Source organism: Scytonema sp. HK-05 (genome assembly GCF_963872035.1).
Classification (GTDB): Bacteria; Cyanobacteriota; Cyanobacteriia; order Cyanobacteriales; family Nostocaceae; genus Kalymmatonema.
The window spans coordinates 1-57671 of the sequence record NZ_CAWMYC010000109.1; the positions used below are offsets into that span (position 1 = coordinate 1).

Genomic DNA, 57671 nt, shown 5'->3' on the forward strand with positions numbered 1-57671 from the left:
AGTTAATAAAAAGCCGCCACTAAACGGCGGGGCTTTAAACCCCATTTTTCGGTAAAGTCAAGAAAGGTAAGAGAAAGAAGCAGAAGGCAGGTCTGAATAAGTCCATCCTAGATGTTGGCTTTGGGATGCTCAAATCCGCAATTAAGTACAAGGTAGAAGAAGGTGGTGGGCAATTCATTGAAGTCCCTACCAAAAAAGTTAAACCTTCTCAAACTTGTCCTAAATGTGGCAATCAACATTCCAAAACACTAGATGAACGCATTCATCAATGCTATGAGTGTGGCTACCAACAAGATAGGGATATTGCTTCTGCTGAAGTTTGTCTTTACTGGGTTAAAGGAAGCCACTGCGGTCTTGGGGTTCCCCCAAGTGGAGCAAGTGGCGTAACGCTGCCGGGGTTTGGAACGAACCTCGCAGACGGTGATGGGTCTAGCTCTACTTCACTACCCAAGACTCGCAAGAGTTGCGGAGGAATGAAGCAACTAGCCCAGAAGAAGCGTCTAAAATCTCAACCTGCTGTCGGGGATGCAGAAACCCCGACCTCCGCGTAGCAGGTCGGGGTAGTTCATAAAAGCCCTTCCAGGATAAGCTGGAAAGGCTTTTGGTGTATTTTGCGCCGGAGTAATTATGTTTTCGAGGCGCTACAGTTAGGTGGAAGTCTGCTGTAGAATCCTTAGCGCACTGCCTCCAGACAGCGGTAGTCGCGCATCCAGTCTTCCCCGTCCTGATCGCTCAGTACAGCGAGCCGCCCAGTAGTCAAAAACGCTAGCTTAAAAATTTCCCACTGCTCGTCGGTGATGTCACCTTGCTGTGAACTAACGCCTCCCTCCTCCCAGATAATCGTCACTTCTCTGCCCCCAGCAATCTCGAAGTTCCCCAAACGAGTAACTCGACCGAGATGCCACTTGAACTCGGCTCCGGCTTGCTTAGCCTGAGCCGTCTCGAGCGCCTCTGCGCCGGACTGGTGAATATACTGCCCTTCATTTGCCGATGATTCCTGCTTTGTCATAAGTTGCCCTACTCCTTTTATATGGTTTGCTCTCGTTGATTCTGCCTTCTAGGCACCGGTACATTTATCAAACTGATCAAAAGATTTTTCATCGACCTATACGACCAAAACATCCCAGCTATTCCTTGAGCAGATGTTTTGGAAAAGGACGATTCATACTCTAAGAAAGCCCTCGACTTTGCTATCGGGGGTTACGAACAAAAAGCAACAGAATGCTCCGACTACTTTTTGCCTCTTTGATGCAGGTAAATCTACTACGGTTAGTAGCGGTTACGGAAGCTGTTGTTGCTTTGGTTACCACCAAACGAACTTCTGTTTTCCTTGGGCTTAGCCTTATTGACTTTGAGATCACGACCCATCCATTCAGCACCATCAAGAGCTTCAATGGCTGCTGATTCTTCAGCTTCTGTACCCATTTCCACAAAAGCAAAACCGCGCGGTTTACCTGTTTCACGGTCAGTTGGAACCTGAACCCGCTTGACAGAACCATATTCTGCAAACACAGAATTCAGACCTTCTTCTGTAACTTCATAAGAGAGGTTGCCTACATAAAGTGACATAAATTGTCTCCAAAATCATAAGTGTGTAGAGATTTAGATTTCGGAGAGAAGTCTTTCAATACCAAAAGGAAAAAGCCGATCAATAAAAAAAACAAACACAGTTACCGAATAAATTCTCACATTACTAGGATGACATATCAGGTAACTATCAGGGGGAAAGTTGGTCAAATTGTTACATAAAGTCATCCGAGCAATTGAAAGGTCAGTGTTTTTTAGGGAGGATGCAGTGAAGTGTTTCTTCCGTGATGCCGTTTTGATTAAAATCTAACATCGGCTTTATGGCATAGCTTCAAGCAAATCAGCCTCCATCTTGCCACACTGTATTTCATAAAGAGTGAGAACGGCTATAGAATCAACCGAAATAGAATCAAAAGCTACTGCAAGCGATCGCTTCTCACCGTTTAATCAGAAATAATCTTAAAAAATCTAATACAACTATGTTAAGTATCCCTATTGATATAGCTTTACCACGATCGCCTCACATAGTCACTTCTTTACCCGGTCCTCGTGCCAAAGCTATTGTAGAACGCGATCGCGCTGTCACTTCTCCTTCCTATACCCGTGACTACCCGTTAGTTGTCGCTCGCGGTGAGGGGTGTATGGTGGAAGATGTGGACGGTAATGTATTTTTAGATATGACTGCAGGAATTGCTGTTACCGCCACTGGACACGCGCACCCGGAAGTTGTGCAAGCTATTCAAGAGCAAGCTGCAATGCTGCTGCATATGTCGGGGACTGATTTTTATTATGAACCAATGGTGGAACTGGCGGAGAAATTAGCTATCCGCGCCCCCTTTCCACCTCTCCCTAGCCCTCCTTTAGAAGGGGAGGGAAGCGGAAAAACTTCTTTTCCTGCAAGGGTGTTTTTTAGCAATTCTGGAACAGAATCTAACGAAGGAGCAATTAAACTTGCTCGGTATTATACTGGGCGTTCCCTGATAGTTGCCTTTTTGGGAGCATTCCACGGACGCACTTATGGCGCGATGTCCCTTACGGCTTCCAAAACAGTACAGCGAGCAAACTTTGGTCCTCTGCTTCCAGGTGTAACGCACATTCCCTACGGGACTCACGCTAGCCTAGATTACCTGGAAAAACAATTATTTCCCACAATGCTACCGCCTAAAGAGGTGGCAGCGATCGTTGTCGAAGCGATACAAGGAGAAGGTGGTTATATTGTACCAGAAGATGGGTTTTTGCAGCGCATTCGGGAAATATGCGATCGCTTTGGCATCCTGATGATAGTTGATGAAGTGCAATCTGGCATGGGGCGCACGGGACGCCTGTTTGCCATTGAACATTGGGGTGTGATGCCCGATATCATTACCACAGCTAAAGGTATAGACTATATGAACGAATGCAACATTTACCACTAATACCAAGTAATTATGAATTATAAAAATATATTACCGATAACTCACCTCCATATTTTGTACGTTGCCACTCACCTATTAGCGTTGTGTGTCTTCTGGTTAGAATTCAATTTGTTCTGGGTATTGCTTTGTTTGATCAGCTACTTTGTTCGTCAATTCGGAGTTGTGGCAGGATACCATCGTTACTTTTCTCATCGGTCTTTCAAAACGTCGCGTTGGATGCAGTTCCTCCTAGCTCTTCATGGCAGCCTGTGTGCCGAGCGTGGTCCTCTGTGGTGGGCGCAGACACATCGTCTTCATCACCGCTACTCGGATACACCCGATGACCTTCATTCGCCACGTTATCAAGGGTTAATTTACTCTCACAGTGGTTGGTTCTTTAATAAACGCTTTGCGAAGACCGATTACGACCAAATTCCAGATTTCGCCAAGTTTCCAGAACTCGTATGGTTAGATCGGTGGTTTATCCTGCCATGGCTAGTTTTTGGTGCTGCTATGTTTTTCTTCTTCGGATGGGAAGGATTTGTGTGGGGATTTTGCGTTAGCAACGTGATGATTTTGCATACGACTCATTTGATTCAGTCAGCTTGCCATTGCCCTAACGGATACCGACGCTTCGAGACTACAGATGACAGCCGTAACCTTTGGGTCTTAGGTTTGGTGTCCCTAGGTGAGGGATTTCACAATAACCATCATTACGACCCCAGTTCTGCACGGCACGGATTTGTATGGTGGGAAATTGATGTAGCCTGGTACGTTTTGAAATGTTTGAATTGGCTCGGTTTAGTGTGGGATTTGAAAACTCCAAAGAAGTGGGAGAAGAAACACTCACTAAACTTTGGGACACTGAACAAAGATAAAAGTGGGGCAAAAACAGAGGGCTAAGATCCTTTGCTAGCAAGAATTGTCAAAGCTTTCTGCTGGAAAAAAACAGATGGATAAAGATCTTTACCCTGATTCGTAACAAGTTAAGGATTTTTGCAGTCTGTCAATAGTCAAACAGCAGGCGATCGTAATACCCATCCAAAAGCTGAGAAACTGAAAGTCAGTAAGTAACTGACCGAAATGCCTACCAAAAAGCCGAGAAATCCCGATCATGTGCGCCGTCGCTCCTCACCGCAAGCGGATAATGAAGCGAAACAGATCGCATCTACAGGACTTGTTGAGTCCAGCTATCTACGCTCAAAGTGCGTATTACCGAAGTTTGGGGTTGCGATGGCACGTAGTGCCCGCCCAAAGGGCGATCGCGAATTCTCAACCTGACATTAATGGTTGCTGCGGTGTTGACATTAATTTGGCGACAAGTACCATCGGTGCAAGAGTTGACTCGGATGTTAGAGCAACAGGAGTTACTTTGGGGAAAAGCAGTACTCGTATCGCAACAAGCATTGTCACAGCGGTTTCTCGGCTTTCCGGCAGAGCTATTTGAGCGTGTTTTTCATGACTTGTTACCCCAGTTGCAAGCACGTTGGCATCACCGACAAAAACGACCTCTTCCAGTTGCAGTCACATACGCACGTAAGTATTTTGAAAACATTTGGACTGCGGATGGGTCAACATAGAATCAACCGAAATAGAATCAATTGCTACTGTAAACTATCGCCTCTCACCGTTTAATCAGAAATAATCTTAAAAAATCTAATACAACTATGTTAAGTATCCCTATTGATATAGGTTTACCGCGATCGCCTCACATAGTTACATCTTTACCCGGTCCTCGTGCCAAAGCTATTGTAGAACGCGATCGCGCTGTCACTTCTCCTTCCTACACCCGTGATTACCCGTTAGTTGTCGCTCGCGGTGAGGGGTGTATGGTGGAAGACGTGGACGGTAATGTATTTTTAGATATGACTGCAGGAATTGCCGTTACCGCCACTGGACACGCGCACCCGGAAGTTGTGCAAGCTATTCAAGAGCAAGCTGCAATGCTGCTGCATATGTCGGGGACTGATTTTTACTATGAACCAATGGTGGAACTGGCGGAGAAATTAGCTGTCCGCGCCCCCTTTCCCAATGGTGCAAGGGTGTTTTTTAGCAATTCTGGAACAGAGTCTAACGAAGGAGCAATCAAACTTGCTCGGTATTATACTGGGCGTTCCCTGATAGTTGCCTTTTTGGGAGCATTCCACGGACGCACTTATGGCGCGATGTCCCTTACGGCTTCCAAAACAGTACAGCGAGCAAACTTTGGTCCTCTGCTTCCAGGTGTAACGCACATTCCCTACGGGACTCACGCTAGCCTAGATTACTTGGAAAAACAATTATTTCCCACAATGCTACCGCCTAAAGAGGTTGCAGCGATCGTTGTCGAAGCGATACAAGGAGAAGGTGGTTATATTGTGCCAGAGGATGGGTTTTTGCAGCGGCTGCGGGAAATATGCGATCGCTTTGGCATCCTGATGATAGTTGATGAAGTGCAATCTGGGATGGGACGCACAGGTCGCTTGTTTGCCATTGAACATTGGGGTGTGATGCCCGATATCATTACCACAGCTAAAGGTATTGCCAGTGGTCTACCTTTGGGAGCCATTCTCGCTCGTCCGGAAATTATGACATGGCAACCGGGTTCCCATGCAACCACCTTTGGTGGTAATCCGGTTGCTTGTGCTGCGGCTATTGCTACCTTGAAACTGTTGGAAAGTAGTTTGATGGCAAACGCCACCCAGATGGGAGAATTACTGCAAGCAGGTTTGCATCGTCTGTCGCAGCAATTTCCGCAAATTTCGCCGCCACGAGGAAAGGGTTTGATGGTAGCGGTGGATTTGTTAGACGACGAGGGTAAGTTTGATTCCAAGTTGCGCGATCGCATTCTCCAAGAAGCTTTCTTACGCGGTTTATTGTTGCTTGGTTGCGGAAAAGCAGCAATTCGCTTCTGTCCGCCTCTGGTTATTGATAGCCACCAAATTCAAACATCTGTCCAGATCCTTTTTGAAGTTTTAGCAGAAATTCAGTGATTGAAGAGGGATATATATAGTGCTTCTCGTTTGGATGAAGTAATTATTGGCGTTGCTGAATCGATGTATGAAAAAGATGTCGTGTGATTCCAAACCCTTGTAGAGACGTACCATGGTACGTCTCTACACTTAGATTCATACTTGAAATCAGCAACGCCTAATTATTTATCTGTGTCCATCTGTGTCCATCTGTGGTTCTTATTTGTTGATATATTGCACTCAATTAAGAACCGCTATAAATAAAATTCCGCGCACCAGACGCAAAGGCGCTCAGAAACTCTTTGCGACTTTGGATCTTTGCGTGAGGTTATCGTGACATCCTCCCCCGCTAAATCAAAGATTATAGCGGGGGCGTATCCATTGAATCACTTCTTTGGTTTCCTGGTTGCTCCCTTTCGGGATTTCGACACTTGCCTAGATTGACTTTCATCAATCCCCGGTAGATCGTCTGCACAGGCTGTTTCCGTTCCGGTGTGTCCCACCGTACTAATTAACTTAATTCCTCGGTTTCTGATATTTTGACCTGCTGCTATGTCCCTGTCTGTTTTGTATCCACAATGAGGACAATCATGAACTCTGACAGACAAGTCTTTTTTGACTTCTTCACCACATTCAGGACACTGCTGAGAAGTCCCCCTAGCATCGACTTCACTGAAGAATTTACCTCTGTTCCAACACACATGCTTAACGATGGTTCTAAATTGACCAAATGCAGCCGTGGCGCATGTGTTTTCCAAACATCCCTTTAGCGCTGGTGCGGTAATCCAAATCTTCCATGAAGACCATATCACCAGCATCACAAAGAGCATGGGCCACTTTGAAGTGAAAATCCTTCCTGGCGTTGTCAATTTTGTGATGAAGTCTGGCTACCTTGATTCTGGCTTTTTCGTAATTCTTAGACCGCTTCTTTTTTCTAGACAGCCTGCGTTGCAGCAATCTCATCTGGCTTTGCAGTTGTTTAAAAAACTTGGGCGGTTTTACGAGAACACCATCACTGGTTGCCAAAAACTTCTCCAAACCAACGTCAACCCCGATGGGATGTCCATGCGGTATTGGATCGGGAATATTGACATCACAAGCAATACTGATAGATGCATACCACAAGGAAGCTTTCCTCAAGATTCTTACCTGCTTTACCGTAAAACCGCTAGGGATGGGTCGATGCAAGTTAATTGGAATTGCTCCAATCTTGGGTAGCTTGAGATGCAAATTCGTTACTGGGTTTTCCTTAAACTGAGGAAACAGCAACGACTTGAACTGTCCATACTTCTTGAACCGAGGAAAGCCAAATCCGCGTTTTTGAAAGTATTCCCAACCTCTATGCAACTGTTTAACGGATTGCTGGAGTACCTGAGAAGGAACTTCACCCAACGCGCGGGAACTCTTTTTTAGCTTTTGGCAAGTTGTTAAGTTGCTGAATTTCGCTTGGGAATTTCAAGTCAGCAGGGATGATGTACTCTTTTTCCAGAGAGCATCTATCAATGAGACACTTTCGACTATCGCACCAATCTTTTATCTCTCGCAACGCATAATTGTAGGCGCTACGACAGATTTCTATCCACTCAACAAACAGTTGTTCTTGAGTCGCGTCGGGATAGATTCGGTAACGGTAGGTAAGTGTCAACATTCGTCTATTTTAGGACGTTTACTCGTAGAATACCAGAAGATAAATGTTAACTTTAGGGACATCGAGTCCCTAAAGTTAACTTGGGGGAGTCCATGTATCCCACGCCAAATCGTAGATTATGGCGTGGGTCTTATACCTCCCCCAAACCCCCACGGAGAGATAAATCTGATACCCATCGCTACAAACACCATGAACCCCGAAATTGCCCGTCATCTTTGGGAATTGCTTTGGCACGACTACAGTACCAGGGTAAGTTACGCCCGCACCTACCAGCAAATGATAACTAATGCGGGTGGGACTGTCGCCAATGACCACATTGCCTTTCGGTCTTTACGGATGGTGGTGGACAGTCCACAGGGTCAGGTTAACTTGGGTATTGACTACCTAGGACAACTTGCTGAGGCTTTGGGTTACGAAGCGGCGGGTGAGTATTCTTTTCCAGAAAGTCATCTTTACGCGCGTCATTATCGCCATCCTCAGCAAGAGGAATTTGACTTGCCTAAGTTGTTTATCAGTGAGTTGATTGTGGATGAATTGCCAGAAAAGACTGTTCAACTGATTCATCAAACTGTCTCAGGCGTTAATTTATTCAACTTTTCAGCAATTTTTGAGACATTTGAGGCTGATACTAAACGTCTTGTCAAGGAATTGCATAGAATCTTTACTTGCCCCTGGCAACCTCCCCACCGTTCTGTAGTGGAAGAAGTCAATAAGGTCACTCAGTATGGAGCTTGGGTATTGCTGCATGGTTACGCAGTCAACCACTTTACAGGCTATGTTAACCGCCAGAACACTCCAGACTACCCGGATATTGAGACTACAGCTCGTGGTTTAGCTAACTTGGGTGTCCCAATGAAAGCTGAGATTGAAGGGGATGTTGCTTGTGGTTTGCGGCAAACGGCAACTCAAGCAGTTACTGAAATTGTTACGGTATCAGAAGATATCACAGATGCAGAAATTCAAATTCCCTGGACTTATGCTTATTATGAAATTGCCCAACGCTATATGGTGGAAGTCGAACCAGGTCAGCAAGTGCTGTTTGATGGTTTTTTGGGAAGAAATGCCCAGCAGTTGTTTGAAATGACGCGATTAAAAATGAGTTAGAGGATGTTGTACAGTGGTTAATTATCTGTCATCATGACAAATTGTTGCCGTCGAAAAATGCCTGTGTAGCAAAGCTTTTAAAAACCTAAGATACTCAACCCAATATTCTTCCTAATGACAAAATAGCTGTCGCTACATAATAGAGAAATTTGACATCATCTGTACAGTGACTAATTCTCGGTCATTAATAGCACATTAGTGTTGTCGTGACTAATTGATGTCGCTTGAGGCATTGAGCCGAGAATTCTGCATATAATGGAAATCGAAGCTGAAAAGTCTATCCTATATAGGTTTTACGTTTTTACTTCTCTGTTTTGACCAAACACAAGAAGACTACAAGCAGATACTTATTAGTATATATTTACTAATTAATCCAGTCAGAACTTAAATGCAAACTTATGACCCATTGTTGGGATTTGTAAGAGTAAGGGACTTCCGAAAGTTTGGATTTTTTCAGGTGGCGTGTTTTTATACAGAATCTTGGCGATAGCTTTTACGTGAGCATCTAACTGTTTTTTATCTTCTGGGGTCATTAGTCTTGTACTAGAGATTGAACACTTTTAATTTTCCAGAATTCCTGTGTTGATGTTCAGTCCCCTTGTCCTTCACGATAAACACTCACGAATAAAATCGGCGTTTCACCCTCTTTTTGCACCTAAAGGGATGCTCCCAATAAACCTGTCCAATTCTTATTGCCCTAAATTGCTACGCAGCTTGGCGATGTCACGATGCGGGGGAATACCAAATAGTTTTTTATATTCCCGGCTGAAATAAGACGGGTCATCGTAACCGACGCGAAAGCTGGCGATCGCTACGTCCATGTTTTCGCCGAGCATCAGACGGCGTGCTTCCTGAAGCCGTATTTGTTTCTGGAACTGCAAGGGACTCATTGCCGTAACAGACTTGAAATGAGAGTGAAAGCCTGACACGCTCATGCCGAGTGAGCGGGCTGTATCTTCGATCTTCAGCGGCTGATCAATGTTCTCGCGGATTTGCCTGACGACCCTAGAGATGCGCTGCGCGTCGCCTTCCGTAGTGATAAGCTGGCTGAGCCGTGCGCCTTGTTTTCCTTTTAAAAGCCGATAGATGATCTCGCGGATGATGAACGGCGCGAGAAACTTCATTTCGTCCGGCGTGTCAAATAGTTTCACCAATTTGACGACCGCTTCCAGCAAATCGGCATCAACCGGGCTGACATCCATCGCCTTGACTCTAGCGCCGCTTTTTTTAGTTTCGATGCCGGATTCAATCATCACCGCAGCCACAAGCGCCGGATCGAGGTCTATCCGAAGATTCAAATAAGGTTTTTCCTCGGACGCTTCAACGACATTACTCATAATCGGCAGATCGAGCGTCGAGATTAAGTAATGACCGGAGTCGTAGTGAAATAATTCATCGTTCAAAAGCACATCCTTGCTGCCCTGCGCGATGACGCAGAAGGCGGGCTTTAATACGGATATCTGGCTCTCGGTCGGTTTCGACGATTGATATATGAAAATGCCCGGAAACACTTCCAATAGGCTGTTTTCGGGAGCGAGACGAATCATTCTTTCGATCAGCTCTTCCCGATTGATCTGCATCTTTCGCTTTTCAAGTTCTGCTTCTTTTTGGTTCATAAATTTATCTTAAACGCTCTGTTTCTCAAGAGCACGTTGCGCGGCGGATTTTTAGAGAATTGTCCGGTTTTTTTCGACAAACGTCCTCACGCTATCCGTTCTCACGCCCGCATAATTGAACTCATACGGTATAAAGATTTGGGAAAAGCGTTTTTACTAGTAGAACTTTCTAAAACTTTTAGCAGCATTGCTGCTAATGCTTATATTCACAAAAGTAAGCAATAAGTACAGATCAAGAAGTAAATAAAATGAAGATGAAATCTATATGCATTTTAGCGATGATGACTTTTATGATAAGCGGGCAGGCTTACACACAAACAGAACAAAAAGGACAATCAAAACAAATAGCAGAAATGGAACAAATAACACCAAAGGGATATACAACTTTTAAGGTAAGCGACAACGTTACGATGTATAAGGTGACTTTTAAAAACCAATACAAAATGAATGTTGCGGGACATCTATTTATTCCCAAGAATTTAGATCAAAGTAAAAAACATTCGGCGATCATTGTTGGGCATCCTATGGGAGCGGTAAAAGAACAAAGTGCCAATGTGTATGCTGCGAATATGGCTGAACGAGGGTTTGTGACTTTATCTCTTGACTTGTCTTTTTGGGGTGAGAGTGAGGGCAAACCACGCAATGCTGTTGCACCTGATATTTATGCTGAAGATTTCAGTGCAGCAGTTGACTTTCTTGGCACCCGTCCATTTGTTGACAGAAACCGAATCGGAATAATTGGAATTTGTGGTAGCGGAAGCTTTGTTATCAGTGCCGCTAAGATTGATCCACGAATGAAAGCTATCGCAACTGTCAGCATGTACGATATGGGAGCAGCCAACCGAAATGCACTTAACCATTCGCTGACCCTTGAGCAGAGAAAGAAAATCCAGGAGGAGGCTGTGAAGCAACGTTATGTAGAGTTTACCGATGGTGAAACTAAATACACCAGTGGGACTGTACATAAGTTAGATGAAAACACAGACCCCATCCAGCGTGAGTTTTATGATTTCTATCGCACTCCGCGAGGTGAATACACTCCAAAAGGAGGGTCGCCGGAACTCACAACGCACCCGACGTTAAGCAGTAACGTTAAGTTTATGAATTTTTACCCGTTTAATGACATAGAAACGATTTCCCCTCGTCCTATGCTTTTCATCACAGGTGATAAGGCTCACTCAAGAGAGTTTAGTGAGGATGCCTACAAACGTGCAGCCGAACCCAAAGAATTGTATATCGTTCCGAAAGCAGGACACGTTGATTTGTATGACAGAGTTGAGTTAATTCCCTTTGATAAACTCACATCATTTTTTACTGAACATTTAAAGTAACGTGAGATTGGGATAAAAACCGAAGAATTATTGAAGAAACCGTCGTTTTTGAAAGTACGATTGCATTTCTGTTTTGAGCCGGGTGAGAAGCATTGGCATGGCGCTAGGACAACCACAGCAATGACGCACATCGCCATTCAGGAATGGCTCGACGGTAAACCCGTGGATTGGATGGAACAGGTCAGTGACGAGCAGTACGAAGGAAAGTTTTAATGCTTTTGAAATGGCTTACCATTAAGGGAAACAATTACCAGAAGAGAGTGCTGATTTTGGTCCTAGCCCTGGTAATGTCCCTAAGCTACTCAGCCTGCCGTGCCGATAACAGTATGCCTAGCAGTGCCTCATCGAAGATGCCAACTGAAATATCAACCCAGCAGGCAAACAGTATGAAGATCAACATCAAAGTCGGAGACAAAGTCGTTACAGCCACGTTAATCGACAACCCAACCGCACAAGATTTTATTTCCCTGCTGCCGTTAACGCTGACGATGAACGATTTGTTTGGAAGAGAAAAGTTTGCCCGCCTGCCGAGAGCGATTTCGGGGGAGGGAGAGCGAACCAAAACTTATGAAGTTGGAGACATCATTTACTGGTCTCCCGGTCCTGATGTGGCTATTTTTTATCGCCATGACGGTCAGCAAATTCCCTCACCTGGGCTGATCGTGATCGGCAAGATAGATGCTGGTGTAGAAGCATTTAATGTCCCTAGTTCTATCAACGTGACGGTAGAGCTAATTCAGTAGAAACGTCAAAAAAGATAGAAATGAAACTGCTTGCGACAAAAACTTCCCGAATCAGCAACACAAGGAGTAAAAAATGACAACGAACGAGAATGGAAACTATACAGGAAAGGTTGCGTTTGTAACCGGAGCAGCGAACGGCATCGGTCGAGCTACGGCGCTGGCGTTTGCCCGTAAAGGCGCTCATGTGGTGGTCGCCGACATTTCGGAACAGGGCAATCAAGAAACGGCGCGCATGATCGAAGACCTCGGCGGACGGGTGATCGCCGTCAAGTGCGATGTGACGCGAGCATCGGACGTGAAGGCAGCTCTTTCCAAGACCATCGAAACCTTCGGGCGGCTGGACTTTGCCTTTAACAACGCCGGTGTGGAGCAGAAGAATGCAGCAACAGCGGAAATCGAAGAGGAAGAGTGGGATCGGATCGTCAACATTAACCTGCGCGGCGTTTTTCTGTGCATGAAGTATGAAATCCCGCTGCTACTCAAGCAAGGCGGCGCAATCGTGAACACATCATCGGGTGCCGGCGTCATAGGCATCAAGGGCGGAGCCGCATACACCGCCGCAAAACACGGCTTGATCGGACTCACCAAGTCGGCGGCTCTCGACTACGCCTCGCAGAACATCCGCATCAACGCCGTCTGTCCCGGCTACATCGACACTCCGATGATGGGTCGCTTTACCGGCGGCACAGATGAAGGGCGCGCGAAGGTAATTGCGGAGGAGCCGATCGGACGGATGGGCAAGCCTGAGGAGATCGCCGCGGCCGTTGTCTGGCTGTGCTCGGATGCGGCTGCCTTCGTCGTTGGGCACGCTATGGTCATCGACGGCGGCCAAACGGTGCAGTAATGGTCATAAGTAGTTTTCTCAATCTTTACAGTATTACCAGAAAAGTTTTTGCTGATGCCACATCGAACCGTCGGCGTGCCCTTAGCCGCTGATTGGCAAGTCCACTCTTGCAGAATTCAGTAGTTACCAAAAGAAGGAATAAGATGATTAAAAATAAAGTTGTGATTATTACCGGCGCATCATCAGGGATTGGTGAAGCAAGTGCGAAATTGCTTGCAAGCAAAGGCGCTAAAGTCGTATTGGGCGCGCGACGCGAGCACCAATTGAGACAACTGGTTGATGAAATTCAAAAAGCTGGCGGACAAGCAGTCTATCAAGTGATGGATGTGGCTAACCCATCTGATAACGCTGAGATCGTCAAACTTGCCAAGGAAACATTTGGAGGCGTTGATGTTATTTTCTTAAACGCTGGCATCATGCCAAATTCTCCACTTTCTGCATTGAGAACTGATGAATGGAATCAAACGGTTGATGTCAATATCAAGGGTGTACTAAATGGTATCGCGGCTGTATTGCCAACGTTTGTTAGCCAAAAGTCTGGGCATGTGATCGCAACTTCATCGGTTGCTGGATTAAAAGCTTATCCAGGTGGTGCGATCTATGGTGGGACGAAATGGTTTGTACGCGATTTCATGGAAGTTCTACGCATGGAGTCAGCTCAAGAAGGAACTAATATTCGTACTGCGACAATTTATCCTGCTGCAATTAACACTGAATTGTTAGATCGGATTACCAACCAAGATGTGGCTGAAAAAATGACAGCGTTGTATGAGCAATATGGCATCTCACCAGATCGAGTCGCCAATGTTGTGGCGTTTGCGATTGACCAGCCAGAAGACACAAACGTGAACGAATTTACGATTGGCCCAACCACGCAGCCTTGGTAAGGATAGGGCTGGCGGTTAGACTCTCGTGCGCTCACAGCCGTGCAAGAGATGACCTTTATTTCCGCCGCGTTGTACTAGGAACTGTAAGCTCCCCTGGCTTCATACAGTTCTAGGGGTAGCTCGTGCAGCCATCTCAAAACTACGAGCGAATTCATCTCGTGCTGTCCGAGGTTTATAGGCTTAAATGCCAACTTTTAACCGAATGTTGGTAAAACTATAAAAATCTGGCATACTGGCGGTAATGCTAACCTTTGTTGTGCCGACTTTCGTCATATATCTGCACGCTCATACCTTACCCAATCCCCAATCACCGAAAGTTGGTAAAACCGAAAAAAGTGAGCTTGCTGTCTCCAGGCGCAAGTCGCCGAATCAACGCGGATATTAAGGATGTGCGATCGCGGGAATATCTCTTCCCCTGTTTGGTTAAAACAGAGAAGTAAAAAGCTGAAATCTATATAGGATAAGCTTTAAGAGCCTCTATTTCCCTTGCATGCAAGGTTCTCGGCTGAATGCCCTTGAGACACATGAGAAACAGAAGCTAGGAGCATCTCCCCTAGCTTTCAACCACACTCAGCTTTTTGATGACAACTATTTTTTACGACGACACTAATCTGTCACCAATGACAAATAATCTGGTACATCTTAGGAGATTGCGAACTCATAACTCTCATTAGATTATTCTTTTGATGCTGTCTTTAATTGCTTCTCAGGCTTATTATCTGGAGCATCGGGGATTAATCTTTCTAATCCACGAGCAATTATTGGCAGGAATAAAATAACTGCTGTCACACCAATGATATTAAAGATAATTTGAGCATTAGCAATCTGGCGACCCACATTTTCACCAGAAATTGCTAGGACAAGTTGCGCCAAGAGTGGGGCAAAGATGATTCCCAGAATGGCACTAATTAAATTAAACAGAAAATGAAACACACCTGTCCGCAAAGCTGGACGACCACGCCCAATTGTAGCGACTAGAGTATCAGCGCAGGTGCCAACTTCTGCACCCAGCATGATAGCGATACCAGCAGGAAGTGAAATCAAGCCAGAACCCGCCAAGGTAATCACAATGGCGACTGTTGCAGAGGAAGATTGAATAATAACTGTAAAAATTGCTCCAACTATGGCACCTAAAAGCGGATTTTTACCCAGGGTTTGCATCCAATCAATAAAGGGCTGGTAGTTTCTAAACGGCTTCATTGCTTCATCAATGGCTTCCAAACCATAGAACATTAAGCCGAACCCCAGCAGAATGAGACCGATATTTTTCTGAGTGCCTGTTTTGCCCAAAAATAGCACCAACAGCCCTAGGAACATCAAAATAGGAACGTATTGTTCTATATCAAGAGAGATGATTTGAGCGCCTACTGCTGTCCCAATGTTAGAACCTAAAACCACGCCCAAGGACTGGACAAATGTCAAAACGCCTGCACTCACCATTGCAATCACCAAAATGATAGTCACTGATGATGATTCCAGAAGAGTAGTGGCAACAACTCCAGTCAACACGCCTGCAAAGCGGTTGGTGGTGAACTTGCTCAAAAGATTTTTCATCCGGTCGGTTGCGATGTCTTCTAGTCCTTCAGACAACCGGGTTACGCCATAGATAAACAAGACTAGACCGGCTATTGCACCCATAGCCATTTGGAAAAAGTTTATGACCCCCTTTTTCTCTTTTGATGCTTGTTCAGAACCGCTGGGTGCAGGAGAAGCTTGAGCAATTTCAATTTTGATGTCCCCTTGTGTACGTTCAGCCTGAACCGTTTGGGCATTAACGCTAAACTCTACAGATGATGAACCCAAAAATGGAAGTTCACAGTTCAATATAGAGGGATAAAAAATCAAAGTTATGACGAAAAAGGCGATACTCAACAATTTAAGTATCTTTTTACTGAATATTTTTGCAATGAACACAATAACTCCTCAAAAGAAACGGATGTTGCTATCGTTTAAACTTGTCAAACATACGTTGCTGTAAATAAATTTTGCATAAACACATACACATATATATCTGCTTTAAGTAATAAAGATGCTGTCACTTTTATTTTTATTTTCAAGAATACTTTTCTTAAAATTTTCTAAACTCATTTTTTACATAGGTTAAAAAATGACTAATGGAAAGTTAAATTTTATTTAAATAAAAAAGAAAAAATTTTACTTCCTTCCTATTGGAACATTACCCAATTTCTAGGTAGGCTTGAGCGTAGGTAAACCTAATAAGCGATTCAAAATTAAAAAATAAAAAATGTAAAATACAATACTGGCAAACAACCTGGCAACTGAGAGTATACAAATTCAATATAAACAGCTTAATTAAGCTGTTTATATTGCTGTGTTCATTGCAGTAAAAAATATGTAACTTAAATAACGCCATCAACACAGTTACCATGTACCAGCCGCAGTGCCGAGTTATGACTATATAGTTCCTTGGGAGGCGCGAGTCCCCGACGGATACAAGTGGATTGTTTCAAGTGGGGTTTAAATCCCCATTTGACCCTTCGGCTTCGCTCAGGGTCAAACCTGGTCACTGATAACTGATAACTGTGTACTGTTTTAATTGACTGAGGTAAAGTTATTTTTTGTTTAAAAAAGTTTAACGATGATTTAAAAGATTTAACTCGCCTATAGATATCCCTCCTAAGATACAAGAAAATACAATTTAATTTATAGAAAAAATCTTAAATTATAACTATAAAAATTATTAAATTTGGTTGCATATAAGACATTATGGTTGCAGGTACAGGTAGTTTATATACAGGGTTATAAAAATTTTATTTGATAGGTTGCATCGCCAGACGTTGTTGGTTTTCTGCAAGGCGACTACGAATCTTACCTCTACCAAGACCCGACATATAGGAGCCCGGTTTGATTTATGAAAAAAATTAAGTATTGTAGGGTGTGTTAGACCCAACGTCGTAACGCACCAAACCCTTATAAATGCTGCGGTACTCTCGCATGCTAACGCAACGGCAATAAAGCGGGAGGAACATCCACACCGCTTTTTGCCTCCCCTACGCGTCTTTTCAAAAATCAAATAGTAATCCTATAGAAGCTAACTCTTGGCAAGATTAGAATTTTAGCCAGTGGCTTTAAGTTATCAATTGCAGCAGCCGTTGCAGCCAAGTGCTGAAGTACTCTAAGAAGAATATCAACAAAACTAGGAATGGCTAATGGATAATAGCTAATAGCTAGAGGAAGAAAGATATGGCGGGAAAACGCTTCTACTTTTTCCATTATCTGGGCTCTTTTTTTCTGCAACCGAAAGGTCAACAGCAACAGCAACGGCAAAGGAGTAGACGGCGGAAAATTTTAGCCTTGCTTGCCTACCTCCTGCTGACGCTCGTAACAACATCTATAGTTTTTATTGTTTCACCTGTCCTGAGACAATCTCAAGCGGCTGATTTTCCAGTTCAGCATTTATCTAGGGCAAAAGAACATTTAAAAGATTTAGCACAACAGGGTAAAGCACTGTTTGAAGCGGGACGGTTAGTAGAAGCGCAAAAGGTTTTGCAAAGTGTATCTCAACAGTATCAGGCGCTGGGAGACAAACTCTATCAGGCAATGAGCCTCAGTAATCTTGCTTTGGTTTACCAGCAGCGTGGGATGTTTGCTGAAGCCACTCAGGCAATCAATGACAGTTTACAGCTGCTGGGGACTCAGGGTTCAAAACAACACTTGCAAATTCTTGCTCAGACTCTTGAAATTCAAGGTAGCCTGCAATTGGAGCAAGGACAGGCTGAGGTGGCATTAAGAACCTGGCAACAAACTGAAGCGACATATACTAAGATGAGCGATCGCACTGGAATCACTCGCAGTCGCATTAATCAAGCACAGGCATTGCAGGTTCTGGGATTCTACCGTCGTGCTTTGACGTTGTTAACTGAGGTAGGTCAGAATTTGCAATCTCAACCAGATTCTTTGACTAAAGCTGTAGAATTGCGATCGCTTGGAGATGCACTTCAGTTAACCGGAGATTTAGAACAATCCCGTCAAGTTCTGCAAAAAAGCCTGGAAAGTGCCCAAAGGTTGCAATCTCCTCAAGAAATCAGCGCGAGCCTGCTGAGTTTGGGCAATACTGCCAGAATCCAGCAGGATAATCAGAATGCGATCGCCTTCTATCAACAGGCGATCGCCAAAACTCCTTCACCACTCACTAAGGTTCAAGCGCAAATCAATCTTCTCAGTGTGCTATTGACTACACAGGAGTGGTCAACTGCACAACCCCTTTTAGCGCAAATTCCAACTGAGCTAGATAGTTTGCCGGTCTCTCAAGTAGCAGTTTATGCTAAAATTCATTTTGCTCAGAGCTTGATGAAACAAAAGAATAGAGAGTGTGTAGGGCAGTGCCGTGCCCCTAGGAATGGGGAAGCTCCGACAACCGACACCCGAGATTCAACACCTGAAAAAATTGCTCAAATCCTTGCCACAGCAGTTAAACAAGCGAAAGCACTCGGCGATGGGCGAGCTGAATCTTACGCGATAGGAACCCTCGGAAGGCTGTATGAGCAGGAGAAACAATGGTCGTATGCCCAGGAGCTTACACAGCAAGCACTTGTGTTGGCTCAAGCCGTAAATGCGCCGGATATCACCTACAACTGGCATTGGCAGCTGGGACGCTTGCGAAAACAGCAGGGAGATATTCCAGGGGCAATTGCAGCGTATGATGCTGCTGTAGATGAATTGCGATCTCTAAGAAGTGACCTTGTAGCAGTTAATCGAGATGTTCAGTTTTCATTTAAGGAAAGTGTAGAACCTGTTTACCGCGAATCAGTGGCATTGCTTTTGCAATCACAGGGAGAAAAACTGAGCGAAGAAACATTAGATAAAGCCAGACAAAGAATTGAAGCACTCCAGTTAGCACAATTGGATAACTTCTTTCGAGAAGCCTGCTTGAATGTGACAAAGGTTGTCTTAGACGAAGTCGTAGATCAGGATAATCCCACTGCTGCCATTATTTATCCGATTATTCTACTAGACCAATTACAAGTTATTGTCAAAGTTCCGAAGCAACCTCTCGCCCATTACTCGGTGAATAAATCCCAGACTGAAGTAGAAGATATTTTGGGGCAACTGCGGCAGTACTTGACCGAACCTGACAGAATGGAGGAAGTCCAATCTCTCTCTGGGCAAGTCTATAGTTGGCTGATTCAACCAATTGAGTCTGAGTTACAACGTAGCAATGTTAATACTTTAGTTTTTGTACTGGATGGTGCATTGCGAAGTGTACCAATGGCAGCACTGTATGACGGTCAGCAATATCTGATTGAGAAATATGCTGTTGCCTTGAATTTGGGACTGCAATTGCAAAAACCCAAGCCTTTAGCACAGGAAAAGTTGCAGGTTCTTGCCGGGGGATTGGTGCAACCGCCAGTCAAATTTCAACGATTTCCGCCCTTACCGGAAATCAAATCTGAGTTTAACTTGATTGCCAAGGCAGGGGTATCAACTACAAAACTTTTAGATAAAGATTTCACCAGTAAGGCACTGTTCGGAAAGATAAACTCTATTCCGTTTAATGTCGTTCACCTGGCAACGCACGGACAGTTTAGTTCTCGTTCTGAGGATACATTTGTTTTGGCGACAGATGGTCCAATTAATGTGACTGATTTTGATTTGCTTTTGCGCCGTCGAGATGAAACGCGCCCAGAAGCCGTAGAACTTCTTGTCTTGAGTGCTTGTCAGACAGCAGCGGGAGACAATCGGGCAACGCTGGGTTTGGCGGGGGTTGCTGTGCGTGCAGGCGCACGGAGTACACTAGCGAGTCTCTGGAATGTGGGCGATCGCTCTACTGCAATTTTAATTGGTGAGTTCTATCGTGAGTTGGTTTCTGCCAAAGTCACAAAGGCGGAAGCGCTGCGTCGCGCTCAAGTGACGCTTTTGCAAAAGTATCCAAACTACAGCCGTCCGGCTTATTGGGCAGCTTATGTTCTCGTTGGTAATTGGTTGTAAGGGATTTTTTACCGAATAAAGGCAGAGGGCAGAGGGCAGAAGGAAAGATGCATAATTTCTGTTTACAGCGGTTTTCTGTTGCACCGTTCACGAAGTGTGTCCGAAGAACTTACGTACTTCTGCCTTCTTCTTCTTAAGGCTATCCCAAATATTAAGTAATTTTACAACTTCCGCTTGAGAAAAGAAAACCCTGCATAGACCTCAGTAGTGCACGTATGGATAGGTGTGACACCTAGATGCTGAGGACAACATAAGTTGCCAAAACAGTAATGTTGAACCGTCTTCAGTTTAGGTTGTCACGATTCAGGCTCAAAGTCTGAATTTTCTAACTACTTATCAACACTTAAAGGAACGAAAAATGACTTACTTTCCTATCGGTAATATAGGTAGCACCCCTATCACACGCTCTGATAGTGTCAACTCAGCAAATCCTACTGATATCTATCGGATCGATCTCACAAGCACAAGCAACATTAACCTAGCTTTGACGAACATCAACGGTGGTGATGCCGATCTGTCTCTTTATCGAGACACCAACGGTGACGGTGGCTTGGATTTGGGGGTCGATCAGCTGGTTCCTGGTGGTTCTTCCGCTCGGGGAGGCAACTTCGATGACTCGATTAATGTTGCCGATCAACCTCTAGGTACTTATTTTGCGCGAGTCAACTTGTTTAGTGGAAGCAATGTCTCTTACCGTTTATCCATGTCTACTGCTGATCCCAGTAACCTTCTGCCTATAGAGGAGAATCTTGGCGATCTGTCAGCCGATATCAGCCGCACTGGTGAAGTAGGTAACAACGACACCTCTGATACCTATGCCTTCTCTATCGGGTATTTTGAGGGTGTCAACATTAACCTAAGCGGACTAAGCTCTGATGCTGATATACGACTGATCGCAGATACTAACGGCAATCGCATTGTTGATTCTGGCGAGACACTCCTATCCTCTACCAGAGGTAGTACTAATTCGGAATCTATCTCGTTGGACGATGCTGGTAACTACTTACTCCAAGTCTATCAGTTCAGTGGCAGTACTAACTATACCCTTGGCTTCGACCACTTCTCTAGTGGTCTTGCTCTTGCAGCTGTAGGTTAAACATCGGTTGAAACCTGTAATGGCAAAATGTTAACTCAGTGAAAAGAACTTGAAAGCATTGCAATGCAATGCTTTCAAGAATCTACAAATCATACAAGCGGCTGCGCCATACTTGGACGTATGCCGCTTCAATCCAAGACTAATGCATTTTTTTGCTATTTGCACACGATTGTATAAATAGTTCAACATCAGATTTATTCAGATATGACCGCAGTTTTACAAATTGGTAATCGCGTACTCGCGGCTTCTGAAATTATTCCCTTACTGGCTAGTTACAATATTATTCCTCAATTGTTATGCGAGAGCATTATCGACTCTGCTGTTGCACCAATCACTTGCACAGCAGAAGAAACTGCTCATGCACTTGTTGCATTTTACCAGCATTGGGATTTGACTACAGAAGAGAAAAGACAAGCTTGGCGATCGCTTTACGGTTTGACTCAGGAACAGTTAGAACTTTTGGCAACGCGAAAGCTAAGAATAGAAAAGTTCAAACAAGCAATTTGGGGACATCAACTAAAATCTTACTTTCTCAAACGCAAAAGACAGCTAGATAAAGTCATTTACTCTTTAATTAGGACTGAACACAGAGGAACTGCTAACGAGCTATACTTTCGCATTCGAGAAGGAGAACAGTCTTTTGCTGAACTGGCGCGTGAATATTCCTCTGGTTTGGAAGCCCAAACGGGTGGAATCATTGGTCCAGTGGAGTTCGGTACTCTCGCTCCCAATTTTGCCCAGTTGCTCTACACAAGTCAAGCCGGTATAATTCAGCCCCCCGTACCTTTTGGAGAATGGTGGTTGATTATGCGCGTTGAAAAGCTCATTCCAGCACAGTTAGACGACTTTATGCGCTCTAGATTGCTTCAGGAGAATTTTGAAGCTTGGTTTCAACAACAACTGAGTCAACTCTCACAGGAAGAAAAAATCTGGATGGGAGTAAAAGACAAACCAGCACAGGTTCAGGAGGCGAGTGTTGCCTAGAAGAGCATGGGGAGGAAGGGAGTTATTAGTTACTAGCTAATAAATAATCCAAAATCGCGCAACTAAGATCCAAAATTGTATATGATATCCAGCACCCTTGATATTACAGAATTTCTTGCAGGTATATTTCCCTTTAATCACCTGCCACAAAATATTTTAGAAAATTTGCTAAAAAAGGGACAATTTCTGCGCTATCGCATGGGGCAGGTGATAGTGACGCGGGAAGCGATGCCGCATCAAATTAGCATTATCTTGGAGGGACAAGCCCGCCTTTTGGGATACGAAGGCGATAGGCAAAATCCTGTGACACTGAAGTTGCTGCAATCAGGGGAGGTTTTGGGTTGGGTGAGTCATGTGCGGGATGTTGCCTGTGAGATGGCGATCGCCTCAAAAGAAGTGATTTGCCTCAATCTACCCATTGCAGATTTTCTTGACTTAATGAAGCGGGAGTCGGCTTTTGCACAAGCGTTGCACAGTCGTGCTGCCCTCATAGAAGTGTATGAACTCCTCTTGGAAGAACTGACTCGACGGGCTGATGGCAATACCGATATAGCAAAGCTTGCCCAGACTGTTTGGGAAGCAGCTGTAGTAGAAACTATCTCCTCACGAAAACTATCCCAACTGCACTTAGATTCAGAACTTCTATGGATTGTTAGCGCTAGCAATGCGGCTGAATTTCCTGTAGGAAGCACTCTAGAGAATTTAGAAACGCGCAATTTCCATATGAGTGCAAACCTGCGTTTAGTGGGTATACCCAAATCCTTACTTCCAGCACCACCTGTTCCGAGACTCACACCAATAACACCAGATTCTTGGCTCTCAGACATTCCCTACGCCTCAGAGATTACTACCTCAAGAGAATTACCCAAGCAGTCCAAACGAGAAAAATATCCATACATTCGGGGTAGAGGTCCCCAGGATGCAGCACTAGCTTGTTTCCAAATGTTAAGCCAGTATTTCAATATGCCTTTCCGGCGAGATACGCTACGGCGGGTTGTCGCCAAGCAGTACGAACAAACCCGCAGTTTATCGTTGCAATTTTGCGCTGCGGTGGCAGAGGTGATGGGTTTGACAACGCAGATGGTTCAGATGCCTGCATCCGCAATCAGTCGCTTACAACCACCGGTGATGATTTCCTGGCAAGACAGTTTTGCCATCATCTACAAAACCAGCCAGCAAGAATTACTCATCGCCGTTCCCGAAATAGGACTGGTACGCCGCAAGTCTCGTGACTTTGCTGAAACCTGGGGGAATGTTGGGCAAGTGCTGCTGTTGCAACCTACCAAAGAAACACCCAAGGCACGGTTTGGTCTTTCGTGGTTTGCCCCTGCACTGCGTCGTCACCGCAAGATACTCATTGAAGTGCTGATTGCTTCCATTGTTGTCCAGATTTTTGGTCTGGTAAATCCCCTAGCGACACAGGTGATTATCGACAAAGTATTAGTAGGGAATAGCCCCGACACCTTGGAAGTTTTGGGCATCTTTTTAATCGTTATAGCTGTGGTAGAAGCCGTACTGACTGCGGTTCGTACCCAATTGTTTGTGGATACTACCAACCGCATTGACCTATCCTTGGGTTCTGAGGTGATTAATCACTTGCTGCGTCTACCCTTGTCTTATTTTGAACGCCGTCCTGTGGGGGAATTGGCAACGCGAGTAGGGGAACTGGAAAACATCCGCTCTTTCCTCACAGGTACAGCCTTAACAGTGGTGATGGATGCGGTGTTTTCGGTTATCTACATCTTCGTGATGGGGATTTATAGCTGGCTGCTGACATTGGTGGCATTAGCAACGGTACCCTTATTTGCATTACTCAACCTCATCGTGTCGCCCGTCATGCGGCGACAGTTGCAAGAAAAAGCCGAACGCAACGCCGAAACTCACTCCTACTTAGTGGAACTGATGGCGGGGATGCAGACAGTCAAGGCGCAAAATTTGGAATTGCGATCGCGTTGGCAATGGCAAGAACGCTATGCCCGCTACATCAGCGCTGGGTTTAAGACTATCTCTACCCAAACAACCGCCGGTTCGGTGAGCAGCTTCCTCAACAAGCTTTCTAGCCTTATGGTGTTGTGGGTGGGAGCGTATCTCGTCCTCACCAGTAATGGGCAATTCACCTTAGGGCAACTCATCGCCTTCCGCATCATTTCCGGCTATGTCACCAGTCCCCTGTTGCGTCTAGTGCAACTGTGGCAGAACTTCCAACAAGTCGCCCTGTCGCTACAACGCCTGAGTGATATTTTAGACACGCCTCAAGAAACAGAAATAGGCGACAAGCAAAACATCCTCATGCCTGCAATTACTGGTAGTGTCCGGTATGAAAATGTCTCCTTTAGCTTCCGTGCGAGTGGTCCCTTGCAACTATGCAACATCAACTTGGATTTCCCTGCTGGTTCCTTTGTGGGTATTGTCGGTCAGAGCGGTTCTGGGAAAAGTACACTGCTAAAATTGCTACCCAGACTTTATGAACCCAAGTCAGGGAAAATTTTGATTGATGGTTATGATATCAGCAAAGTGGAACTTTACTCCCTGCGGCGTCAAATTGGAGTTGTGCTACAAGATACCCTGCTGTTCGACGGCACAGTGCGGGAAAACATAGCTTTAGCCTGTCCTGATGCAAGCGATGAGGAAATCATTAACGCTGCTAAGGTAGCATTTGCACATGACTTTATTATGAACTTGCCCAACGGCTACAACACACCAGTGGGTGAGCGGGGTTCTGGACTGTCTGGCGGACAAAAACAAAGGATTGCGATCGCCCGCACTGTCCTGCAAAATCCTCAACTGCTCATCCTGGATGAAGCTACCAGCGCCCTTGACTACCATGCAGAGGCGCAAGTCTGCCGTAACCTAGCCGCAACATCCCAAGGAAAAACAGTGTTTTTTATTACTCATAGATTAAGTACTATCCGCCATGCCGACATTATCCTGATGATGGATCAAGGTGCAGTGGTAGAACAGGGAAGCCACCAAGAATTAATGGCGCTGAAGGGTTATTACTACTGTCTTTATCAACAACAGGAAACACAGATTTAGTAAATGCTTTCGTAGTCAGCGCTTAAGCGCTGACTACAAGCTAATTCCCAATCCAAAATTATGACTATTCAATACAACTTTGACCAACCCGTTCTTTTACAACAGTCTCCTACTTGGTCGCGGACTATAGTCTGGGGAATTGTTGGTGTGACCGCCTTTACCGTAATTTGGGCGTCGGTGTTCAAAATTGATGAGTCAATTCCTGTTAATGGCAAGCTTGAACCGCAAGCACCAGTCACCGATATTCAGGCTCCTGTCGGCGGTGTTGTGAAGCTCATTCACGTCAAAGACGGTCAGCAAGTCAAAAAAGGTGAAACACTCATTAGCCTTGAACAAACCACTTCTGAGGCGGAACTAGAATCACTCAAGAAAAGCCGTGTTGCTCGGTTGCAGGAAAAACAGGCTTTGGAGGGGGAGAATGGATTTTACCGCAGCCAAGTTAAAGGCGCTACCTCACCAGAGTTAGTTGCTCAACAGACGGAAAGAGTGAAAATTTCCCCTGAACTGGCATTTTTGACCAAAAGTCGAGGTGCGATCGCCTCGGAAAACCAGCTTTACCGCGCACAGTTGAGGGGTTCTACTACGGGAGTAACCTTTACCCCAGAGCAACAGTTGCGTTTGCAAAGTCGCCAGTTAGAATTACGATCACGCTTACAGGTTGCTGAACTAGAAATAGGACAGACACAAGAGCAATTGCATCAAACCCAGGTACAGTTAGCTAGTGCCAAACAAACGGTAGCTATTAATCAAGACATTCTCAGTCGTTTGGAGTCGGTAGCGAAAGAGGGAGCTATTTCTAAGGTGCAGGTTCTCAAACAGCAGCAGGATGTTGAAAGCAAACAGGGGGAAATTAACAGACTTATTAAAGAAGAGATGCGATTAAAATTAGCGATCGCCCAAGCAAAAGAAAAACTGAGCAATACCACTGCACTTTCTACTGAAGAGTTGTTGGCTCGCATTACGACTAACGACAAAAGTATAGCCGAAATCGACAGCCAGTTAACCAAGGTGATTGTGGATAACCAGAAGCGTATCTATGAGATAAATAGTCAGATAAGTCAAATCGATAGTGAGTTAAGTAAGGCGAAAACAACCCTGAAATATCAGAAAATTTTTTCTCCCTTTGATGGAACTGTTTTTGAACTGAAAGCTAAAACATCAGGGTTTGTGGTTAATTCCAGTGAACCAGTTCTAAAAATCGTTCCCAACGATAACCTCATAGCCAAAGTCTACATCACCAACCGGGACATTGGCTTTGTTAAAGAAGGGCAGAAAGTCGATGTGCGAATTGATTCGTTTCCCTTTCAACAGTATGGCGATATCAAAGGCGAACTCCTGACGATTGGTTCTGATGCATTACCTCCAGACGAAGTTTATCCTTACTACCGTTTTCCAGCAAAAGTCCGCTTGGATAGACAGACATTGCTGATTAATAATCGTCAACTGCCATTGCAATCGGGGATGTCAATCAATGCCAATATCAAATTGCGTAAGCGTACCGTTATGAGTCTTTTCACAAATTTCTTGGTGAAAAAAGCTGAAAGTTTGAAGTATATTCGCTATTGAAGTGGATTTCGTCTTCAGGGTTCTTGGCAAATACAACTTCTCAAAAAAAAGACCAAGATAGAGTACCCTGCATTCAAATAGTACAGCTTTTGTTAATAGATCGCAAAGAGTCTATTTTGGTTTAGTTTAATGAACGTTTTTACTTGCTTTAGTTGAGGCTATCATCCTAGGTTTTTTACTGCTTGCGCTTTAGCTTGTTTTTTAGCAGCAAACCTGCACCCAAAGCACCCACAGCTAACACACCCACTGCTGAAGAGGGTTCAGGGATACGTCGGTTCTGGGGCTCTTTACCCTGGTCTTGTGCTAAAGCAGGTGAAGCACTAATAAGAAGTAAGCCTGTAATCATAATGCTTACTATCGCCAAAGCTTTTTGTAATTCAGATTTTTTATTTAGACTCTTGACAATATTTTTTGCACTCATAAATTCCTCCACAAAAGTGGGCATTAACGATAGGGATGTTTTGAAGTGCGAGCGCGAAACCTTTTGTTTGTATTAATCCAAACTGCCGCCAGTAATGTGAATTTCAAAGAAAATTGCCAATTTTGGCTGAGACTACTTGGTTTTTAATTTCCCAAGCACTTGTGAGTTCTAGAACAAATCAATTTGACAAGTAAATTTTTACATATATATTATAAATTTACAAGGCTTTTTCCTGTACTTCATAAAAAGTTAGCTTGTAAATCTACTTCAATCCTGTATTGATACAACCTATCAATTGGTTAAAATACAAGTTTATGTAGTTTTATAAAGGTTAAATTCTTAAAATTCTACACTAAATTGTAAATTTACCGGAAACTCTCAATATAATTACCAACAGAGACAAGTAACTACCCTTGGAGAGATATAGTCATAAAAAAATTAATTATAAAATTGCCAATTAAAAAGTGAAATCACCTGTCTTTTTTCTTAACTTTGCTCTGTGTGCTTTGCACTTAGCAAGATTTATCAGCTTTACTAAACCATAGGATGATGCAAACAGGAGTGAATTCTTTATCTGGCGACTTAAAACCCTAACCTACCTTTGATAAGTTTACAGAGGTTAAAATCAGAGCCACCCTATTTCACACTTTGATTCTGCAACATCCGCCACTTTATTTATTAGCTACCCAAAGGAAAGTTTCATAAATTATCTTATATCACTATATGAAACAGAGTATTTACTTATTATGTATTGTTAACTTGAGTACGTTTTGCGGTCTGGCAACGACAAACTCTACCCAAGCTCAAATCGTCCCAGATGGAACCTTACCTAATAATTCCAGCGTAACAATTCAAGGTAACGTAAGCACTATTACTGGGGGAACATTATCTGGAAACAATTTGTTTCACAGCTTTGAGCAGTTTTCTGTACCCACTGGTTTCACAGCATACTTCAACAATGCTTCGGATATTCAGAACATCATTAGCCGTGTGACGGGTTCCTCCATCTCTAACATTGATGGTTTAATCAGAACTAAGGGCACAGCCAACCTGTTTCTACTCAATCCCAATGGTATTATTTTTGGTCCTAATGCTTCCCTGAATATCGGTGGCTCAATCATTGCCAGTACAGCTAGTAGTCTGAAGTTTACCGATGGGACGCAATTTAATGCTAAAGAGTCGCAAACAACGCCGTTATTAACAGTCAGTGTCCCTATTGGTTTGCAATTTGGTTCCAATGTGGGAAATATTCTTGTACAGGGATCTGGACTAGCAGTGCAGACAGGTAAAACCTTGGCTTTAGTAGGTGGTAATGTTTCGTTAGAGGGAGGAGCGCTGGGTGTATCCGGAGGAACGAATCTAGCAGCGCCAGGAGGACGCATTGAGCTAGGTAGTGTCGCTGAAAACAGTCAGATCAAAGTAACCCCGACCGATCAAGGCTGGATTTTAGGATATGAAGGTGTACAAAACTTCAAGGACATTCAATTGTCCCAGGAAGCTTTTGTGTCTACCAATGGTGTAGGCGGCGGCAATATCCAGCTTTCAGGCAGGCGTGTTACGCTCAGCGATGGTTCACAAATTGTAGCTGTGAACCGTGGGGCAATTGCCGGAGGGGCTTTTACCGTGAAAGCCTCTGAATCTGTAGAACTGAGGGGAACAACAGCAAATGGTGAATTTAGCAGCGCCTTAATTTCTCGGACTCGGAGCGCTGGATCTGGTGCTGACTTAAAAATTAGCACTGGAAAGTTGATTGTGCGCGATGGAGCACAGATAGTAACTGGTACATCTGGTGAGGGATTGGGGGGAACGTTGACGGTAAACGCTTCCGAGTCGGTAGACCTGAGTGGCATCTCAGCATTTGATAATGAGGTTCCTAGCGGCTTGTATACCACAGCTGAGGAACAAGCCAGGGGCGCTGGTGGCAATTTAACTTTAACAACGGGGCGGTTATTTGTCCGAGGTGGGGCACAGATAGCAACTGCGACCCGTGGTCAGGGACGGGCGGGGCAGTTGATGGTGAACGCCTCTGAGTCAGTAGAATTGAGTGGCATAGCACCGGGACCAGGAGGTTCTCCCAGCGGTTTATTAACTGATGTTCAGGGAGGAGCTAGAGGCATGGGTGGCGATTTAACCCTAAACACACGGCAGTTAATTGTCCAAGATGGAGCACGAGTATCAAGTGCTACGTGGGGCAGGGGTTCGGGGGGTAGCTTGACTGTTAACGCCTCTGAATCGGTGGAGGTGAGTGGCAAAGATGTAGGTGGTTCTCGCAGCATCTTAACCGCTCAAACCAGAGGTCCTGGAAATGCGGGAGACTTGATGATTAAAACTGGGCAGTTGATTGTTGCAGATGGGGCAGAGGTATCAGCTTCTACTACAAGAGCAGGTGATGCCGGAAATGTGACGATTACCACTGGAAAGTTAGTTGTCCGGGATGGCGCACAAGTAACTGTAGGCAGTCAAGGAACGGGCAGTGCAGGCAATCTCAAAGTCACTGCTCGCTCTATTAAGCTTGATAATCAAGCAAAAATTACAGCTGAAACCGGATCGGGTAACGGCGGCGATATCATCTTACAAAACCGGGACTTGTTGCTGCTACGCCGTGGTAGTCGCATTTCTGCCACCGCAGGCACTGCCCAGCAGGGTGGAGACGGCGGCAACATCACTATCAATACTCCTAACGGTTTCATCGTCGCCGTCCCTAATGAAAACAGCGACATTACCGCCAATGCTTTCAGTGGCAACGGGGGGCAAGTCACAATCAATGCCACTGGTATTTTTGGCATGATACCACGTAGTCGGGAAGACTTAGTAAAGCTACTACAAACCAATGACCCAAACCAACTCGACCCTGTTCGCTTGCTCACAAATGACATTTCCGCGATTTCACAAGCTAACCCTTCTTTAAATGGAGTAGTGACTATTAATACACCCGATGTTGACCCCAATCGAGGATTAGTGGAACTGCCTGTAAATTTGGTTGACGCCTCACAGCAAATTGCTCAAAGTTGTACTCCCAGAGATGGACAAACCAGTAGATTTGTTGCCACAGGACGTGGAGGACTGCCTTTGAGTCCGAGCGAGCCGTTGCGTTCTCGTGCAGTGATCACTCAATGGGTGACGCTGGATGAGCAGACGGGGAATCAGAAAGACGCCGAAGCAAAACCAATGGCATTATCTGAGCATCCTGCTGATAATCGAGAGCCAATTGTGGAAGCGAATGGGTGGGTTGTGGATAAGAAGGGCGATGTTTACCTCGTTGCCCAAGTCCCTAACGCCACGTCATCTTTCCAAACAACCACTGCTTCTTGTCTTACTCGCAATTAAAACCGTAGGATTTCTCTATCGTACCCATCCGGTGTAGGCTCAATTTCCCAAACCAAACCTTCCCCAGGTTCCAGCAACACATCAACATAAAGCTGCGCGATCGCCTGTTTTGCAGTATCCTCATTATTAATAAAAGGTTGCAAATCCTCGGTTAAAAGTCTAAGTTTAAACCCAGCTGGAATCATTTCATTTGGATTTGCATTTTGTAACTCAAAACGCCAGATGCGGTCTTCTAAGTTACCTCTGGGAAATACGTGTAATTCGTAGGGATTGCCAGCCAAGGTCAAGCGTCGAGACAAGTAGATGCTTGATTCTTGTGGCTCCCGACTTCGCACACCACGAGAAGCTAATTGCATTGAGGTCATTCCCCAGCCTAGTTCTTGTGCTAAATGAGACACTCCTGCTTGCAACCACTGCTGAATAGACCACTGTTCTGATAACCCCTGTCGTCGCTCGTACAGCCGTTGTCGCCAGCCGCCATGTTCCAGTAATGCTCCCCAAAGTTCAAATGGGATTGCGACACGGGGAAAGACTACCGCAGGATTGCCTAGCCGTTGCAGTAAGTTCTCTGCTTGTGCTAAAGGTAACTTTGGTAAAGGAGCAAGCGACTCACGTAAAATTTCTTCTGGACAGAGTTCACGGGCAATCCACAGAACATTGATGTCTTGTATCAGGTCATTCTCATCCAAACAGTAGGTGCGATCGCTTGCATCATACACCCCTTTTGTTTTCAATTGTCGATGGGTGGTGTAGCCGCAAATTGTCACCCAACCACCATTTGGATTTACCTGTACTGCTACGTAGTAATCAGCTACCCAACTAGGAATATCCAGCCATTCCTGCGGTACGCGCAATTCTTCCAAGTCGATTGCTGTTGTCGGAATTAATACTAAGCGGATTCCTTCACAAGCAATGGCAATCCCATTCACAAATTCCCAAAAGCTAGGCAATGCTGCCTGTGAAGTCCAAACTCTTGCACTCTGAACTTGTTCTTCTCTCAACCAAGGTAAAAATGCATCGAGGCACATTTGGTTAAGACGGGCTTGCCAGTTCGCGCCCAATGTTGAAAAAGATGGTAATTGCTGTGTCTGAGAGGATAGTGGAATTTCCAGGGAGAGCTTGTCTGGAATGAGGGCAGATGCAGGTGAATCAAAAGTCATTTGAGGGACTCCACGGAAGACGACAGAACGGGATGGCGATAGTGAACAAGTAGCCATTCTTCTAAAGAATTGCTCATGCTGTCGATTACGTTAGATGTTAGGGAAGTATGCAGTTTTTGCTGACTCCACTGCGTCAACGCAAGTAGTAAAGTCCGTTTGAGTTTAGTTAACTGGCGAGAAACTGTGTATTGTTTTACTCCTAGCTGTTGAGCAATCTGCTGCTGGGTCAATTCTTGCTTATAGTAGGCTTCCAGGAGCGCTTGCTCTTTGGTATCTAATTTTGCCAGTGCATTGCTTAAAACCACATTGATTTCAGTACTCCGCGCTGCTATGGTTTCTGCTTCTTCTTGGGCGATAATTTCATTTAATAGCGATTCTTGAAAATTTCCCGTCAAACGGTCGAGCAATTCGCCCGTCTCTTGTCCTGGTATAGGGGTATCAATTGAAACTGAGGTTGGATATTGAAAGGAACGCACGGCTTTAGCACAGGCAAGTAGCCAGCTTTCCAAACTTTCTGGAGTAGAAACAGGACTGGGACAACTCAGTTGGCTCAGCCGTTCGGTGTTGTAAAGCTGCGCGATCGCCTGCAATCTTGCATTATCCGGTTTCACCAGTTTGTGAGCAGTTGCAGCATCAGTGGGCACATAGAGTTGGAGGAAACACCTCCAGGCTAGAATATAACGCGCAATAGTTTCTGAGTTATACCCTGCCTGTCGCAGAGACTCCACCAGTCGCTTTTGACTGAGTTTGTGCAGCAATCCCCACTCGGTACACATATCGACTTCTTGACGCTTGCGTAATACATCTTTTATGAGATTGCTAAAGGCATATTCAGCATAAATTTTCAAATTTGAATTCAACTGGGGGTTGAAGCCTCTGAGAACTTTGTCTATACGAGCGATCGCTGTTTGGAAAAAGTCTGCCACAGAATGTTGACCCGGCGTATTCATCTTCATTTTTTTTGCAACCCAGTAGCAGACTTCTTGCAAATAGGCTGTAATGTGGGCGGCGGCGAGTGGACTTGCCTGAATTTCCCAGATGCGATGCCAGTAAATTGCCCAAAAGGTTTCGGACTCCTCCTCCAAAGACCGCTCTACACAATTGTGCATACTGCGCCGCAGCTTGGGATCGGTAACCCAACGACTGAAAGCATCTGCATCAAATTGCACAAACGTGGAAAAGATTTCAACAATACCCTGCCTTGAGCGCATAGAACTTTTTGTTTTGCAGAAATAGCGAGTGACTCCAGACTAATAGACATCTTTGTCACTTGACTTTATTCGAGGAAAATTGTCTTTATACTTATTATGAAAAACCCACGAAAACTAGAATAGTACACTTAGGAGTACTTTGAAGAAGGAGTCAGAAGTCAGAAGTCAGAATCGATTGGTTGGGGATTGGGACGGGCAACCAATCGTTGACCACCTTTTCTACGATTTTGGGACTGTACCCAATACTCGTCACCCAGTCGCACTGGATTCATACTGAGTCCTGGCGACTGACGAATGATTCTTTCTTGTTCAAGTAAGAGTAGAAATGCCATCCATAAGACAAATGAGGGGCATTGCTGAATCAAAAGTATGATTTAGGGGTTTACAGAAATAGAACAATATTTCCATTTTCCACCAAGGCACCAGATCGTCCTGGTTATTGGGAGTACTGTTCGTTTGAAAAGCAAAGTAATCTAACAATTTCAGTTCCTGTGATTGGAACTGCATAAAAAATGAAGATACTCGTATATAGAGACTGTAAGTGGTAATACACTTACTTTCTCTTAAGTATAAATTCCACAATTTTATCCTTAGTATCTACCATTGACTTTTAGCCTAGTTACAAACATTGGAAAAATAATTTCTCTATTGAAGCGAAGAAATTACAGTGACTAAATTGGTGGTTTTGAGATTTGGAAAAGGGAGCTTTGAATCTGGGTTTGAGGTAACACTCCAGATTGGTGAGGAGAACAGCCGCCCTCACAGTGAAGTCACAGGTGAACTTCCGCCAAACATAGAATTGCCACTAGACTTCAATCGTTGGCAAGCAATTTACCGTAGCTTGGATTTTTCCGCTCGTCCCATTGGGCTACCAAAACCAACAACGCAAATTTTCAGAGTTGAGGAGTGTGTACAAGCAGCTAAACAATTAGGCGATCGCCTTAACTGTTGGCTCGGATCTGAATCCTTTCGACCCATCCGCGAGAAATGGCTGGAAAAACTGCTGACATCTGATGCAATTCGGGTAATTTTGCAGACTCAAGAGTATCAACTTCAGAAGCTCCCTTGGCATCTTTGGGAGCTAGTGGAGCGCTACCCAAATGCAGAAATTGGCTTAAGTGCTCCTACTTATGAACAGGTTCGTCTTCCCTCAAGAGCAACTGCCACAGTCAAAATTTTGGCATTATTAGGGGATAGTACTGGTATAGATATATCAGCAGACCGTGCGCTCCTAGAGCAACTGCCTGACGCAAAAATTGACTTTCTGGTGGAGCCAGCCCGTGAAGACTTAACAGATAATCTCTGGCAGCAAAATTGGGACATTCTTTTTTTTGCAGGACATAGTTCAACTCAAAGTGCAGGGGAAACAGGTCAGATTTACATTAACCAAACTGAGAGTTTGACAATTAGCCAATTAAAGTATGCTTTGAAGCAGGCAGTAGAGCGCGGCTTAAAGTTGGCAATTTTCAACTCCTGTGATGGGTTAGGACTGGCACGAGAATTTGCTCCTTTGCAGATTCCGCAGTTGATTGTCATGCGTGAACCAGTACCAGATCGTGTGGCGCAGACATTTCTAAAACATTTCTTACAAGCGTATGCTAGAGGTAAATCGCTTTATCTGGCAGTTCGCCAGGCAAGGGAACGGCTGCAAGGGCTGGAGGGGCAATTTCCCTGTGCAACTTGGCTACCTGTGATTTACCAGAATCTGGCAGAGGTCCCACCAAGTTGGCGGGAGTTGGTAGGGAGACAGGGAGACAGGGAGATAGGGAGACAGGGAGGGGGGGAAAGATTACGTTTATACCCAAAAAACGAAGCTAAGAACTCAAAACTTCATCTTCTTTGGCTCATCTGCGCGAGTCTAGCAATCACTGGTTTAGTCATGGGCGTACGATATCGGGGAATGCTTCAGCCATTCGAGTTACAAGCATTTGATCAACTGCAGCGGCTACGCCCAGACGAGAAGCTTGATTCTCGCTTGTTAGTTGTGACGATTACTGAAGAAGATGTGCAATCACAGCCTCAAGAGGAACGCCGAGGTTCGCTCTCAGATGAATCGCTCTTGAAATTGTTGGAGAAATTGCAGGCATATCAACCGCAAGCGATCGGATTGGATATCTACCGTGATTATGCCGTGAGGCGAGACTTACCAGCCCTAGCAGCGCTGATGCAAAACAGCGCTAGCGCAGATCCGACCCAGGAGGGCCGCTTAATTGCAGTTTGCCAAGTTAGCGATACCCAGTCCAGGCGACCTGGCATCCCACCCCCACCTGAAATACCGCAAGAACGCTTGGGCTTTAGTGATGTAGCAGTTGACCCCGATAGCATTGTCCGTCGGCATCTGCTAGCATTGACACCTCCACCCTCTTCACCTTGCAAAGCGTCATACGCCTTAAGCGTACAACTAGCACTGCGCTACTTGGCTGCTCGAAATATTTCCCTGGAATTTACGACCGATGGTGCCTGGAAACTGGGTAAGACCTCCTTTAAGCCACTAGAAGCACATACAAGTGGATACCAAGGTATTGATGCTTCGGGACACCAAATTATGTTGAATTACCGCTCCCATCGTTCGCTACAGGAATTTGTGCCGCAGGTGACGCTAACAGAGGTACTCGCAGGTAAAGTCAACTCTAGTGGAGTTAAAGACCGGATTGTTCTCATTGGTACAGTAGCTGAAAGCTTCCAAGACTACTCATCCACACCCTACTGGACAAACGAAGGTGGGATGCAGAAAATACCGGGTGTCATCCTGCAAGCACAAATGATTAGTCAATTGCTGAGTGCGGCGCTTGATGGACGACCACTCCTATGGGCTTGGTCTGTGTGGCAGGAAACAATCTGGGTTTGGGGATGGTCGTTAACAGGTGGTTTACTAACTTGGTACATCCGACGACCACTTTATTTAGGGATTACGACTGGAGTTGCGATCGCCTGCCTCTACGGGGTATGCCTTGTTATTTTCATTCAGTGGGGCGGTTGGATTCCACTTGTTCCTTCTGCGATCGCCCTAATCGGTAGTGGTAGCATCATCGTTGCCTACCGAATAAGGGAATGACCAAGCTCCTCAAAAATTTATTTTTTAAAACAAGTTTTACTAACACTTAAAACGAGGAGTGACAAATGAAACCATTTCTTCAGCGACTAGTGTCAATAACTGCTTTCACCCTAGTTTTCATGAGCTGCCTCAGCAGTCCGATAGCACTACAGGCAAAACCAACAATAACTCGCTCCGCGCCAATTCGCTTCAACCCACCCCCTCCGCCACCTGATCGCGGCGCACCAGGGAACCGAGGGGAAGGAGCTTCACGGGGAGAATGTGCGGCGCTTGATTTACCTTTAACCGCTCTGGTGCCAAGTTATAAACAGCGCTTGAGCAATAGCCAAGAGGAAGGTAGTACAATGACCAAGGTGTGGGGTTTAACCAGTGTAGAACAGCCCAGCTTTTGGTTCTATGTTCCCTATCACCAATCTGACCTTCAGGCGATCGAGTTTGTTTTGCAAACCGATAAAAACAAAACAATCTATCGCACACCCGTCTCAGTACCGCAAGCACCCGGAATTGTTCGCGTGCAACTACAAAACACCACGACTCCTCTAGAGACTAACAAGCAGTATCACTGGTTCTTCAAAGTCAGTGTCGTATGTGACCCCAAGCAACCACCGACATTGGATTATGTAGAAGGCTGGGTGCAACGGGTGAATTTGGACGCAGCACTACGCAATCAGCTCAAACAACCCTCGCCACAGCAACAAGTAGCAATTTACGCTCTTGAAGGCATTTGGTATGATGCCCTGACAACCTTAGCAGAACTCCGCCTTGCAAGCCCTCAAGATCCACGACTTGCTGAAGACTGGAAGAGCCTACTGAAAGTGATTGGGCTAGAAAAAGTGGCTACACAACCCCTCATTCAGTCAACAAGATAAAACCAGCCCTGTCGAGGTAACAAATTATTGAATATGTGCGAGTGCGGTTGTTACGCCTTTAGTTGCGAAAAACCCGCAATAGAGAAAGATGTCGCTACATTAGATGATATATAAAGAAAAATCGCTTTTTACAGCTTATTAACGCGCTACTCACACAAAACTATGAGTACAAATGCCATTATCTCAGAGAATCCCTTACTAAAAGGCTCTGGTTTGCCTCCCTTTGGGGAGATTAAAGCAGAGGATGTCGTGCCAGCATTCAACCAACTCCTGGCAGAACTAGACAAGGAACTTGCTACTATAGAAGCTCATGTAGAGCCTACTTGGAGCGGTTTAGTAGAACCTCTAGAAAAGCTGACCCAACGCTTAAATTGGAGTTGGGGCGTAGTCAGCCATCTGATGGGTGTGAAAAATAGCCCGGAACTTCGCGAAGCATACGAAAACGTACAGCCGCTGGTGGTACAATTCTCTAATAAGCTCAGCCAAAGCCAACCAATTTACAATGCTTTTAAGGCAGTCCGTGCAAGTGATACTTGGGCAACATTAGACTCGGCTCAACAACGCATCGTAGAATCTGCTATCCGAGATGCAGAACTTTCTGGTGTTGGCTTGCAAGGTGAAGCACGGGAACGCTTTAACGCCATTCAGATGGAGTTGGCAGAACTTTCTACCAAGTTTTCTAACCACGTGCTAGATGCGACTAAAGCCTTTAGCATGACACTGACAGCCAAAGAAGAAATCGACGGCTTACCCCCCAGCTTGCTCAGTTTAGCAGCACAAGCGGCACGGGCTGCGGGAGAAGAAAACGCCACTCCAGAAAATGGTCCTTGGCGCATCACTTTGGACTTCCCCAGTTACGCTCCTTTCATGCAGCATAGCACCCGACGTGACTTGCGAGAAAAATTATACAAAGCCTTTCTCACCCGTGCTTCATCGGGCGAGTTGGATAACAACCCGTTAATTGAACGCATTTTAGAGTTGCGTCAAGAACTGGCTCAATTACTCGGCTTTAAAACATATGCTGAATTGAGCTTAGCTAGTAAAATGGCTAAGAGTGTCGAGGCAGTAGAGTCCTTGTTGGAAGAACTGCGCTCTAGCAGTTATGATGCTGCTGTCAAGGAATTGGAAGAACTCAAAGCTTTTGCTGCATCCAAAGGTTCCCCAGAAGCAAAGAATTTGCAGCACTGGGATATCACTTTTTGGGCAGAACGTCAACGAGAAGAAAAATTTGCCTTCACTGCTGAAGAATTACGCCCTTATTTCCCACTTCCTCAAGTGCTGGATGGTTTGTTTGGACTAGTGCAGCGGCTGTTTGGCGTAAATATCACTCCTGCGGATGGTCAAGCCCCAGTTTGGCATGAGGATGTGCGTTACTTCCAAATTGCGGACGAAACGAATAACCCAATTGCCTACTTCTACCTAGATCCCTACAGCCGTCCAGCCGAAAAGCGCGGCGGTGCTTGGATGGACATCTGTATCAACCGTGGCAAAGTCACGGAAAATGGGGTAACCACTACCCGCTTACCTGTGGCGTATTTGGTGTGCAACCAAACTCCCCCTGTAGATGGTAAGCCTAGCCTCATGACTTTCAATGAAGTTGAAACTTTGTTCCACGAGTTTGGTCATGGCTTGCATCATATGCTGACCAAGGTAGACTACAGCAGTGCAGCAGGCATCAACAATGTTGAGTGGGATGCTGTGGAATTGCCCAGCCAGTTTATGGAAAACTGGTGCTACGACAAACCTACTTTGTTTGGTATGGCGAAGCATTACGAAACTGGCGAACCTTTGCCAGAGCATTATTACCAAAAACTACTGGCAGCAAAGAATTACATGAGTGGTAGTGGCATGCTGCGGCAAATTCACTTTAGCATTGTTGACATAGAACTTCACCACCGCTATCGTCCTGGTAGTGGGGAAACTCCAAAAGATGTGCGATCGCGCATTGCCAAGACCACAACTGTTTTACCACCACTTCCAGAAGATTCGTTTTTGTGTGCATTTGGGCACATATTTTCTGGCGGATATTCGGCAGGTTACTACAGCTACAAATGGGCTGAAGTCTTAAGTGCAGATGCGTTTGCAGCTTTTGAAGAAGCTGGCTTAGACAACGAGCAAGCTATAAAAGCTACAGGAAAGCGTTATCGCGATACGGTGCTAGCTCTTGGTGGTAGCAAGCATCCAATGGAAGTGTTTAAGTCGTTCCGGGGTCGCGAACCCAGTACTGAACCTTTGCTCAGGCATAATGGTTTAGCTGTTGCAGCCTAAGTGAGGAGATGAGGGAGATGAAGCAAAAGTTAAAAGTAAAAAGCCAAAAGTTAAAAAAGACTTCTTTTTACTTTTTACTTTCTTTCCCTACTCCCCGTACCCTTAGCGACTTACGCACAAACTTCTAACCCACGTATCACAAAGCAAATAACACAAACTGATAACCGCAGCAAGCATCCAAGGGGTTTTGAACTTCGTCCATCTTGTGAGCAAAATCTACTCACATATGGGTTCATTATTTCAGTGGGTAGGGTATTCAACCACTTAAAAAACCCAGAGCCGAAAAGGCATCGCACCTTGAAAACTGAAGATATGGGGTTCTAGTAGGAAAAGCACTGCTAGGTAAAATCTTCATGCACCAAGTACCAGAAAACCAAAATATATGGTTGAAACCGTACGGTGGGGCGCATCGGAACGGGCTTCTGTAATGGAGCAAAAAGCTTGTTGTCGGGAACCACCTCTGGCGCAGTCAGGTAACTGATTGTGGTAAGTGGACTCGTAGAGCCAAGAATCCCACGGCTTTAACGTAAGTGGAGCCGTGGAGCGTCAAAACACGGCTTTTCAACCCAGTCGCGAATCTGGTGTAACTAGTCTCACCTTACCCAGTCAAAGAAATCTTGCACCTTTGGAAATTAACCAATTATATCAATTCTCTGTGTCCTTAATCTGCGGTCAGGATACTTCGCCCAATTCTGTCATCACTGTATACGGTTGGGTACAGCGGGTTGCTGTCAGTAACAATGTTGAGTCCACTCTTAAGCGGTTCAGTCCTAAGGAGCGAATTTCAGTCTATGCTAAACAAGGTCTGTGGTTTGACCTGGTTTCAACTCTGGCTGATTTACGTGCTTGCAACCCCTCTGATAGCGCTCTGTTGGCTACCTGGGTTAGTGTAATAAAAGCGACAGCTTTATTGAAAGCAGAGGCGATCGCAAGGGAAAGCACTGCCCAAAGGGCGATCGCCCAACAGCCCCTTTTGCAAAAGTGTTCTTCACCTTAAGCCCCAGCCTCCACCTCGAAATCACACAAAAATAGCGAACAGCAAATTTTAAATTTTTATAAAAAAAATATCTTATCACTTCTTTGCAATACTTAACCTAATCATTAATTAAAAATAGTAAACATAGATTAAAACTAATAAATTTAATAATCATTCGTTAAGTTCATCAGTCAAAATTGAGGGTAAGCTGAAATCAAGGAAGCCTAGTTGAAAATTTAGGTAACTAGGTGCAAATAAACTTAAATGTCGGTTGTCATTTGTCATTTTTTTCATCAGTATATTAATGACTCATGACTCATGACCAAAGGCTAGTTCCCAAAGCAACCTGAACAACAAGACGTAAGATGATAGAAAAAATTTTGCTAGCTGTCTCTGGATTGGGGCATGCAGAAGAAATGCTCAAGACTTTGATAGATGTGCCATCAATCCAACGGTCAAAAGTTACAGTTTTGCACGTTGTTCCCGACCAAGTTTCTGCTGAAGCCATGACAACTAAATGGGAAGAAGGCGGCAAAATTCTCGCGAATGCGATCCAGTATTTGAACTTAGATCCCAGCAAAGTTTCTTCGATTTTAAGGCAAGGTGATCCTAAACGTGTTGTTTGCGAGGTAGCTGACGAAATCGATGCTGACTTGATTATTATGGGTTCACGTGGACTCAAGCGGTTGCAATCGATTTTATCGAATTCAGTCAGTCAGTACGTTTTCCAATTATCTTCTCGCCCCATGTTGCTGGTCAAAGATGACATTTATGTCAAAAAACTTAACCGCATTATGGTAGCGATGGATAACTCTGATGCTGCCAAAAATTGCTTGAATTTGGCTTTATTCCTCCTGCGAGATATTAAGGGAGGGGAGTTAATTCTGGCTAATATTAATACAGATTTACGCGGCAAAGAATCTGACACAACACAAATTAGTCCAGAACAAAGCCCTGTTTTAGCTGCAGCTTTTTTAGAAGCTAAAAAATATGGTGTACAAGCCCGTTGTGTCACCAGCAGTGGTAAAGCAGGTGAAGAAATTTGTCGCTTGGCAGATGAGTGGAACGTAGACTTATTATTACTCGGTTCTCCGGATCGGCGTCCTTCAATTGCCAAGAATTTGGTAGATATAGACCGACTTTTGGGAGCTTCTTTATCTGACTATGTTCGAGTTAATGCCACCTGTCCAGTATTGTTGGCAAGGACGGTAAGTTAGGTACTGCGGTTGATAAACAAAACCCCTACATTTGTTGTGTAGGGGTTTTTATTTAATGGACAAAACAGGTCTTAACTAATCTTTTTTCCCTTCGCGGCTAGCAGTTTGAATGTAAAGAATGATTAAAAAAACAGCGGGAACCAAAACGAACAAAATGCTCGCCACGAACCCCAGTTCATTAACTTGCATGGAAATAAAGCCTCTCTATAATATCCAGTCAACAACTTTAGGATACCACTATCACGGCTTCAACGAGTTATTTATTACGGGTTCAAAGTCTAAGTTAAATATCTTTTTTGACCCTTGACTTTTAACTCTTGATTATTTACCGTTAAGGCTTTGTTACCACGCTTACTGGACCATTAACTAAGGTTTGACAAGCAAGACGGCAATTTTCTGGCTTTTTCTTCAATAATCGATTTTCTACATCTGTGCGGGGCGAGAGATTTTCCATTCCTTCGACGACTTCGACAACGCAGCAGCCACACTGACCGTAGCCTCCACAATTCATCATCTTGCCAAAGAATTTATATATATCGATGTTGTTTTGCAGGGCTTTCTCCCGGAGATTCGCACCATTTGCCGCCACGACTTCTTGATTTTCTTTCACGAATGTGATGTTACCCATATCTGATACCTCGTTCACTGTAAGCCTGACTGTAAAGGCTAAGTTTTGACCTGCCTTAAGAAAATATATTACTTATTATATTATTTTCTTGCGTATTATTAAGAGTTATAAATTTTTAGCAAAGAGTATTCGCACGGGAAGCAACTCAGATTCCCGACTTCTTTAAGAAGTCGGGAATCTTGTTGTTCAGGATTGCTATATTAAGTGTTTTCACTGAAAAAACAATAAACTTTTGTAGCTATTAAGTATTCTCACTGGAGCCAAAGAAAAAAAATACGTTTACAAAGGACAAACAATGACTTCATCAATTTACTGGATTTAACGGTCTCGCATTGAACTTGCATCTTTTCAGCTTTAGGCAAAACCCTTAAATTCACCTGTGTTCGTCATTAGGGATGATTAGGAGAATGAAATGTCTAACAGCTTTTTCGCAAGTTTTTAGTTTGATTGGTCAATCCTAAGTATCTTATATTTCTAATGACTAGAGAAAAAACACTTAATGCTACTGCTAGTCTCAAAGTTAAATATGCGCGGTGTATCTATTTGGGTTTAGGAATAACCTTGGCAACCGCCATTATGCAGACTACAACAGTAATCTTTATAAATGCAGCATTTGCTGCAGATGGTGTTCTAGACGTTTCTCCTCGTCAAAAAATGAATTCTACATCTGCTACAGATGATATTCTAGACATTTCTCCACTGCAAAAGTTGACTACTAAAGCAGATCTAAGTGAAATCCCTGTTGGAGTTGTCTCATATCCCAACATGATATCAAAGGAAGATAAAGAATTTATCAAACCTAAAATCTCATCTGCTAAGCAATTTACCCCAACCAAGCGAATTGCTCAAACAGATTCTTCCGGTGTTGTTGGCGATACTTTAGGAGAGATTAATAAGTTACGCCAACAGCTTCTGATTGACCCAATTCTTATAGAAGGCAGACCTATCGGTCGAGCAGCGCCGGCTTCCAGTGCTGGGACTCCCACAGCTTATGGTGCAAGTTGGGGTCAAGCCTATGTGGGTGTTGGAGGATATTTACCTTTTGATGGGGATAATATCGATGGTTCTGCATCTGTTGGTTTTGGTTTGGGAGACGCGCTTAGATCCATAGGTGCTGAAGTCAACATCAACGTTACTAGCTTAGGCGGTCAAAATTTTGACTTTGGTGAAAGTGGAGGTATAGGTATTAAACTCCACAAATACTTTACGGATGGCACGGCAGTAGCTGTTGGCTGGTCAAATCCCGTAAAATGGGGAGAAGTCAACAATGCAAAAGATACCTTTTATGGTGTCGTGACTAAGTCATTTTATTTACAGCCAAATAACCCCAATAATCCATTGCCTTTGACTGTATCTTTGGGTCTTGGCAGTGGGAGTTTTCGTTCTAAAGGGGCTATCGAAGCAGGTGAAAATTCTGTGAATTTTTTCGGTAGTGTAGGTTTACGAGTTGCTCCTCAAGTCTCTGTAGTCAGTAGCTGGACTGGAAATAGTCTTAACGTAGGTGCTTCCTTTACTCCTTTGCGAGAAACCCCCGTAGTCTTCAATGCTATTTTCACAGACGTAACTGACAATCTTGATAAAGGTACTGGCTTAAGCTTGAGTGCAGGCTATGTTTTCCAGTTCTAACTTCTCGCTTTTATAGAAAAATTAGGAAATTTCATCCAGCAGCAATGAAGAAGCAAAAATCTCGCCTCAGTTTGGGTTTTTTACTCTTGTTTGCAGGTTATCTTATTAGCGCTACACCCTTAAAAGTCTATGCTGGTCAGAATGTTGTTAACGGAACTAGCGTAGAATCATCGACTTTCACTGGCGATACTTTTAATCGTACAAATCAGTCTGCACCTACTCAACTCGTACCTGGTACAAATGTATCAGTTGAGGTAAACGGTACAATTAGTATTCCACAGAAAGTTCAACAAAGTTTGAATAATGTGGCTACCAGGATAGTAGACCAAAGTGGCTGTGGTGACCGGATTGACAGCGGTTTTTGTGTTGAAAATCCAAGAAGTGCGATAGTCGTCATCCTAGTGCGAGGAGTTGCTGCTAGTACAGCAATTAGTAAGGTACAGACTTCTTTATCTAGTTCAGGAGTTCCTCAATCTCTAATTACAGGGCTTGTGAACAACGTAGCAGGTTTATTAAAAGGTTTTGATTATGCAGCAACGCCGGGCGTAACTGTTGCTGGATTACAACCAGTACAGTTAGTCGCTAATAATCAGCTTGCTCTAAGTGGAGAAAAATACAATCTAGATGTTAGTCAATTGGATGCCACTATTGAGACTTACAATAACATTGCTCTTACAAGCAACACAGTGCTTGTGGACAACGTAGCAGGTTTATTAGAAGGTTTTGATTCAGAAGCAACGCTAGGAACTGGATTACAACTAGTACGGCTTATTGTAGATGTTAGTCAATTGAATGCCGCTATCAAGGCTTACAATGGTATTGTTATTAAAAGCGATGCTGAAACTCTTAAAAAGCTCTCCAATAACTTGGAATTTATAGAAATCGGTCGTGTTCTCAAAGAATTAAGAGCAGCGCTTAAAGCTAGCTAGTACCGCTTTGCAGAATTCACGCATTCAAAATTTAAAATTCAAAATACCTACACCATAAGCTTTTCGTCAATCTTGTAGACGCGTAGCGGTGAGACAGCGCCCTTTGGAGGGTTTCCCGCTCTCACGGCGACTGCGAACCCGAAGGGCTTCCCTTCGGGTATGGTACTTTGATTTCCGCCAACCTGTACTAGTGAGAACTTATCTTATATAGATTTAAGCAGGGTGGACATTGTCCACCCTGCTTAATGCTGTGATATTTCCATCATGGTGGTGGACGCGATTAATCGCGTCCACCAATTTTATCTGAAACCAACCGCTGCTTGCCAAACGAAAGCCAGCAACAAGAAGAACACAGGAATGAGTGGTAGAACATCTACCAGCGGGTCGAAGATTTGGTAAGCTTCAGGTAGTTTTGCTAATAACAATGCTGCTTCCATATTTATTAAATCCACCTATCCAACACAGCTTTCACCGAAAATCAAAGAGCGGAAGCCCCTAAATTCTATTTATGGGGATGAAGCTCGACGTGCAATAAATTGCACGCCAAACTTATCCCTAAACTCCCGTTGCCGGGAAACCCTTTCGGGTAAAGTTTGCCTCGCTAATCTTTAGAGTCGGCATATCCAAACGACACTAGCTTAACTCCCATAAACTTGTTTAATCGTCTGGTTCCAGAGCTACAAACTGGCAAGCATTTGTAGGTGGGACTTTTAGCACTTTCTCTAAACGTAGTCCAGTAAAGGACTGAAGCTGGTCAGGTTGCGTTAACCACAAGCCCCCGAATTTATTCGTGGGGTTTGCACTCAACTAGGAGTTCCTGACAAGTATCGTGAACCTTGTCTACGTCCAATAGGAACGTAGTTTCCTGACATCGCTACCAGGAGTTCCTGCTTCTGAGGATGTTCCAGCCACTCGAACGAATCGAGACACTGAGTAACAATTACCTCCACAGGCAGCACCACCATAGTTCCTACGGTTGTACAAAAACATCTATCAAAAAGACTGATAAATATAATATCAGAATCTTAACATCCCTCTCATCTTTGCCCAAACAATTATAAAGAATTCCTGCTCATTGTTTAACCTGATTGCGGTGTGGGAGTCAGCCATTGGGCAAATTTTGTGGCAAATTGGTCTTCTAATATTGCTTTGCGTATATTTTGAGTAAAGCGAATGACTTCAGTAATATTGTGAATGCTTAACAAAGTGTAAGCTAAGATTTCTTGCGATCGCACCAAATGAGACAAATATGCACGGCTAAAGTTTTGACAAGTGTAGCAAGGACAAGTTTCATCTAAAGGCGTAAAATCTTCACGAAACTGTGCATTCTTTAAGTTCCACCGTTCGCCTTGCACCATCGCCGTTCCATGTCTCGCCCACCGGGTGGGAATCACGCAGTCAAATAAATCGACACCTGAAGCGATCGCGATCGCCATTTCTCGAAAGGTACCTACACCCATCAAGTAACGTGGCTTTTCTGGTGGGAGCAGGGGTGCTGTCGCTTCCACAATTTTTGCAATCAGTTCTGGCGGTTCGCCCACACTCACACCACCAATAGCATATCCGGGCAGATCCAACTGTGCTAAAGCAATAGCCGCAGAGGAGCGCAAATCGAGATGCACACCTCCCTGTACAATCCCAAACAATGCCTGGTCACTGCGTTGATGTGCCGCAATACAACGTTCTAGCCAACGGTAAGTCCTCAGCGTTGCTGCTTCCACATCTTCTCGAGTTGCTGGGTACGGCGGACACTCATCAAACGCCATGATGACATCTGCCCCTAAAATATTCTGAATCTCAATCGAGCGTTCTGGTGTTAAATTAATAATTCGACCATCATGAGGTGAGCGAAACGTGACACCCTCTTCACTGATTTTTCGCATTTCGCTTAAGCTGAAGACCTGAAACCCACCAGAGTCAGTCAGGATCGGACCATTCCAGCCCATAAATTTGTGCAGTCCTCCACCTCCAGCCACAATTGCTTCACCTGGTTGGAGGTGCAAATGATAAGTATTGCACAATATCATCTGTGCTTCCGTATCCCGCAGTTGAGCAGGAGTTAGAGTTTTGACATTTGCCAGCGTCCCCACCGGCATAAATCGTGGGGTTTCCACCGGACCATGAGGGGTAAAAAAAATCCCGGCTCTAGCTTTCGTTTGGCTACAGCTGGTCAGACGTTGAAAAGAAAATTTTGCTTTCAAGAGACAATTAACCTTTATCAAACATTCAGCAACGCTCCTCGCCTCAAAGGCAAACCCGCCCAGGCGAAAAGCTCCTCAACCTCAGCTTTTTAGCTAACTGGTTATCCTAATTTAGCTGTATAAAGACGTTTTTTACTAAAGAATGCTCAAAAGCTGATAGATGAAATGCTGATAGCTGATGGAGCTTTAGAGCAAATCTGAATTATCGTCGTCAAATTCTGCATCCCATTTTGCTGATAGTACTTGCTCCATCATCACTTCTATATCGTTGACATTCAAGCAACGTTGTTGTCGCTCTTGCAAGGGAGTTGACAGAGGAATCAGTCGCAGACACACCCCTTCTTGCACTAGGTCAAAGTAGGTTTCTTTTTGTGAAGGCTGTTTCAGTTCCAAGTAATCAAAACTGTGAACATTCAGGTAAAGAGCATGATTTGCGACTAGGGTAGAACGTTGTGGATTGGCAAATACTTCCATAACATCCCCTTCACCCTCACTCTGCAACTTACCTGCGTAAGTGTATATGTAGCGGACACGACCTAAATCCGTCAGCAATCGCCGCATATCAAGCTTATTTACAACCACACCTGTACTGATAATGCACGGGGCTGGTATCTTTGCGTTAGGTAGATGATGGCTCATAATTAAACAACTTCAAGAGGGCAGGTGAGATATAACACAGTAAAGCAGTCAAAACAACAGCTTTTTTTATCCCCTACATTTTAATCAAATATCAACTCTGTAGAGCGAATAACTCAAAAGCTGTGATAACTGGTTTTTAAGAAACAGCACTGCTAAACTGCCAGTGAACTAAATTTTGACTGCCTAACCCCAGCATAAAAGTGTTAATCCTATACAAGGTTTTAACTTTTTATACTGAGATAAGAATAACAAAATTTTTCGGATAAGTTTCTCATAAATGGAAATCTTATTTAAAGCTTTAAAAATTAATGGCTCTGTATGTCGCTCAATTGTCAGTGTTATTCCTTAATTGGCAAATACAGGAAATTGTTATTAATGTCAAAAATATGACTAATTTTTTTCAGTGGTGGAAACAACTGCTGTTAGATATAGCAGCATCTCTTATATTCTATACTAGCATTCCCCTACCTTATGTAAACGGGTTAGACTTCAGCAGAGTGGCACGGTTTGCCCCGCAAGTAGGGTTAATCATTGGGGGAATTTTAGGGCTATTTGATGTCGGCATGAATTATTTAGGTGTGCCAACGCTAACCCGTAGCGTTTTGGTGGTGTGTGTTTGGATTGCGATTACCGGTGGGCTACACTTAGATGGAGCAATGGATACTGCGGATGGATTGGCAGTGGGTGACCCAAAGCGACGACTAGAGGTGATGGCAGATAGTGCTACAGGTGCGTTTGGAGCAATGGCAGCAATTGCCTTAGTATTAATGAAAACAGCGGCATTGACAGATTTAGAGAAAAACCGTTGGTTGGTTTTGATGGTTGCTTGTGGGTGGGGACGTTGGGGTCAACAAGTGGCGATCGCCCAATATCGATACCTAAAACCTACTGGCAAAGGCGCATTTCACAAACAAGCGATTCGTTCCTACAAAGATTTGCTACCAGGGCTGTTATTGATGATGAGTTTGAGTGGTTTACAAATACTGCTAGACAAAAGTTTGTTTTTCGCCTTGGGAATGATGCTCGCTGGAAGTGCGATCGCCACTCTAACTGGTGCTTGGTTTAACCATAAATTAGGTGGACATACAGGAGATACCTACGGCGCAGTCGTTGAGTGGACAGAAGCTTTATTTCTTTGTGTACTAACCACTTTGGAAAATCATGAATTGTAAATCAGAAAAAAGTTTCGTAATTCATAATTTACAATTCATAATTTCATCGAAAATTTGGGTTTGAAACCCCGTCATGCGCGCGAAGCGAAGGACGGCTTTACAAAATCTAGTAAGTCACAATCAGACCGTTTGAGCGGCGCAGTAGTTGAATCTTACTAGATGCTATCTGTCCTAATCGTTTCCAATTAGCATCGCGCTCCAGATATTTGTTTCTCGGTGTCGCCACTGACGTAGCCGATACCCTTGGGAGATTGAACTAAATCGCCCTTTCTAAATCCATGGCGGGTAACAGTGCCGCCATACTTGCGCCTTACTCCACCCTTGGCAAACACCATTAGATGAAGCTGACGACGGCTAACCGGAGGACGCCGGATCACTGCAAAGGGCGCAGGCGTTACAGTCACGTTGCCTCGCCATCCCATCGAATGAGTCGAGGTAATGCCGTACTGAATGAACGCGCTACAGGCTAGAGCAACACCATCAACGGCATGGGTTGCGGGTATGGCGTCCCCTTTTGAATGTTTCTGTTTTTGTAGCCCTAATTGTTGCCGGATCTGCGCAGTTTGCCAGCCCTCGACTTCTCGCACTTCGCAGTACTCAGCAAAGTTTTCTATCTGCCAGTACTGCCCAACCATCACCGGACTAAAAGCTTTATCGCCTCGCGCCTTGACAATCTCGTAAGCGATGGTGGTGATTGGGTAGATCAAAGACAATTCGTCAACGATCCTTAATTCAAGCTCTCGATTGGCTCGAATGCTGGGCGGCAGCTTGCTTCCTCGCCGATTATCAAACCTGGCTTGGCGATGAGCGCGTTGATTGTAAGGCAGTTTACTTAACTGCCTGTAGCCGTGTCACCTTAAGTTTAAAAGCTCCAACGCCAGTTTCTCCAAAAGACCGAACGCGAATGACGTAATTACCTGTTTCTGTGATTCGGGTAAAAAGTAGAGAATTGCTGGTACCATCAGGACCATCGTCATTTTCCGCCAATGTTGTTCCATTGGGTCCCAGCAGTGTGATGATACAGTCAAAACTGTCAGACACCAGATCAACTGCCAGATTATCGCCCTTATTCAACTTCACCATGTAATCACGGGCAAATCCACCTTGACCTGTGGGAATGTCTTTGTCAGAGAGTGTATCACTAATTTCATTACCGACAGGTATAGAAAGTGGATTATAAAATTTATTGGCTTGAGCAAATGCTGCTGTTGTACCTATACCAATTGCTAGTAACGTGGCAGGAATGATTGTGACTTGTTTCAATCCCACCGCCAAACCCTTATTTATCATTCCAAAGACTATTCCCACAAAAACAGAGTAATCTGGTTAATTATAGTTTTCTTAAGCAGAATTTGCCTATGCAGGGAGACGGTAGGGGGTAAGAATTCACGCCACATTCAAAAAAATCATACTTACATAGTAACTTACTTATCACGATAGGGCTTTGCGCCCCTACACCTTTAAGGTAATAGCACATGCTGCTAACCCTAAAACTTTCATTCCAGCTTGATTAAGTGTTTGCATAGCAGACATAGCAGTCGCACCCGTTGTGTAAATGTCATCAACCAAAAGCACCGGAACTTCTGGACGGCGGCGAAAATCTTTGCCTATTCCAAAAGCTTCAGTTAAATTTTTGGCTCGCTTAGAGGCTGATAAAGAATATTGCGCTTCAGTCGCTCGCACCCTTTGCAAACCATTTTGTTTCAATTTTAATCCAGTTGTTTCGCAAAAACTTTGGGCTATCAATGCAGCTTGGTTATATCCCCGGTCTTTTTGCTTATTAGCGTGGAGTGGAATAGGAACAACCACAATCTTCTCGTAAACGGGCGTATGCAATAGCCATGCTTCTCCTAAGGATTGACCCAAAGGACGGGCAATTTGGGGTTGATTTTCGTATTTCATTGCAGCGATCGCCCGTTTGAGGATACCGCTATACGCCCCCCAAGCAAACACTGGTAGGGGGTCTTTCCACAGATATTTGGGGTCTTTTAGGTGACATTTTTGCAACTGTCTGCTACAGTTTTGACACAAATCCTGGGAGGTCGGACGTTGGCAAAGGGGGCAGTTGGATTGTAGAAAAAGGTTGAGTAAACCTTTAAAATTTTGAGTCCAGTTTTTCATTTCAGGTCAATGACTACCTTCTACTTTACCGATACTTTGTATAAAACAGGATAATGTAAAAATCGTATTAAATAATTTCTATCTTGCGTAAAATCGCTGAGTGAACGCGAAAGATAACTCAAGCCATATTTTGTTTCGTATGGCTTCAATTAGGTTCTAGAAACCCTGTTTAAAGCAGCACATATTGTTGCAACAGACTTATAGCATAAATTGACTCAGAATTTTGGCAAAAAACCAGAAAAACAGAAAAACAAATGAGCCATGCTAGAAAAAATAGCCATAGCAGCTTGCCTGAGTTAGAGGAGTCGAAAGACACCCAAAAGGCAAGTAGGAGAAGGGATCATTCTGCTTTCCCTTTTATCCATCTGCTATCAAGACTTTTAGAAGTAACACAAATCATTGCCATGTGGGCAGGCGGGATGCTAAGAGGACGCAATTACCTAGCATCCAAATTGTCTTGGAGCACGAAAATAAAAAGGGGCACGACAATTGCTGCACTAGTGATGGCTGCAATTTTAGCCGGACATAGTGTATCGGCGCAGGTCAATGGGCCGCTTCCCTTGTCGCAGATAGAGGTTCCAAAACCAAAGAATTTAGGAGATTTCGTAAAGGACGAAAAGGCTGCGATCGCCCTAGGAAAATCTCTTTTCTGGGATATGCAGCTTGGCAGCGATGGCATCCAGTCCTGTGCCAGCTGTCACTTTCATGCCGGAGTTGACAACAGATCCAAGAACCAGATCAGCCCAGGTCTTTTGGATACGGCTTTCACTACGGGAGGCAGTCCGAACTACCAGTTGACGGCAGCAGATTACCCATTCCATAAGCTGGCAGACCCAAATAACATTTCATCGACCGTTGTGTCGGACAGTAATGACGTCACCGGCTCTCAAGGGGTCTTTAGGTCAGAATTCGTTGACGTCAATCCTGGCAGTGACAAGGACAAAGTGACGCCTTTGAAGGATGATGTCTTCAATGTCAAAGGCACGAACGTACGTCGGGTAACGCCCCGCAATTCACCGTCGGTGATCAACGCAGTGTTCAACTTTCGTAACTTCTGGGACGGACTGGCTCAGAACACCTTCAACGGGGTGAATCCCTTAGGGTTGAGAGACCCGAATGCTTTTGTTTTGAAAGCAACCACCCAGAGGCGGCTGGAAGATGTGCAAGTTAGTCTCAATAATTCCTCTCTAGCTTCACAGGCGGTGGGACCGCCGCTTAATGCCTTCGAGACGGCATTTGAAAACACCAGTATCATCTCACCGTTTAGGGTTGAGGAGTCCGAAGCAAACGATACGGTTAGCGTGACCAACGCCCAAGGTCAGGCGGTTGAGAATAACCCTGATTCGCAGGCGTCCCAAAACAGTCAAAGCACTACCGACAGCACTGACTCCTCAGGGCAACAACTTTCGCCATCAAGTCCCACGCCTTTGAAAAGGTTTGGTAGAAAACTCGGTAAGAAGCTACTTGCCTTGCAGCCCCTTGCCAAGCAGATTGTGGCTTATGATGACAGCGTTTTAGGTCCTTTAAGCAGATCGTCTGCCAATTCGCCCAGACAAGGTCTGAGAAAGTCCTACGAGGCGTTGATCCGGGACGCCTTCAAACCGGAGTGGTGGCGATCAAATGTGGTCATCCGAGTTGATCCAAAAACCGGCGAGCGAACCTTCCTCCGTAAGCCGAAGCGCCGCTTGAGCACTATCGAATACACGCAGATGGAGTACAACTTCTCGCTGTTCTTTGGGTTGGCAGTTCAGGCGTACGAATCAACATTGGTGTCTGATGATACACCTTTTGACCAGTTCTTAGCCAAGAAGCCTAACGCCCTGACTGACCAGCAACAGCAGGGGTGGACCATTTTCCAGAATAGTGGGTGTATTGGCTGCCACGCAGGATCGGAATTGACCGCCGCTTCAGTAAGTACCGTAACTCAAAGGGGACGAATCTCACGTGCGCCTGTGCAGGCTGGTGGGCTCGCCGAAGACACTGGCTTCTTCAGCATTGGTGTCAGACCCTCCAGCGAAGACCCCGGTTTGGGTGGTCTTGATAGGAATGATAAAGATGAGTCAGGAAATCCGTTGGGCAATCCGCTCTCCGAGGTACGGCTGGCTCAGCAAGGGAAATTTAAAGATCTCCTCGGCGAAGACCCCCCTACGCTCAATCCCCCGCTAAGTCCCAGTGAAACGGTGGTTGCAGACGGAGCCTTCAAGGCACCCGGACTTCGCAATGTCGAACTCACTGCCCCCTACTTCCATAACGGTGGTCAGGCGACGCTGGAGCAAGTGGTTGATTTTTACAGTCGGGGCGGGGACTTTGGCGGTTTGCGAGTGCTGAACCTGGAACCAAAGGATAAACAGGCGCTGGTTGCCTTTTTGAAAGGGTTGACTGATGAACGAGTCCGCTATCAAAAAGCGCCCTTCGACCACCCGGAACTGTTCGTTCCTAACGGACATCCAGGAGACCAAAACTCCGTCACCATCGACCCCAACGTCAAAACCAATGACGACACCACGCAAGCGACGGATGCTCTGTTGAAAATCCCCGCTGTTGGTCGTAACGGTGGCAATCCTCTGCCGAACTTCCTCGCAACCTCTTAAATAACAGGGATCAATCCTACCTCTAAGATTGACCTTGAATCGTGTTAACTGATGAAAAGCCTGGGAAACCAGGCTTTTTTAATAGAGCAAAATTAAAGAACTTTGACATACACTCTATCGCAACGAGCTGTTTCTACGCCTGTTGCTTTTTGATATCCGTTGCTTTCATACAGCTTGACTGCTTCGGTCAAAACACTGGCGGTTTCAATCCAAATTTGCTGAAAACCACGGGATGCGATCGCCTCTGGCGCTGCGCTCCGCGCAATCGCTGCTTCTAACTGTTGTAGCAAATATTTCCCCAATCCTAAACCTCTCACGCTGGGTAAAAGATACATTTTGCGTATTTCTACGGCTTTTTCCCCTCGTGTGATCGGGTAGTATGCCCCAGTACCCACAAGTTGGTTTTGGTATTCGATTACCCAAAACTCTCCCCCAGTTGCTAAGTAGTATTCTTCCACTTGCAGCACATCTCGGTCTGCTCCTTGTGGCTCCCAACCCAAACCGTATTCTGATAATACAGACCGGATAATTTCAGCCGCAGGAGCGCGATCGCGCTCTTCCCAGTTACGAATCAAAAAATCCTTATAGTAACTTTTCATTTGCAATAACAGTATTAAAAGCTCTAGACAAAGAACTCCATCCCCTCATAGGGATTTTCCTTTGCTGTCTTAATTCGTGTTGCCAAATCGGAAGCGTGAATCTCTAGTTTATGATGATTCGGGTCAGTAAAGTAAACAGATGCACCTTCACTGGTATTTTCCTGCCAAATTTTGGCTTGTGAGTTTCTAATCCGGTCACTGATTTTTGCAAAATCTTGTTCACAAACCGTGAAAGCAATATGGGTATACTCTTTGAGGGGAGCATCTCTGGTGTTTTCATCCTCAAAGATGCAAAACCACAAATCCCCCGCAAGAAAGTAAGCGCCTTTTTTCCATTTTGCTATCGGTTGAAAGCCTAAAACTTCTTGGTAAAACTGGAAAGATTCTTCCAAGTTTTTGACAGATAGATTGATATGATTAATACCAGTAATCATCAAGCTGTCTCTCTCCTGGTACTTTTAGCTGTGGATACGGGGTTCTGGGTGCAAACTTGCTAACAAGTCACTTTCGGCAACTGCCAACTCATCCAGTCGTTGCATAACAATTTCACGGTCAAAGTAAGTATCAGCCAGAACCCAGTATGTACCATAGTGCCGCGCTTCAGATGCCATCAAGCTGTGATAAAATTTCGCTAATTCTGGCTCAGGGCAGTGAATTGCTAACAATCCCAAGCGTTCGTGACTGCGAGCTTCAATTAAACCGGTGACGAGCAAAGAATCTAAAAACCGCTCTGGTTCTTTGGGGCGAACTTGTGCTTTCAAACCAGCACCGTAAGGAGGCGGCTGTAAATTAGCAAGGGGGATATTCCGGCGTTCCAGCCATTGATTGACCAGTTCAAAGTGTTCTAGTTCTTCGCGGGCGATTTTGGTGAGTTCCCGCACCATTTTGGCATTAGAAGGGTAGCGAAACATAAAGTTTAACGCTGCACTAGCTGCTTTGCGCTCGCAGTGGGAGTGGTCGAGGAGAATGGTGTCTAAGTTAGATATTGCTTGTTCCACCCAAGCGGAACTCGTGGGTTGTTTCAGGGCGTTAATCGTCGGTAACTGAGATGAAAGCACGGGTTTTGGGTTATAAAACTCTACATTTTAAATGTAATCTTGGGCTGCATCAATAGGCATTTTTTAGATGTATAACCCAAGATGAGCAGGCTGGCTCTTTTTACGAACATTATGAATTTATTCGTTTCCCAGATTTCCCTTACGCGATTGTTTCTACCAATGACGGCGAGCGCCAAAATTTTTGAGTAAATTAAGGAATAGTTGCATTCCTTGATGAAGTAAGAAATACGACTTATAAAAGTATAAGCTCGCGCCATATCACGAAGCGCGATTGGCGCAAAACTATGTTACTGAAAGAACCTAATATGTCGCAATATTTCAAAGCCGCAATTTTTGACATGGATGGTCTGCTTTTTGACACAGAAAGAATTGCTCGCTGGGCTTGGAAGAAAGCTCTAGAAAATCATGGCTATGAGATGAGTGACGATTTATTCAACGACTTATACAAAAAGTTTGTCGGTCGAGACTTGTCATGGCGGAAAAAAGTTTTAAAAAGAAGATATGGCGAAAGCTTTCCTTTTGAGTCTGTTACAGCCCAACGCATTGAACTCGGAGATGATCGAGAAATGCAACAAGGTCTTCCTATAAAACCAGGTGCATTAGAATTATTAAATCAGTTAAGTACGCTTGGAGTCATTCTTGGCTTGGCAACTGGGACATCTTTAGTCAGAACAATCCGACGTTTGACCAGCGCTGGTATTTATCAAAATTTTGCAACAATTGTCACAAGCGAAGATGTCGCCCAAGGTAAGCCTGCTCCTGATATTTTTCTAGAAGTCAGTCGCAGAATTGGTGTTGCTCCTCAAGAATGTGTGGTTTTTGAGGACTCATATGTCGGTGTCCAAGGAGCCTCATCGGCTGGGATGTGTACTATTATGGTTCCTGATCTAGAACAGCCATCTGCTCAAATAAAAAGTTTGGCTTACAAAGTGTTGAACTCTTTAGAGCAAGCAAGTGAATTATTAGAGGAATTGTTTGGGTTCGGATCTGTTAACAAACTGGTTTAAGCCGTCATAAAAGGCTTGTAATTATAAAGCCAATCTAGAAACTCCTCACCAGTCGGCGTTTGTGACTGCTCCTGCGTCTGCCTAGAAAATGTTTCGCTGTCGGTTTCATAGCTGCGCATATCCGCCAATGCACTGCGGGTTTGGATAATTTGTGTGCGATCAATGCGGCGCTTCTCGTAGCTACTAAGAGCTTCTTCAATGCTAGATGATTGGGAAAAGCATTGGGCAAGTTCGTATGCATCTTCAAAAGTGGTACTAGCACCCTGTCCAATCGAAGTTGCCATTGGATGAGCAGCATCTCCTAAGAGTGTTACCCTGCCTTTACTCCAGTGGGCTAATGGTGGGCGATCGCAAATAGGTCCCTCCAAGATTTGCTCAGCTTCTGTTGCGTCTACGAGTCCTCGCAAAGATTCTTCCCACTCAGCAACTTCATTAAGAACGCGAGACTTAGCAAGAGTCGCACTGTCGGAAACAGAGAAATCTGACGATAACTTACGAATAGCCCAAAAGATATATCCGTCACCTACATTAAGAAGGCGCATTATCTGTTTATTTCCTTTTATAGAAATGATTTCATCAGGCTTAAGTAGCTCGTAGTTATATTTGATGACAGCCCGCCAAATCATACTTCCCACATAATGAGGCTTCCCATCCCCAATTAACTTTTCTCTGACAACCGAGTTTAAACCATCGGCTCCAACCAGTAAATCTGCATATACCTTTTTTCCATTTTCAAAGTATATTTCCACACCGTTATCATTCTGTTCAAAGCCGACGCAGCGATGATTGAGGTGGATGATTTCGGGTGGTAGTTTTGATGCAAGGATTTGTTGCAAACGCCACCACCAAATCGTTAGAAATGGCTGTCCGTATTTCTCTAAATACCTGCTTCTTATTGGGTTAATCGCGATTGTTTCTCCTGTCATTTTTTTGAAAATTCCCTGACGAACGTCGCAGCCCGAACGTTTAAGGTCTTCAACTATGCTTTGTTCAATGACAGCAAGGCAGTTTAAGCCGTTTGGAGCAATAGTGAGACCAGCGCCTGCAGGACGAAATTCTTGTGCTTTTTCGTAAACGTGAATGTCGAACCCTTGCTTTCGCAGTGCTATAGCAGTAGCTAGACCACCAAGTCCAGCACCGACAATGGCAACTTTTTCGATGATAGGTTTCGATAATTTCTCAATTTGTGTTTTCATAAAATCAGATTCAAATCTCCAAATTCGTGCCACAAGTAACCTCGCTGCACAGCATCCTCGTAAGCTTGCTTAATCTTCTGTGCTGCAAGAAACGCAGTCAGCAAGTCGAGGTGGCTGGCTTCTGGTTCATGCAAGCCAGTTAGCAAACCATCCACTGTTTTAAGTTTATGCTCAGCAGTAATATGTAATCGCGTGTAGCCATGTTGAGGTTGTACTTTCCCATTCGCATCTGCAACCGATTCCAAAGCGCGGACTACGGTAGTACCAACGGCAATGACTCGTCCTCCTTCCTTATGGGTGTGGTTAATCTTCTGTGCCGCTGCTTCACTGATATAATATTCTTCTTCTGAGGCGAGATGCTGTGCGTCCAGTTCATCATCCATATAAGAAGATAAACCCGTATGTAGTACGATGTGTGCTGTTTCCACCCCACGGCGCTTTAAATTAAAAAGTAGCTTCCACGTAAAAGCTCGTCCTGCTGATGGCATCTCTGCGGAACCCGGTTCTTTGGCGTAGACAGTTTGATAGTAGTCTAAATCCCAAGGTGCTGAAACATATTCATAACGAATCGGACGCCCTAGGCGATAGAGTGTGTCCATCAACTCAGTTCTTGATTTTGAGAAGCGGATTTTCCATAGTTGCGGAATATGAGTGTCGCGATTCTCTACAGTAGCAGTTAACCCTCGACCAAAGTCAATCTGCGTCCCTGTTTGCAAGCTACAGG

50 protein-coding genes and 3 pseudogenes (1 of these 53 running past the window's edge) are annotated in these 57671 nt (G+C 44.6%); 27 read left to right on the forward strand and 26 right to left on the reverse strand.

Features of this window, described 5'->3' with window-relative positions; translation table 11 throughout:
- Positions 1-125 precede the first annotated feature (125 nt).
- Entirely contained in the window at positions 126-551 is a 426-nt protein-coding gene (locus tag AACT52_RS20805) for a zinc ribbon domain-containing protein (RefSeq protein ID WP_073633177.1), read from the forward strand.
- Between the two features lie 122 nt (positions 552-673).
- On the opposite strand, the gene AACT52_RS20810 is transcribed toward AACT52_RS20805, so the two are convergent.
- On the reverse strand, positions 674-1009 hold the full coding sequence (locus AACT52_RS20810) for a hypothetical protein (protein WP_073633178.1): 336 nt from the start codon (positions 1007-1009) through the stop codon (positions 674-676).
- A 260-nt stretch (positions 1010-1269) separates the two neighbouring features.
- A complete protein-coding gene (locus AACT52_RS20815; protein ID WP_073633179.1) occupies positions 1270-1569 on the reverse strand; it encodes an RNA recognition motif domain-containing protein in 300 nt (99 codons plus the stop codon).
- 437 nt (positions 1570-2006) lie between these two features.
- Here AACT52_RS20815 and AACT52_RS20820 point away from each other — a divergent pair.
- The 4 genes and pseudogenes from AACT52_RS20820 to AACT52_RS20840 all read left to right on the forward strand — a co-directional run.
- Positions 2007-2909 (forward strand): annotated as a pseudogene (locus AACT52_RS20820) (aminotransferase class III-fold pyridoxal phosphate-dependent enzyme); the annotation flags it as partial.
- 45 nt (positions 2910-2954) lie between these two features.
- On the forward strand, positions 2955-3824 hold the full coding sequence (locus AACT52_RS20825; protein WP_073633180.1) for an acyl-CoA desaturase: 870 nt from the start codon (positions 2955-2957) through the stop codon (positions 3822-3824).
- Between the two features lie 244 nt (positions 3825-4068).
- Positions 4069-4495: pseudogene (locus AACT52_RS20835) on the forward strand (IS4 family transposase); the annotation flags it as partial.
- A gap of 93 nt (positions 4496-4588) precedes the next feature.
- Positions 4589-5893, forward strand: coding sequence for an acetyl ornithine aminotransferase family protein (locus AACT52_RS20840; RefSeq protein ID WP_073633182.1), 1305 nt, complete (start codon positions 4589-4591; stop codon positions 5891-5893).
- Positions 5894-6258: 365 nt separating this feature from the next.
- Here AACT52_RS20840 and AACT52_RS20845 read toward each other — a convergent pair whose 3' ends face one another.
- The 3 genes from AACT52_RS20845 to AACT52_RS20855 are packed head-to-tail and all read right to left on the reverse strand — an operon-like array spanning position 6259 to position 7520.
- Positions 6259-6573: a zinc ribbon domain-containing protein gene (locus AACT52_RS20845; RefSeq protein ID WP_233154026.1), complete on the reverse strand. Its 315-nt coding sequence runs from the start codon at positions 6571-6573 to the stop codon at positions 6259-6261.
- A 16-nt stretch (positions 6574-6589) separates the two neighbouring features.
- Positions 6590-7264: an RNA-guided endonuclease InsQ/TnpB family protein gene (locus tag AACT52_RS20850; protein ID WP_233154027.1), complete on the reverse strand. Its 675-nt coding sequence runs from the start codon at positions 7262-7264 to the stop codon at positions 6590-6592.
- Positions 7257-7520, reverse strand: a complete 264-nt coding sequence (locus tag AACT52_RS20855; RefSeq protein ID WP_233154028.1) for a helix-turn-helix domain-containing protein — start codon at positions 7518-7520, stop codon at positions 7257-7259. The genes AACT52_RS20850 and AACT52_RS20855 overlap by 8 nt, the downstream gene beginning before the upstream one ends.
- 189 nt (positions 7521-7709) lie before the next feature.
- Between AACT52_RS20855 and AACT52_RS20860 the strand changes: the two genes are divergently transcribed.
- A complete protein-coding gene (locus AACT52_RS20860; protein ID WP_073633183.1) occupies positions 7710-8624 on the forward strand; it encodes a DUF1338 domain-containing protein in 915 nt (304 codons plus the stop codon).
- Between the two features lie 689 nt (positions 8625-9313).
- Here AACT52_RS20860 and AACT52_RS20865 read toward each other — a convergent pair.
- Complete coding sequence (locus tag AACT52_RS20865) at positions 9314-10240, reverse strand: AraC family transcriptional regulator (protein WP_073633184.1); 927 nt, start codon at positions 10238-10240, stop codon at positions 9314-9316.
- Positions 10241-10488: 248 nt separating this feature from the next.
- Between AACT52_RS20865 and AACT52_RS20870 the strand changes: the two genes are divergently transcribed.
- The 5 genes from AACT52_RS20870 to AACT52_RS20890 all read left to right on the forward strand — a co-directional run bounded on the left by AACT52_RS20870 (position 10489) and on the right by AACT52_RS20890 (position 14045).
- Positions 10489-11571 (forward strand): alpha/beta hydrolase, encoded by a 1083-nt coding sequence (locus AACT52_RS20870; protein WP_073633185.1) that lies wholly within the window; start codon positions 10489-10491, stop codon positions 11569-11571.
- Between the two features lie 48 nt (positions 11572-11619).
- On the forward strand, positions 11620-11784 hold the full coding sequence (locus AACT52_RS20875; protein WP_073633186.1) for a cupin: 165 nt from the start codon (positions 11620-11622) through the stop codon (positions 11782-11784).
- A gap of 47 nt (positions 11785-11831) precedes the next feature.
- Positions 11832-12314 carry a cyclophilin-like fold protein gene (locus AACT52_RS20880; protein ID WP_233154029.1) on the forward strand — a complete coding sequence of 161 codons (483 nt, stop codon included), beginning with the start codon at positions 11832-11834 and terminating at the stop codon, positions 12312-12314.
- Positions 12315-12387: 73 nt separating this feature from the next.
- Positions 12388-13158, forward strand: coding sequence for an SDR family oxidoreductase (locus tag AACT52_RS20885; protein WP_073633188.1), 771 nt, complete (start codon positions 12388-12390; stop codon positions 13156-13158).
- Between the two features lie 143 nt (positions 13159-13301).
- Positions 13302-14045 carry an SDR family oxidoreductase gene (locus AACT52_RS20890; RefSeq protein WP_073633189.1) on the forward strand — a complete coding sequence of 248 codons (744 nt, stop codon included), beginning with the start codon at positions 13302-13304 and terminating at the stop codon, positions 14043-14045.
- Between the two features lie 675 nt (positions 14046-14720).
- On the opposite strand, the gene AACT52_RS20895 is transcribed toward AACT52_RS20890, so the two are convergent.
- On the reverse strand, positions 14721-15848 hold the full coding sequence (locus AACT52_RS20895) for a Na/Pi cotransporter family protein (RefSeq protein WP_233154030.1): 1128 nt from the start codon (positions 15846-15848) through the stop codon (positions 14721-14723).
- A gap of 1401 nt (positions 15849-17249) precedes the next feature.
- On the opposite strand from AACT52_RS20895, the gene AACT52_RS20900 reads away from it, so the two are divergent.
- The 5 genes from AACT52_RS20900 (at position 17250) to AACT52_RS20920 (ending at position 26676) form a co-directional block, all read left to right on the forward strand.
- Positions 17250-19994 carry a CHAT domain-containing protein gene (locus tag AACT52_RS20900; protein WP_083630454.1) on the forward strand — a complete coding sequence of 915 codons (2745 nt, stop codon included), beginning with the start codon at positions 17250-17252 and terminating at the stop codon, positions 19992-19994.
- Between the two features lie 358 nt (positions 19995-20352).
- The gene (locus AACT52_RS20905) at positions 20353-21090 is read left to right on the forward strand and encodes a hypothetical protein (protein ID WP_073633192.1); all 738 of its coding nucleotides are present in this window, start codon (positions 20353-20355) and stop codon (positions 21088-21090) included.
- Between the two features lie 204 nt (positions 21091-21294).
- Positions 21295-22074 carry a peptidylprolyl isomerase gene (locus AACT52_RS20910; protein ID WP_073633193.1) on the forward strand — a complete coding sequence of 260 codons (780 nt, stop codon included), beginning with the start codon at positions 21295-21297 and terminating at the stop codon, positions 22072-22074.
- A gap of 81 nt (positions 22075-22155) precedes the next feature.
- Entirely contained in the window at positions 22156-25110 is a 2955-nt protein-coding gene (locus AACT52_RS20915) for a peptidase domain-containing ABC transporter (RefSeq protein WP_073633194.1), read from the forward strand.
- 60 nt (positions 25111-25170) lie between these two features.
- A complete protein-coding gene (locus AACT52_RS20920) occupies positions 25171-26676 on the forward strand; it encodes an HlyD family efflux transporter periplasmic adaptor subunit (RefSeq protein ID WP_073633195.1) in 1506 nt (501 codons plus the stop codon).
- Positions 26677-26851: 175 nt separating this feature from the next.
- Here the strand turns inward: AACT52_RS20920 and AACT52_RS20925 are convergent, their stop codons facing one another.
- Positions 26852-27097: a PEP-CTERM sorting domain-containing protein gene (locus AACT52_RS20925; protein WP_073633196.1), complete on the reverse strand. Its 246-nt coding sequence runs from the start codon at positions 27095-27097 to the stop codon at positions 26852-26854.
- A gap of 723 nt (positions 27098-27820) precedes the next feature.
- Between AACT52_RS20925 and AACT52_RS20930 the strand changes: the two genes are divergently transcribed.
- Positions 27821-30424 (forward strand): beta strand repeat-containing protein, encoded by a 2604-nt coding sequence (locus tag AACT52_RS20930; protein ID WP_073633197.1) that lies wholly within the window; start codon positions 27821-27823, stop codon positions 30422-30424.
- Here the strand turns inward: AACT52_RS20930 and AACT52_RS20935 are convergent.
- The 3 genes from AACT52_RS20935 to AACT52_RS20945 form a co-directional block, all read right to left on the reverse strand.
- The gene (locus AACT52_RS20935) at positions 30421-31584 is read right to left on the reverse strand and encodes a DUF1822 family protein (RefSeq protein ID WP_073633198.1); all 1164 of its coding nucleotides are present in this window, start codon (positions 31582-31584) and stop codon (positions 30421-30423) included. The two genes, AACT52_RS20930 and AACT52_RS20935, sit on opposite strands and share 4 nt — an antisense overlap.
- Complete coding sequence (locus AACT52_RS20940; protein WP_073633199.1) at positions 31581-32795, reverse strand: sigma-70 family RNA polymerase sigma factor; 1215 nt, start codon at positions 32793-32795, stop codon at positions 31581-31583. The genes AACT52_RS20935 and AACT52_RS20940 overlap by 4 nt, the downstream gene beginning before the upstream one ends.
- Before the next feature lie 158 nt (positions 32796-32953).
- The gene (locus AACT52_RS20945) at positions 32954-33127 is read right to left on the reverse strand and encodes a hypothetical protein (RefSeq protein WP_158054718.1); all 174 of its coding nucleotides are present in this window, start codon (positions 33125-33127) and stop codon (positions 32954-32956) included.
- A 335-nt stretch (positions 33128-33462) separates the two neighbouring features.
- Here AACT52_RS20945 and AACT52_RS20950 point away from each other — a divergent pair, with 335 nt between their 5' ends.
- From AACT52_RS20950 to AACT52_RS20970, 5 genes are all read left to right on the forward strand, one after another.
- Positions 33463-35850, forward strand: a complete 2388-nt coding sequence (locus tag AACT52_RS20950; RefSeq protein WP_073633200.1) for a CHASE2 domain-containing protein — start codon at positions 33463-33465, stop codon at positions 35848-35850.
- Between the two features lie 65 nt (positions 35851-35915).
- Positions 35916-36719 carry a DUF928 domain-containing protein gene (locus AACT52_RS20955; RefSeq protein ID WP_073633201.1) on the forward strand — a complete coding sequence of 268 codons (804 nt, stop codon included), beginning with the start codon at positions 35916-35918 and terminating at the stop codon, positions 36717-36719.
- A gap of 162 nt (positions 36720-36881) precedes the next feature.
- Positions 36882-38987 (forward strand): M3 family metallopeptidase, encoded by a 2106-nt coding sequence (locus tag AACT52_RS20960; RefSeq protein ID WP_073633202.1) that lies wholly within the window; start codon positions 36882-36884, stop codon positions 38985-38987.
- Positions 38988-39525: 538 nt separating this feature from the next.
- Complete coding sequence (locus AACT52_RS20965; protein WP_073633203.1) at positions 39526-39984, forward strand: DUF928 domain-containing protein; 459 nt, start codon at positions 39526-39528, stop codon at positions 39982-39984.
- Between the two features lie 344 nt (positions 39985-40328).
- On the forward strand, positions 40329-41180 hold the full coding sequence (locus AACT52_RS20970) for a universal stress protein (RefSeq protein ID WP_073633204.1): 852 nt from the start codon (positions 40329-40331) through the stop codon (positions 41178-41180).
- A 75-nt stretch (positions 41181-41255) separates the two neighbouring features.
- Here the strand turns inward: AACT52_RS20970 and psbM are convergent, their stop codons facing one another.
- Complete coding sequence (psbM, locus tag AACT52_RS20975; RefSeq protein WP_041033332.1) at positions 41256-41369, reverse strand: photosystem II reaction center protein PsbM; 114 nt, start codon at positions 41367-41369, stop codon at positions 41256-41258.
- A 142-nt stretch (positions 41370-41511) separates the two neighbouring features.
- Positions 41512-41808, reverse strand: coding sequence for a 2Fe-2S iron-sulfur cluster-binding protein (locus tag AACT52_RS20980; RefSeq protein WP_073633205.1), 297 nt, complete (start codon positions 41806-41808; stop codon positions 41512-41514).
- 477 nt (positions 41809-42285) lie between these two features.
- Between AACT52_RS20980 and AACT52_RS20985 the strand changes: the two genes are divergently transcribed.
- Together AACT52_RS20985 and AACT52_RS20990 are read left to right on the forward strand one after the other, a co-directional pair.
- Positions 42286-43434: a hypothetical protein gene (locus AACT52_RS20985; protein WP_073633206.1), complete on the forward strand. Its 1149-nt coding sequence runs from the start codon at positions 42286-42288 to the stop codon at positions 43432-43434.
- A 44-nt stretch (positions 43435-43478) separates the two neighbouring features.
- Complete coding sequence (locus tag AACT52_RS20990) at positions 43479-44363, forward strand: hypothetical protein (RefSeq protein WP_073633207.1); 885 nt, start codon at positions 43479-43481, stop codon at positions 44361-44363.
- Between the two features lie 299 nt (positions 44364-44662).
- On the opposite strand, the gene AACT52_RS20995 is transcribed toward AACT52_RS20990, so the two are convergent.
- From AACT52_RS20995 to AACT52_RS21010, 4 genes are all read right to left on the reverse strand, one after another.
- On the reverse strand, positions 44663-44800 hold the full coding sequence (locus AACT52_RS20995; RefSeq protein ID WP_017318155.1) for a photosystem II reaction center protein K: 138 nt from the start codon (positions 44798-44800) through the stop codon (positions 44663-44665).
- Positions 44801-45166: 366 nt separating this feature from the next.
- The gene (locus tag AACT52_RS21000) at positions 45167-45328 is read right to left on the reverse strand and encodes a hypothetical protein (protein WP_158054720.1); all 162 of its coding nucleotides are present in this window, start codon (positions 45326-45328) and stop codon (positions 45167-45169) included.
- Positions 45329-45442: 114 nt separating this feature from the next.
- Positions 45443-46564, reverse strand: a complete 1122-nt coding sequence (tgt, locus tag AACT52_RS21005; protein WP_073633208.1) for a tRNA guanosine(34) transglycosylase Tgt — start codon at positions 46562-46564, stop codon at positions 45443-45445.
- A 186-nt stretch (positions 46565-46750) separates the two neighbouring features.
- Positions 46751-47203: a hypothetical protein gene (locus AACT52_RS21010; protein ID WP_073633209.1), complete on the reverse strand. Its 453-nt coding sequence runs from the start codon at positions 47201-47203 to the stop codon at positions 46751-46753.
- A gap of 386 nt (positions 47204-47589) precedes the next feature.
- On the opposite strand from AACT52_RS21010, the gene cobS reads away from it, so the two are divergent.
- The gene (gene cobS, locus AACT52_RS21015; protein WP_073633245.1) at positions 47590-48375 is read left to right on the forward strand and encodes an adenosylcobinamide-GDP ribazoletransferase; all 786 of its coding nucleotides are present in this window, start codon (positions 47590-47592) and stop codon (positions 48373-48375) included.
- A 185-nt stretch (positions 48376-48560) separates the two neighbouring features.
- On the opposite strand, the gene AACT52_RS21020 is transcribed toward cobS, so the two are convergent.
- The 4 genes and pseudogenes from AACT52_RS21020 to AACT52_RS21035 all read right to left on the reverse strand — a co-directional run bounded on the left by AACT52_RS21020 (position 48561) and on the right by AACT52_RS21035 (position 50496).
- Positions 48561-49088, reverse strand: a complete 528-nt coding sequence (locus AACT52_RS21020) for a hypothetical protein (RefSeq protein WP_233154031.1) — start codon at positions 49086-49088, stop codon at positions 48561-48563.
- A 9-nt stretch (positions 49089-49097) separates the two neighbouring features.
- A pseudogene (locus AACT52_RS21025) lies at positions 49098-49202 on the reverse strand (RRXRR domain-containing protein); the annotation flags it as partial.
- A 1-nt stretch (position 49203) separates the two neighbouring features.
- Positions 49204-49665 (reverse strand): PPC domain-containing protein, encoded by a 462-nt coding sequence (locus AACT52_RS21030; protein WP_073633210.1) that lies wholly within the window; start codon positions 49663-49665, stop codon positions 49204-49206.
- 162 nt (positions 49666-49827) lie between these two features.
- The gene (locus tag AACT52_RS21035) at positions 49828-50496 is read right to left on the reverse strand and encodes a ComF family protein (RefSeq protein WP_073633211.1); all 669 of its coding nucleotides are present in this window, start codon (positions 50494-50496) and stop codon (positions 49828-49830) included.
- Positions 50497-50999: 503 nt separating this feature from the next.
- On the opposite strand from AACT52_RS21035, the gene AACT52_RS21040 reads away from it, so the two are divergent.
- Positions 51000-53087 (forward strand): cytochrome-c peroxidase, encoded by a 2088-nt coding sequence (locus AACT52_RS21040; RefSeq protein WP_337251639.1) that lies wholly within the window; start codon positions 51000-51002, stop codon positions 53085-53087.
- A gap of 92 nt (positions 53088-53179) precedes the next feature.
- Here the strand turns inward: AACT52_RS21040 and AACT52_RS21045 are convergent, their stop codons facing one another.
- Genes AACT52_RS21045 through AACT52_RS21055 form a run of 3 tightly spaced genes read right to left on the reverse strand, consistent with a single transcriptional unit; the run spans position 53180 to position 54744 of the window.
- A complete protein-coding gene (locus AACT52_RS21045) occupies positions 53180-53686 on the reverse strand; it encodes a GNAT family N-acetyltransferase (protein ID WP_073633213.1) in 507 nt (168 codons plus the stop codon).
- A gap of 23 nt (positions 53687-53709) precedes the next feature.
- The gene (locus AACT52_RS21050) at positions 53710-54120 is read right to left on the reverse strand and encodes a VOC family protein (protein ID WP_073633214.1); all 411 of its coding nucleotides are present in this window, start codon (positions 54118-54120) and stop codon (positions 53710-53712) included.
- Positions 54121-54144: 24 nt separating this feature from the next.
- On the reverse strand, positions 54145-54744 hold the full coding sequence (locus AACT52_RS21055) for a tRNA-(ms[2]io[6]A)-hydroxylase (protein ID WP_073633215.1): 600 nt from the start codon (positions 54742-54744) through the stop codon (positions 54145-54147).
- Positions 54745-55028: 284 nt separating this feature from the next.
- On the opposite strand from AACT52_RS21055, the gene AACT52_RS21060 reads away from it, so the two are divergent.
- Positions 55029-55751 (forward strand): HAD family hydrolase, encoded by a 723-nt coding sequence (locus tag AACT52_RS21060; protein ID WP_233154032.1) that lies wholly within the window; start codon positions 55029-55031, stop codon positions 55749-55751.
- Here the strand turns inward: AACT52_RS21060 and AACT52_RS21065 are convergent.
- Together AACT52_RS21065 and AACT52_RS21070 are read right to left on the reverse strand one after the other, a co-directional pair.
- Positions 55748-56947, reverse strand: a complete 1200-nt coding sequence (locus tag AACT52_RS21065) for an FAD-dependent oxidoreductase (RefSeq protein ID WP_073633217.1) — start codon at positions 56945-56947, stop codon at positions 55748-55750. The two genes, AACT52_RS21060 and AACT52_RS21065, sit on opposite strands and share 4 nt — an antisense overlap.
- Positions 56944-57671, reverse strand: partial view of an S-adenosylmethionine:tRNA ribosyltransferase-isomerase gene (locus tag AACT52_RS21070; protein ID WP_073633218.1) — the 3' portion only. The gene runs 319 nt beyond the window's last position; the window shows 728 of its 1047 coding nt (coding positions 320-1047); its start codon lies beyond the right edge, outside the window; its stop codon occupies positions 56944-56946. The genes AACT52_RS21065 and AACT52_RS21070 overlap by 4 nt, the downstream gene beginning before the upstream one ends.

Excerpts from the sequence above, each read along its gene's own strand:
- AACT52_RS20840 (WP_073633182.1), top strand. The coding sequence starts at position 4,589 with ATGTTAAGTATCCCTATTGATATAGGTTTACCGCGATCGCCTCACATA.
- AACT52_RS20960 (WP_073633202.1), top strand. The coding sequence starts at position 36,882 with ATGAGTACAAATGCCATTATCTCAGAGAATCCCTTACTAAAAGGCTCT.
- AACT52_RS21065 (WP_073633217.1), bottom strand. The coding sequence starts at position 56,947 with ATGAAAACACAAATTGAGAAATTATCGAAACCTATCATCGAAAAAGTT.
- cobS (WP_073633245.1), top strand. The coding sequence starts at position 47,590 with ATGACTAATTTTTTTCAGTGGTGGAAACAACTGCTGTTAGATATAGCA.
- AACT52_RS20940 (WP_073633199.1), bottom strand. The coding sequence starts at position 32,795 with ATGCGCTCAAGGCAGGGTATTGTTGAAATCTTTTCCACGTTTGTGCAA.
- AACT52_RS20860 (WP_073633183.1), top strand. The coding sequence starts at position 7,710 with ATGAACCCCGAAATTGCCCGTCATCTTTGGGAATTGCTTTGGCACGAC.
- AACT52_RS20810 (WP_073633178.1), bottom strand. The coding sequence starts at position 1,009 with ATGACAAAGCAGGAATCATCGGCAAATGAAGGGCAGTATATTCACCAG.
- AACT52_RS20925 (WP_073633196.1), bottom strand. The coding sequence starts at position 27,097 with ATGAGTGCAAAAAATATTGTCAAGAGTCTAAATAAAAAATCTGAATTA.
- AACT52_RS21000 (WP_158054720.1), bottom strand. The coding sequence starts at position 45,328 with ATGGTGGTGCTGCCTGTGGAGGTAATTGTTACTCAGTGTCTCGATTCG.
- AACT52_RS20870 (WP_073633185.1), top strand. The coding sequence starts at position 10,489 with ATGAAGATGAAATCTATATGCATTTTAGCGATGATGACTTTTATGATA.
- AACT52_RS21030 (WP_073633210.1), bottom strand. The coding sequence starts at position 49,665 with ATGATAAATAAGGGTTTGGCGGTGGGATTGAAACAAGTCACAATCATT.
- AACT52_RS20910 (WP_073633193.1), top strand. The coding sequence starts at position 21,295 with ATGACCGCAGTTTTACAAATTGGTAATCGCGTACTCGCGGCTTCTGAA.
- AACT52_RS20815 (WP_073633179.1), bottom strand. The coding sequence starts at position 1,569 with ATGTCACTTTATGTAGGCAACCTCTCTTATGAAGTTACAGAAGAAGGT.
- AACT52_RS20920 (WP_073633195.1), top strand. The coding sequence starts at position 25,171 with ATGACTATTCAATACAACTTTGACCAACCCGTTCTTTTACAACAGTCT.
- AACT52_RS20865 (WP_073633184.1), bottom strand. The coding sequence starts at position 10,240 with ATGAACCAAAAAGAAGCAGAACTTGAAAAGCGAAAGATGCAGATCAAT.
- AACT52_RS20905 (WP_073633192.1), top strand. The coding sequence starts at position 20,353 with ATGACTTACTTTCCTATCGGTAATATAGGTAGCACCCCTATCACACGC.
- AACT52_RS20935 (WP_073633198.1), bottom strand. The coding sequence starts at position 31,584 with ATGACTTTTGATTCACCTGCATCTGCCCTCATTCCAGACAAGCTCTCC.
- AACT52_RS20995 (WP_017318155.1), bottom strand. The coding sequence starts at position 44,800 with ATGGAAGCAGCATTGTTATTAGCAAAACTACCTGAAGCTTACCAAATC.
- AACT52_RS20980 (WP_073633205.1), bottom strand. The coding sequence starts at position 41,808 with ATGGGTAACATCACATTCGTGAAAGAAAATCAAGAAGTCGTGGCGGCA.
- AACT52_RS20955 (WP_073633201.1), top strand. The coding sequence starts at position 35,916 with ATGAAACCATTTCTTCAGCGACTAGTGTCAATAACTGCTTTCACCCTA.
- AACT52_RS20985 (WP_073633206.1), top strand. The coding sequence starts at position 42,286 with ATGACTAGAGAAAAAACACTTAATGCTACTGCTAGTCTCAAAGTTAAA.
- AACT52_RS21040 (WP_337251639.1), top strand. The coding sequence starts at position 51,000 with ATGGCTGCAATTTTAGCCGGACATAGTGTATCGGCGCAGGTCAATGGG.
- AACT52_RS20915 (WP_073633194.1), top strand. The coding sequence starts at position 22,156 with ATGATATCCAGCACCCTTGATATTACAGAATTTCTTGCAGGTATATTT.
- AACT52_RS20970 (WP_073633204.1), top strand. The coding sequence starts at position 40,329 with ATGATAGAAAAAATTTTGCTAGCTGTCTCTGGATTGGGGCATGCAGAA.
- AACT52_RS20930 (WP_073633197.1), top strand. The coding sequence starts at position 27,821 with ATGAAACAGAGTATTTACTTATTATGTATTGTTAACTTGAGTACGTTT.
- AACT52_RS20855 (WP_233154028.1), bottom strand. The coding sequence starts at position 7,520 with ATGTTGACACTTACCTACCGTTACCGAATCTATCCCGACGCGACTCAA.
- AACT52_RS20990 (WP_073633207.1), top strand. The coding sequence starts at position 43,479 with ATGAAGAAGCAAAAATCTCGCCTCAGTTTGGGTTTTTTACTCTTGTTT.
- AACT52_RS20885 (WP_073633188.1), top strand. The coding sequence starts at position 12,388 with ATGACAACGAACGAGAATGGAAACTATACAGGAAAGGTTGCGTTTGTA.
- AACT52_RS21035 (WP_073633211.1), bottom strand. The coding sequence starts at position 50,496 with ATGAAAAACTGGACTCAAAATTTTAAAGGTTTACTCAACCTTTTTCTA.
- psbM (WP_041033332.1), bottom strand. The coding sequence starts at position 41,369 with ATGCAAGTTAATGAACTGGGGTTCGTGGCGAGCATTTTGTTCGTTTTG.
- AACT52_RS20900 (WP_083630454.1), top strand. The coding sequence starts at position 17,250 with ATGGCGGGAAAACGCTTCTACTTTTTCCATTATCTGGGCTCTTTTTTT.
- AACT52_RS21060 (WP_233154032.1), top strand. The coding sequence starts at position 55,029 with ATGTTACTGAAAGAACCTAATATGTCGCAATATTTCAAAGCCGCAATT.
- AACT52_RS21045 (WP_073633213.1), bottom strand. The coding sequence starts at position 53,686 with ATGAAAAGTTACTATAAGGATTTTTTGATTCGTAACTGGGAAGAGCGC.
- AACT52_RS20945 (WP_158054718.1), bottom strand. The coding sequence starts at position 33,127 with ATGGCATTTCTACTCTTACTTGAACAAGAAAGAATCATTCGTCAGTCG.
- AACT52_RS20805 (WP_073633177.1), top strand. The coding sequence starts at position 126 with ATGCTCAAATCCGCAATTAAGTACAAGGTAGAAGAAGGTGGTGGGCAA.
- AACT52_RS21010 (WP_073633209.1), bottom strand. The coding sequence starts at position 47,203 with ATGAGCCATCATCTACCTAACGCAAAGATACCAGCCCCGTGCATTATC.
- AACT52_RS20890 (WP_073633189.1), top strand. The coding sequence starts at position 13,302 with ATGATTAAAAATAAAGTTGTGATTATTACCGGCGCATCATCAGGGATT.
- AACT52_RS20825 (WP_073633180.1), top strand. The coding sequence starts at position 2,955 with ATGAATTATAAAAATATATTACCGATAACTCACCTCCATATTTTGTAC.
- AACT52_RS21050 (WP_073633214.1), bottom strand. The coding sequence starts at position 54,120 with ATGATTACTGGTATTAATCATATCAATCTATCTGTCAAAAACTTGGAA.